The sequence below is a fragment of the Xylanibacter rarus genome, assembly GCF_001275135.1.
Classification (GTDB): domain Bacteria; phylum Bacteroidota; class Bacteroidia; order Bacteroidales; family Bacteroidaceae; genus Prevotella; species Prevotella rara.
In genome coordinates this window covers 1-43,981 of record NZ_LFQU01000027.1, presented here as the reverse complement: position 1 = coordinate 43,981, position 43,981 = coordinate 1, and the positions used below count along the sequence as shown (strand labels likewise).

Below are 43,981 nucleotides of genomic sequence, written 5' to 3'. Positions count from 1 at the left end.
GGTAAAGGTGTCAGCCTATGTGTGCACACAGAGCGGCGCCATGCCCGTAATACCTGACAACATCAAAAGTTTTATAAAGCGCTGAGACTGACAGCGCCAAGGCCCGTGCCGGCAGTTTCGTGTGGTTCAGGCAGTCGTGCCGTTCCGTTACGGAAAGCCTTATGGCAATTTGTTCCTATCGTTCTTGTTGCCGTGTGGCAGGTGCGGGCTTTTTATTTAATGATTTCTTCATGTTTCAGCCGCATCCATGTCTTATATTGAGCTTACAGCCGTCATCTTTTACGCCGTCGTGGCTGCCTGTGTAAGGATAAGGCTAACGGCAAGATGCCGACAGAAAGCACAATGACAGACGAAGGTATTAGTTTGGCTGACGAACATAATATGCGGTCTGCTGACCGATTTTGGGTTTTAAGATTGTTTTTATTGGGTAATGTTGTCTCTGCAACACGGCACACACAAAGAATCGTGCATCGTGTTGTGGAGACATTTTTTATGCTATCTTGCTTTTTATATGATAAGGATGGAAGAAAATCTTATTAAGGTAAGTTTATTCTATATTCTGAAATATAAAACTTATAATCATATAAAAAGACTTTGTGTCGAAAACAAATAGTTTGTATACAAGACATGTCTTGTCTTGTATTTTGTCAAGGAAAAATTATTATTATTTTGTAATAATTTTTAATTTATTTATCTTTGCAAAGTATTGTAAGTATATTATACGTTGGAATATAGTTCATTATTAAAAAGATTTTTAAGAGCGAGAATGTGTTTGTGCATTCTAGTAAGTCTTTTTTTGTCTCTTTTTGTCTTGAATCTTCGTGCCATGGATGAAGGTGTTAATGGGTTGACAACGGTTAACGGGTTATCCTCTAACACTGTATTGGCTGTTACACGCGACAGACAAGGCTTTGTCTATTTTGGAACGACAATTGGCATTGATCGTTTTGACGGGGAGAGGGTTATTAATATACCTTTTACCGAAAATATTCCACAGGACATGCGTATTGTGAGTTGCCTTTCAGATATTGACAACCGCTGGATGCTGGTTGGAAGCTATATGGGGTTGTGGAAATTAGACAAACGTGAGCTTAAGTTGACAAGATGCTTTGAAGATGTTATAAAAGGCAGAGTTACGTGCCTATTGAAAATATCAGAAACGGCCTGTTATGTAGGAACAAACAGAGGACTTTACCTGATTAAAGGCAACAAGGTGGTTCGCTGTAAAATAAAAGACCGCAGTTTTGGTGATAATATAACAGATATGTCCGGCGACGGTAAACGTATATGGGTCGCAGGGAAAAAGGGTATTGCTGTATTTAGAAACATGTCCAGTGTATCCGACGGATCTGTCTGCCATACCAAAAAGGAACCTGTTTCATTGGTTAGGATAGGCAGGCGTCTTTTTATTGGCACTTCTGACAGTGGTGTGTGGCAGAAGAGTGATGCAGAGAGTGAGTTTTCTCACTATATGTTTCATGGCCAAATATCTGATATGAATAAAGATGGCAAGTCTCTACTTGTGGCAACTGCTGCATATGGTGCATACGAGATAAATACAGAAAGAAATGTTGTGGTGAACCGTTATTCTGAAGAAGCATCATCCGATAATGTAAGAATAAGGATTGCAGACCTTATGACTTTTTATCGTGATAAATATGGATGTAATTGGTTTGGAAGTATAAAGGCCGGAGTTGATTATACATATTATAACAGAAATATTTTTCATGTGTTCTCAATACCATCAGTGCTGACAACCAGAGGAACAAGGGTATACACCTGTTTTAGAAAGGGCGACTGGTTGTTATGGGGTACAGACGACGGACTTTATATAACGAATTTGAAGAACGGTAAACTTGTGAAAATTCCATCAGGAGAACTTGATGCCAATATCGTTACAGGCTTGATGGCAATGCCAGGAAACTATGTCGTTGGAACAGATTGCGGTGTGCGGCTTGTTGATATGAACACTTTTACGGTGAAATCTGTTTTTGGTTATGGATCAGTATTTTCGTCTGTAACAGATCGAAATGGATGTTTGTGGTTTGCCACGGACAAAGGGCTTTTGCGATATGATGCTGCAAATAACGTTACAGAGCTGTTTACAAAGGAAAACAGTGATATTGCAGGCAACTATGTTATGGGTATTGATTTTGACAGCTATGGTAAAGGCTGGTTGTCAACCGATTGTGGAATACAGACTCTTACTTTACGCAACGGAAAGTATATATTTAGTGGGAAAGTTCCAAAATTTCTGGCAAATTGCGGCAAGATGCGGCGTATATATCACATGGCCAACGGGATGATGCTTTTTGTGCCTGTAAGAGGATTTCCTGTAATGAGCAATCAGGAGGTAACAGAATTTGCGGTCAAGAAGTATGACATAAACGAGTCTGTCCCCTCTTTCTGTTTCGTTCGTGGCACAGAGATGCTGCTTTTTGCGTGTACGGAACAGTCGGTAAATCTTTTACGCAATGGCAAACTCCGAAAACTTGGCTATATTGACGGATTGCCGGGTTTGCTGATAGAGCAGAACTCGTATGGATATTCTGTTTTAGACCAAAAGTATTGGATGGCAACAGACAAAGGCCTGGTTTGGGCGCATGAAAAGGATTTGATGTCACATGATTTTGACACTATACCGATAGCAGTAACCAAAATAATTTCAGACCATGTCTTTACGGCAGAAGAGGTGAGCAGGGTAAATTTTGACAATACGCTACACATTAAAAAGGGAGAAGGTTCGTTTAACCTTATGTTTACATGTCTTGCCCAGGCTAATATGTCAGGCCTGAGCTATAAGTATCGTCTGGAAGGATTTGAAGATGAATGGCATGTAACATCGTCTCCGTCGTTGTCATATAGTGATGTACCTGCCGGTACGTATGTGTTGCGCATTGAAGTATGCGGTATGCCTGAAATCTGTATGACTATGAAAGTTATCGTCGTGTCTGATTGGTTTGCCATTGCTTGTGCCGCTGTCTTAATTGTGCTGGCTTGCATTGCTGGCTGGATTTTAGTAAGGCGTGTCGTGGAAAGAAAAGTAAAAGGTAAGGAGGAATCAGAGCAAGTACAGGAGAATGCAGATTCACTGCATGAGACTGAAGAAATATCAGACAATAATCAGAAATATCAAAGTAAGCGTCTTTCGCAGGAGCAAGCTGACATACTTCAGAAAAAACTGAATGATTATATGAAAGAACATAAGCCGTATCTGAATAAAGATTTGCAGATGCGTGACATTTCTGATGGTATAAACTGTTCTGCCCATGAACTGTCGCAGTTGTTCAGCTTGTTTATGCACACCAATTACTATGATTATATTGCCGGGTTTAGGGTAGAGGCCTTCAAGAAGATGATAGCCCTTCCTGAATATAGAAAATTTACCATTACGGCTATATCAGAGAAGTGTGGCTTTAAGTCGCGCAGTACGTTCCTCTCAGCGTTTAAGCGTATTGAAGGAGTTTCGCCGAGCGAGTATATCAAGTCGTTGAAGGAGCATTAGCCATTCGGCTTATATTCTTGTTTATATAGATAATAGAAAAGGGCCATATTTTTTACTCTTTGAGAGTTAAAATATGGCCCTTGGACAAAAGAGAATTAATGAAGCTCCGATGTTTAATTTGTTGCAGTTGTTACTTTACCACAACTTTCTGTGTCGTTGTCTTGCCATTCTTATAGGTTGTCAGCACGATGTTGACGCCCTTTCTCATTGACGGAATGCGCATGCCTGTGATGTCGAAGTATTCAACCTTTTCAACCTGTCCGCTTGTGACATCCTGAACAGATGTGCCCTCTTTCGGTATATATTTCAGTCGCAGGGTAGGAACGTAGGTCTTCTTCATCAGTCCGAAACTTGGTGTGCCCGGAAGATAAATACCGCTTGAGCCAGAGTTTGCAGGTCCGCTGTAATAATATACCTGTATGTCGAACCCTTCGCGTGCATTCATGTCGTGTGCCACAATAAGGTTGCCTCCGTTATAGGTGAAAGGCTCGTTAAATTTAATCGTCTGCTCATAGTTGACGATGTCAATCTGTTCTCCGCTGTATACCGTGGTCAGTCCTTCTGGATGATTCTCGCTTACTTCATTGGCCGAGGTTGTTCCTATACGGTAGTTTACGTCAGCTGATGTATAGTCGATATCTGCTTCCATTACAGTCTGATAAGTCATCTCCGTGATTTGCGCACCATTAAGTCCTTCCATATCCTTTTCAAAGTAAATAGACTGGGTGTAGATAGGATAAACCCAATAGCTGGTGTAGTATGTGCATACGGGGAAGTCAAGAGTAGCTCCGTCGAAATCTCCGAGATAGCGTACATAGTCGGCTTGTGCGTCATAGTCGCATGTAACGTCGCCGGCTGAAGTATGGAATATAAACTTGCTGCTGTAGAGTCCGGGAGCAGTAGGCTGAATCTTTACAGGTATGGCCAGGGTGTCGCCGGGTGCGACAGGTGTTGACGGAACCTCTAAAGAGAATGGCTTTTCTGCTTCGGCACCAGTTATGGTAAGCGGATTTGTTCCCTTGTTGATAATCCAGCAGTAAGTGTCAGTAGCCCTGTCTAATGGAGCAATAAGGTCGTAGTGGTAGCGTGGCGCGTGCATGAATGCGGCGTCGGCTTTGTCGTCAATGAGGTCTATGCGTATGTTGCTTATCTTTGATACGTCGGCTGAAGGTATCAGTGTCGTGTAGTCTTTTATGTGTGCAAACACAGCCTTGTAATCGCCGGCAGGCATAATGTATGTGCCTACGAGATTGCGGCGCGACTGATCCATCTTGACAACGTCGACATTGTTTACCGTAACGTGGAAAATGTCGCCTTCAGGTTCAACGGCAAAGTTGGCGTCAAAGCTCAGGCGTGCCAGTTTTCCTTCAGGTACGCTGAAGTTCATTGTAAGTTCTGATGTGGTGTTGTCGTGGTTGGTGTTGGTGCTGTAGGCTTCGTTCTCATTTATCAGCCACGGATACTCAGAAGATGTCTCCCATGATGTGATGAGTTCCTTACCTTCATTGACGAGCGAGCTGTAGTCAGGCAGAGCCTTTACGTTTCCTTCAATTTTGACTTTGCAGTCTTCTCCTTCAGAGTAAACCACGAGTTCTGCGTCGTGTGTTCCTACGAGTTTAGGCATGAATGTCACGGTTACCGTCTTGCTTTGCATGGGTTGAAGTTCAAATGTCGTGGGCGAAACAGTGTAAGCTCCGTCTCCGCCGTTTATCTCAACACTGCAGTCGGTAGGTGTCATTCCCTTGTTGACAAACACAACCTTTCTTTTCAGTGAGCCAGTATTTGCAAAAGGCTCGCCGAAGCTGATGCTTTCGGTTGAAGATATTATTGCAGCGTTTTCGGTTACCTTTTCAAATCTTACGCCTTTCTTTAGAAATTCTGTTATGCCCGAGTTGTTGAATCTGTATGTTCTCCACAGTCCGAAGCCTGTTTGCGGCACGAGCATGTCATATTTGGCGTCAGCTTCAATGTTGAGAGTATCGTTAAACAGATAGTCAGCTTTTTTAGAACCGCCTTTTATGTCGCCGCTTACGAGCCACCAGCGGTCACCTGTTCTTCCTTCAAACATATAGGTCTCGTCGCTGTATGCCGCATAAGTACCAAGGTTGGTGTTGGCAAGTGTAGGTATCTTTATCATTCCATCATTTACGGTTCCGCAGATTGTGCGGTAGTGAAGGTCGGTGATGGGGAACAGATTATACATGAAGAATCTTCCTGTGTTGGTTATCTTGATGTCTACAGGACAGTTTACACCCTCAATTCCGTCGGTGGCTGTATAGTTGCTTTCAGTGTTGAAATAGCTGTCGCCTATGAGGATGTATTTAGAGCTCAATTCAGTATAATATCCGTTGAAGGTCCTGATGTTGCTGATAGATGTCAGCTGTTCGCATCTTGTTTCGGTCTCACTGTCGTCTGAGCCGGCAAATTCAACCTTAATGGTGTGCTTGCCTGTGCCGGTGAGGTCTATGTGGCATATTGTGTCGCATGTGGCAGTCATGGCAGCATTTCCGTCGGCACTGATTTTGAGCGGCGACAGTTCTGTGGCCTGCACGTCAAAGTCAACCACGCTTTCGTTGCCTTCCGTGTTTACTTCAAATGTAAGTGTGCCTGACGGCGATACGGGACGCAGTCGCTTGTCGTAGATGCCCCATCCGTCTGCAACAAAGTTCCGTGCACTGTTGTCAGGAGATATTCCTTCATATTCTGTGGCCTCAGAGAAGCGTATGTTTCCGAAAGACACATAATCCTTTTTGGAACCTGAATTTTCTTTTGTGAAGATCCATCTTACGGTATGTTCGCCCTTAGGCAGAATGTAAGAGAAAGAGCCTGTAACATCGTCAGTGTAGCCGAAGGCACGGTCGTTGTCAACAAACATTATCAGGGAGTCGGGCGATTCGGCTGAAATATCATAGTCGAACGTCATTCGTGTCGGCTTTTCTGATTTGTAGAATCCTGTCAGAGTGGCGTCGCCGTCCTGTTTCTTGTCGTTATTGTTAGATGCCCATGTGTCTTCCGAAGTCCAAGGCCATGCAGAGATATTGTCCCATTTGTAGAAGAAATTCTTGTCTCCTTCAACTATGAGCTGACTGAAGTCGTGAGGAACGTCAAGTGCCTTTCCGGTTATGTTTACCTTGTAGACAGAGTCGGCGGCGTTGATGGTCATTGTGCCGTTGTATTGTCCTGGGGTTCCGGGGGTGAAGATTATCGGGATGTCCACCGGTTCGTCAATATATACAGTGCCTGTCTCTTGTGTCGTAGTGAACACCGTATTGTCAAAGCTAATAGAGTATTTTACAGGTGTTGCGCCCAGCGAGCTAAGAGTGATATAATTGGTTATCTTTTCGGTGTAGTAACATTCGCCGAAGTCAATATTGTCGGTGCTTATTTCAGATACAGCTTCATCTGAGAGCCGTTTCAGAACGTATCCGTCACGGTAGTCGTAGATGATGCCCTCGCCGTAGTCTTCAGACACTTCATACAGCAGCACTACTTTTCCGTTAGATGATATCTCTGTCGTGTCGCTGTTGATATAAAGACGTAGTTCGTTTTCCAGATTCACGCCTTGTGATCCGTCGGGATTGTTCACCAGTTCGCCTGCCAGCAGTGATACATAGTCGTTGTCTATTGTGCCTACGATGGTGTTGCTTTCATCTCCGCGATATGGTGAGGCCACGGGGAATATAATCTGATTGCCTTCGGTCTTTGCCGTAATGCTCACGTCGTCGTATAGCCAGTCTTCAAGTATCGGCCCGAAAAGATTGTCTATTTTTACGGTGTTCTGACTGTGGTCGAAAACAAACGTTGATGCCCACGTTACCTCTTCATCATAAGAATTGATGTAAGAGGACCCCTGAAAATAGCATGTGGTTGTTTTTCCGTCCACTTTGTTTGGCTTTGTAGCACGCAGCGTGATGGTGCCTTTATGGACGTTTGTTCTTACTTGGTGCCGGTTTCGGTCACCTTTGTCGTTGACACTCTTGAGCACAAGTTGCTTTCCGGCATTCCTTATGCTAAGATTTTGTCCGTTTAATGCCACTGGCACTGCCAGAAGCATTGTGAATAGCATTTGTTTAAGCATAACAAGTAAAAAATTATTTGATAAATTTGTGAACGTTTACAATATTTCCTTTTGAATCAGTGCTGACAGCTATGTTCAGTCCTTTCTGCGGCTCTGCAATGCGCTGTCCTGATACGTTGTAGTAAACTGTGCGTATGCTGCCTTCCGTGTGGTTGAGGCTGATGTCTGTGCCTTCCTCGTTGATGCTTGCCTTGCGCAGTTCGAAGCGGTCTATGTTTTCCACCTTGCAGTTTTGGTTGTCGTTCTCGTCGTAATTGCCGACAAAGGCAACGATATAAAGATTCTTAAAGTTTTTCTTCATATCCTCCGTAAGTGTGAAGGAGCATTCATACTTTGTGGCGTTGTCTTTAAAGGTTATAGGCTCACCCCATTTGCTGTCTGTGGCTCTCAATACATTGCGGTGGATGTATTCATCGCCTTTAAAATAGAATTTCTCACCTATGCGGTCGTCATAGAAATATTGGAGTACGGCCGGCATCTTGTCCTCAACGAGGAATACGGTTAATCTGGGATTGTCGAGAGAAAATTGTTCGTTAATCTCGCAGTCTACCGTAACATATACGTTCGTAGAGTCTTTGCTTATCTGAGCCTCAGGATGCACGTACACCGTGGTCGGTTCAGACAGAGTCTGGTCTGTCAAGTTCCACACCATGTCTTCTTCTGTCCATCCCGGACATATCAGATTTTGCGGATTGCGGTCGTATAGCAGCCATGGCGCGCCGTCAACTTCAAACATAGAGGCATAGCTGCGACTGTCTGAAACCGAGAAAGGATCGGTTCCGTATGTATGATGCTCTATTGATATGATGCGGCTTTTTTGCGGGTGCTCATCAATGAGCCTGTCTACAAATCCGCCTACACGCGGACAGTTGCCGCACGATTCGCCCGTGAAGTATTCCATAAGCATCTTTTTCATGAAGAGATGCTCTTTCACGGTATATATGTATGTGTGATATCCGTTGTCGGTCCATTCGTCTTCGTAGTTGTCCACTCCTACAATCTCTACGTCTGATGTCAGGCCTGTGCCTTCATATTCAGGCTTGAAGTCTATTTCCACTGACGCCGAGTCGCGGTATGAGATTGTCCTGTCGAGCTGTATAGTCCTGTAGAACGGCTCCATTCCTTCAGGGCTTACCTTGGCATAAACAGAGGATACAGGCTGAAGTCCGTTGTTTCGTATTATGGCCGAGAGCGTAATAGTGTTACCAAGTTTTATGCTGTCGTCGCTAATTTCCGTTTCGGCTATGCATACATCATGCTGCAGCAGGCTGTTGCCCGTTACGACGCCTTCCATGCTCAGCACTCCTAAGCCCTCATGGCTGCGGTCTTGCCATTCGCCGTCGTCAATTTGTGTAAGCAGTCCGCCTTCCGTGTCTTTTGATACTGTTGATATGACATATCCTGTTGCACTTTGATAATATGTCATTCCCAATACATAGTCTTTGTCCTCAATATCTATTGCTTTAGGAAGGCTCACCTGGTTCCAGCCTTTGTCAAACTGACTCTTCTTCAACATAACGTCTGCTATATTATTGTCTGTTGACTTTTCACGCACCCAGACGTTTATACTGTCAATTTTAAGTTTTGAAACAACGGCAAAGCGCAGGGCTGTCAGTCTGTTGCCCTGATAATGCCGCATTGTTTCAGCCGGAATTATCGTTGCCGCACTGACATGGCCGGCATCGCCGTTAAACACTTTGCATTCGTCAGATATTCTGCCTACGCAATGTCCTACGAGGAGCGAGTCGCCCGATGCACGTGCTGTCTGAACTGATATTGCTGCAAACAACAGAAAGTAAAAGATTTTTTTCATAAGCTCACATAAAAAATTAAATTAACTATGTGGCAAAATTAGGCTATTTTTTCTTCCGCTTCTAATTATATCTGTCCTTTCGGGCCGTTTTCAATTGAAAAGAATTAGAAATTATAAACGCTTGATAATCAGTTATTTAATGCTGTATGTGCGCTTATCTCAATTGAGATGAGCATCTAAAGCATTGTTTTGGACCCCATCAGTATGCTGTTGTTGCCTGTTTTCGGGTCCTGTTGGTGTGCTTGTTCGTTTTTGTGGCGCTATGTTATATCCCGGTTGTTATATCTTTGCCGTATGTCATATATTATTATTTTGATGCTTTTATTGCTGTTTCTCTTTCCAATGTGTCATCAGAGTTTTGTCAGGATTTTCAGACGAAATAGAATTTCTGAGGGCAGCGGAGGCATGGCGGCGGTAAACAATATTTACATTATCATGCAAAAGGTATGCTTTTGAAAAATTACTCGGCCACTTTTGGATGAGAAACAGACGGTTTTTGCACCGTAAACGGGCCTGTTTTTTTATTGAAATAATGGCTTTTTTGTCCTAATTGGGACAAAAAATGTTGCACATTATGCTCTTTATGAGTATAACACTCTGATGCTTAGACAGTTGCGATTGCACGCGAAAACTGCCCGTTTTTGCAGCCGGGAGATTTTAATTTTCAAATATCGCAGTATGAGAGCGTCAGCATAAATCAATGTGTAAGCGTTTTGCTTCGATGCGGCTCAATGTGTATTCGGCCGTTGCCGCAGTGGCACGCGGTGAGGAGCTGTCTGCTGGCGGCGGCTGTGTGGCGGCAATGGACGGGAGCAGTGGGATGCCGTGTGCCGCCGTGATGTGTATTATAGGCACGGCATGACTACCGGCAAGGGGATAAAGAAGGCGGCCCTTTCGCGAGGAAAGAGCCGCCTGAAAATAGGTTAGGGTGATAATCATGCAGCAGGATTAGCTGCTGACTTTTACTTTACAATCATCTTTTGTGTGTAAACTCTGCCGTCAACATTGATGCTGATGATGTAGATGCCGGCCTTAACTCCGTTCAGCGACAGGCGGTTGCCTTCAGAGCGTGACACGCATACGCCGCTGATGTCAACGAGAGTGGCATTGTCAAACTTGCCGTTGATGGTCAGGCAGTTGTCGCCTTCATTGCGTGTTATCGTCACGTTGTCGGCTATGTTGTGCTCAATGCCTGTTACGTCGTCGAGGCAGAACTGCTCAGAAGCCTCTGACTTCGTTCCGTCGTAGAAGAAGCCAACTACCTGATAGCATGCGTCCTCAGTAGGTTCGGGATCGGTGAAGCGGGTCTGCAGTCTGTCGATTACTCTTTCGTTGAGCTGCTCGCCGTCGCGGTAGATGTTGTATGCAAACAGATCGCCCTCTGCAACCGGTGTGAGTTCAGGAGTGTCTGTGATGCATCCGGTGATGTCCCAGCAGCAGTAGCCCTGCTCAGGTGTGCCCTGCTCGTTGTAGAATTCAGAGAGTTTCAGCCAGCTTGCGCCGTTGTCTTCAGAGTAGAGGTCGCTCTTGCCTGCAACAAACTTGTCGCTTATAATGTAGCATATAGGTATCTGCTGCTCGTCGTAGTCGAAGATCTTAACACCTATCATCAGCTCTTTGGTTCCGTCGATGAGGAGCGGCTCGTCGAGAGCAACTGTCAGAGCCTCGTTGTATGTCATGTCCTTTATTTCCTGTTCGCGTACCATCTTGCCGTCTTCAAACACTACAACTGAAGCGTGTATGCCCTTTACTTCCTCTTCTGTGCTGTAGTAGTTGATGGTTGTCTGCACGCCTGAGAGATATTTGCCCTTGTATGCAGCCAGGTCTTCAGGTTCAAACTTGTTGGCGGCAATAAGTTCCTTGCCTTCGTTGCCTATGGTGTATTTGTTGATGAAAGAAGGATCGTTGATGTAGTTGAGCTGGTAAGCGCCTGAGAGGTTCTGCCACATCAGTGAGAGCGACTTGCCGTCTTTGCCCAGTGTGCCTGTAAGTCCGGCTGGAGCCTTTGAGCCAGAGCCTCCGGCCTCAATCCTCAGGTTGTCTACGTACATCATGTATTGAGCAACGCCCTGTCCGTGCTTGCGCAGACGCAGCTGGAAGATTTTGCCTGTTGTTCCGGCAGAGATGTCAAGGTTAATTACGTTGTAGCTGTATTGTGCATAGATGTCTTTCAGCGACCATGCCTTTATCTCCTTCCATGTCTTTCCGAAGTCGGTAGAGATGTCAACGCTGATAGAGTCTTTCTCGAGATCTTGGTCTACGGAGTTCAGCGGTGCCATCTGCATGAAGAACGACAGGCTTACTGATTCTGCCTTTGTGGCGTCGAGCGGGCGTGATATGAGGCTTCCTGAATAAGGCTGCTGTGAGATTACCATATAAGAAATGCTGCTGCCCATCAGTCCGTAGTCTTGCATGACGCCCCACATTGCGTCAGTAGGATCGCCGTATTCTTTTACAACTTCCCAGTAGTTAGTCTCAAGAGAGTTTGACGAGAAGTCGTCGAACAGAGGCATGTCGTATGTGTCGGGCACAGAAGCCTTCAGAATGTTTGACTTTGGCGAAAGCATCTCGCCGCCCTCTGCTGTCTCGAACACTGCTTCAACGGCATAGCCCGGGTGTCCTGCCGGAACGTTGTTCTCGGTCAGAGTCATCGGCTTGTCGGCTGTAACGTTGGCAACCTTTTTGCCGTCGCGGTAGATGTTGTATGACTTCAGGGTCAGGTCTTCATATTTAGTCTCGTCCTTTGCCCATGTCAGCGTAACCTGTCCTAAAGCCTCCGACTTGGCAGAGAGTCCTGACGGGGTTACAGGGATAGACACGTCGTATCTTTCTGATTTCAGAATCCAGCATTTAGCCTTCTGTCCTACGGCAGCATAGATGTCGATGTTTCCTACTATTACGTTGCCGTCGGCAGATATAGCCATGGGCACAGCCTGTGTCTTCTCGCCATACTCAAATGTGAAGTCGGGAGTAACTCCGCTGGCAAACAGCTGCATATAGTAAGGGAAGTCGAGGTTGCGGTCCTCCTTGTATGAGTACCAGAACGGGCGTGTATATACATCTCCGCCGAAGAATATAGAGCCATAGTTATAGGCAGCCACTACGTTACCGTTGTTGTCTACGGCTGCATGTTCTATGTTTGCTGCTGTATCGAAGGCGGGAATTTTGCGTCCTTCATTGGCTTCAAAATTATATATAAACACTATTTGACCTGAACTTTTGGCCACGATGAACTTGCCGTTAGGGCTCATTGACAGTATTTTCACCTGTCCCCCGTAGCCTGATGTTTCCCATCCGATTTGTTCGTCTGTCACGATAGTGCATTTGCCGTCTTTCCATAATGCCACCTTTTGGTTGTTTGTAGCGTCTGTTATGGTTCCTACAATAGCTGTGCCGTCGTCAGAGATGAAGTAAGGTCTTCCGCCTTTTGCATCTTCAGGTAATGCGAGCCACTCGAGAGTCCATTTGCCGTCGTTGCCCTCTTTCCACATACATGGATAGAATGATGCGGCATTGTCTGTGCTGATATATCCGCAGACGGTCTTTGAGTCGGCCGAGATGTCTGTAGCCTGTGAACCGTCGCCTAGGATTTTAAACTTAGATGTGTCGAAATCGCCGTAGTAAAGAAGCGTGCATTTGCCGTCTTTCCATATCGCGGCAGAGTTGGCAGGTCTGGTTTCAGTGCCAAACATGTCAGAGTAAGTTATGAGAAGATCCGGGTCCTTTGATGATCCGCAAATCACGCCGGCGTCGTTTACGGCCTTAAATTCTCCTGACTTGCTGAAGTCGTTTTGGTCAAACTCGGTAAGCCACTGTGTCTCACCTGTGTTGGTGTCATACAGATAGCTGACAGAATAAGAGCCGTCAACCATGTATGAGGGATTCACTCCTACAAGATATTGTCCGTTGGGTGAAATCGCCACTCCGTAAGTTAACTCCGGTAATGTCTTAAAGCTTTTGTCTGCCCATGCATTTTCAGCAAATGTTGCAAGTGCAACAGCCAATAAAAGTAACGTCTTTCTCATGAGTATAACAATTTAAATTAAACATAATATGATACTTCGAGGTAACAAAGTGTCTGTCATTTGCAAATTTAAATAAATGTTGTTATTTTCTTTAAAATATCCTGCCGTTTTCACTTCATATGTATCAATATGAAGTAAAAAGCCCCTGTTTTATGTTGCTTAATCAGTAATAAATGCGAATTAAACGGAAGATTTTAAAGACAGATGCGTTATAGGCATCCCAGTTTGGATGCGGGCATGATGTTTCAGGCAGAAAGTATTATGGGTAAGACAGCCGCCCTCGTGCTGTGTCGGCAAGGCTGGCGGCAGACGGAGATTGGCTTATGACCGACAGCCGGACATGCAGTATGCCGAACCGTCATGACAGAGCCGGCACTGTTAGTGTGGAGAGAACAGCCTGTCGGCGTGGCTGCAATGCGTCTTCAGCCATCAGCTCGTAGTATTGCATATGACGTATGCAAAGAAATAGCCGGACGTCTTTATTAAATATATGTATAAAGACATCCGGCTATTTTGTTTTTTATTGAAATAGTGCTATAAGCAACGGCATCAGTACTTGAACGAACTGCCGCCCAGGAACTCGCGCAGCAGCGACGTAGGCGGCAGCTGGCGGTTGGGTATCGGGGCGATATACTTGAGGAACTTCAGCAGGCGGTAGGCCTCGGCGTGCTCCTCCATGTTCTCTGGCACAAGCTCGAGCAGCGGTTCGGCCTGGCTCTTTATGACGGCAAGCTCGAAGAGCAGGGCAGAGTTGAACATCACGTCGGCATTCTCCTGATAGGGGAATATCCACTTGTTCTCGCCGGCACGCACGCTCGGCCAGCGGCGTATGGTCTCGGCGGCGCTCACACCGCGGTATTTGTAGTCGCGTATGATGCGGCGCAGCAGTCGGTTGTCGGTCGTCGGTATATAGTTGTGCGTGTCGAGCAGTATGGTTGTCAGTGCCGATGCATACACGCGGAACTTCTGTTCCTCTGGTATTTTGGCCGTGAGTTCGGGGTTGAGTGCGTGGATGCCTTCCACTACGAGCACGTTGTCGGGCAGCAGTTTCAGCCTGCGTCCGCTCTTTTCGCTGCGTCCCGACTGGAAGTTGTAGCGCGGCAGCTCAACCTCCTCGCCCGCAAAGAGCGCGTTGAGCTGCTCGTTGAGCAGCGGGATGTTGAGCGCATAGAGACTCTCGTAGTCGTAGTCGCCCTTGTCGTCCTTAGGCGTAAGCTCACGGTTGACGAAATAGTCGTCCAAAGAAATCTGCACAGGCTTGATGCCGCACGTGAGCAACTGTATGGACAGACGCTTGCAGAACGTTGTCTTGCCGCTCGACGACGGGCCCGATATCAGCACCACTCTTACGCCCTTGCGCGCCGCTATCATGTCGGCAATCTGCGATATCTTCTTCTCCTGAAGGGCTTCCGACACGTTGATAAGGTCGGTAGAGTGGCCGTTCTTTACGGCGTCGTTAAAGTCGCCCACGGTGCTCATTTCCAGAATCTTCTGCCAGCGGTGGTGCTCCTTGAATATCTCGAACATCTTGTCCTGCCTTATCAGGTCGCCCAGACGCGACGGGTCGTCGCGCAGAGGTATGCGCAGCAGCATGCCGTCGTAATACTTCTCGAGGCCGAAGAGATACAGCTGGCGCGTGTTGGTGAGCAGCGTGCCGTAATAATAGTCCTTGTATCCGTCTATTTCGTAGTATGTGGTGTAGAGCGAGCCTACGCTTTTTAGCAGCTTAACCTTAGAGTCCATGCCCATCTCGGAGAACATGCCGATGGCCTCTTCCGTGGTGCATTCGTGGCGGCGTATGGGCAGCGCGTCGTCGATAATCTGCTGCATTCGCGAGCGCAGCGCGTCGGCGTCGGCCTCGGTGAGTGGTCGTCCTATGTTGATGTTGCAGTAGTAGCCGTTAGACACTGGTATGTCTATCACCACCTCGGCTCCCGGCCACACGTCATGCGCGGCCTTGCACAGCACGAAGAACAGTGTGCGCGTGTAGGCTCGCGAGCCTGAGGCCGACCTTATGTCAAGAAATTCAACATCCTTGCTGTGGTACACTCTGTAGTTGAGCCCCTCCACCTTGTTGTTTACTTTTGCGCTGATGGGGCCGTAATCCATTTCGAGATTAAATTCACGAAAAACATCAGAAAGTGTACTTCCTATTGCAAAATTTTTAATTTTTTATTATTTTTGCAACGTATTTGAATTGTTTGTTTCATATCCATGCGGTTAAACGATTTACGCTCGTAAAGATACTCCGTTTTTCGCATCACATCGCAACATGACATGATAAATTAAATTAAAATATGTCGATTTGGATTTTTTTTAAGATTATTGGAGCATTAGCCCTTCTTATCTACGGTATGAAAGGCATGAGCGAAGCTCTGCAGAAGATGGCAGGCTCACAGTTGCGCCACATCCTCGGCACGATGACTAAAAACAGGTTTACCGGAATGCTCACCGGTATGTTCGTAACTTGCTCAGTGCAGTCGTCGTCGGCCACGACGGTAATGACAGTATCGTTTGTCAACGCCGGACTCTTGACATTGGCTCAGGCCATATCAATTATTATGGGAGCCAACATTGGAACTACGCTTACGGCATGGATCATGAGCCTCGGATTCTCGTTCAACTTCACCGATGTGGTGTTCCCTGCCTTTATTGTCGGCATCCTGCTAATCTACACCCGGCGCCATCGCTACATAGGCGACTTCCTCTTCGGCATAGCCTTCATGTTCTTCTCGCTGGCAATTCTCAGCGACACGGGCAAGGAGATGGACCTTGGCCACAATCAGGCTCTGTTAGAGTTTTTCAGTTCGTTCGACACTAACAGCTACATAACAATAATCGTATTCCTTCTTATCGGCACCGTGCTGACCTGCATCCTGCAGTCGTCGGCCGCCCTGATGGCCATCACCATGGTGCTCTGTTCGAGCGGCGTGCTGCCCATATATCTGGGTATAGCGCTCGTGATGGGCGAGAACATCGGTACTACCGCCACGGCCAACCTGGCCGCACTCGGAGCCAACACACAGGCGCGCAGGGCTGCGCTTGCCCATCTGGTGTTCAACGTGTTCGGCGTACTGTGGGTGCTGTGCGTGTTCTATCCGTTTGTCGACCTCGTCTGCAACTTTGTCAACTACGACCCGCAGTCGCACGACCTCAACCCAATAAAGCTTTCTGTCGTGCTGGCAGCGTTCCATACGTCGTTCAACATCTGCAACACCTTTATACTTATATGGTTCATACCGCAGATTGAGAAACTTGTCTGCTGGCTCATCAAGCCCCGCACCAACGACGAGGAAGAGGAGTTCCGCCTGCGCTACATCGGCGGCAACAGCATCATGGAGACGCCGGAGCTGTCGGTGCTCGAGGCACAGAAGGAGATTATACTCTTTGCTGAGCGCATACAGCGCATGTTCGGATTTGTGCGCGAGCTGCTCAACACCACCAACGACACGGCCTTCACGAAGCTCTTTACCAGAATTGAGAAGTATGAGGGCATCAGCGACAACATGGAGATAGAGATTGCCAAATATCTCGACAGCGTGAGCGACGCCCACCTCAGCGACGAGACCAAGGCCAGGATAAGGGCCATGCTCAGGGAGATATCGGAGATTGAGAGTATCGGCGACAGCTGCTACAACATTGCCCGCAACATCAGCAGAAAGTTTAAGGGCAAGGAAGACTTCACCGAAAGCCAGTATGAACACCTGCACCAGATGTTTGAACTTACCGACGACAGTCTGACGCAGATGAACATCATGCTCTCGGGACGCAAGGACAAGCTCGACGTTAACCGCTCGTTCAACATAGAGAACGAGATTAACAACTACCGCAACCAGCTGAAGAGCCAGAACATCAACGACGTGAACAGTCATGAGTACACCTACGCCATCGGCACGATGTATATGGACATAATATGTGAGTGCGAGAAGCTTGGTGACTATGTTATCAACGTTGTTGAGGCCCGAATGGGTACAAAGCAGAGAGAAGCCTGACCATGACACGGCCGCCGCGGCGGCATGGGCATGGCATTAGCAATAACAAGGTCCGGCCAGGGCATGCCGCTCTGGTCGGACTTATACACACGCTATACGGCCGTCCGTATTGTCTTCCGGCATCATACATTTGCCGGAGGCAGTGCCGACGGCCTTTTTTGTGCGGCATCGGCAGGCATGTTGTCAGCCGGTAGAACGGTGCGCCGCTGCTGCGTACCAAATCGTTGGCGTGTGTGGCTGCGCCATGTTGCGTCAGCCATGCCGTACAGGCAAAATTAACCTATGACTTGCGCATGAAAAGTGGGCCGTTTACGGTGCAAAAGTGCCCCACTTTTGCACCATAAACGGCCCACTAACAGTCTGAAAGTAAATCGGCGGCAATTCCTTAAAGAATTGCTGAATATTTATCACAAAACAATCTTCTGTTAATGAAAAGTGGCTGAAAATGTTACGATTTTCAGCCTCTTTTTGTATATCCCTGTTTCCGGCGTCAGCAGGCAGCTGTCTTGTGGCTCCTGAACAGCATGCCCGATGAGTTTGTTATTGAATGTTTTTCTGCCTAAATCCGTCTTCATCGTTCTGTCTTATTTAGGCTTTATCTTGAGCGTAGAGGCTTCCGCTTTTTCGGAGATGTTTTTCATTTTTAACTTTTAACCCAAATCGACAGATTTTGGTTAAACGATATGCACCGTAATACGCGGCTCGCTTTTAATCCTGTGCGGCCTGGTATTGTGTCATAGGGCCGGATGTGGAATAATCGTATACTAAAAGTTAAATAATGTTTTTCACTGCAAAATAATACACACATTTGGAGCTTCTAACAGTCAAAAACACTTCAAAAACTTTTTTAGACAATAAAGTTTTCATATATTTGCCACCATTATGAAACATAAATGTAATAACCTCATGCTGGCATTAGTCATCCTGCTGACCCTGCCGGCGTCTGCCACAGAGAAGGTTGTCCCCATTCGCTATGGCAATATGGACAATTGGACCATACGTAAGATAGAGGAATCTGCAATCATCGGGGGACAGACAAAGACGCTGTATGAGATAGGACCAAGCCGCACCATAAGCGGCAACAAGCCTTACGTCAACGGCGGAGGTTCGCCTTGGGGCACGTCTAACGTGATGGCAAAGGTCATGGGGGTGGTAAAGACCAACAACTCGGTCTACCGCGACAAGCACGGCAGCGGATATTGCGCCAAGCTGACTACTCACATCGAGAGCGTCAAGGTGATGGGCCTTATGAACATCAAGGTGCTGGCGGCAGGCTCTATCTTCCTGGGAGACATGAAGGAGCCGATAACCGGAACCAAGGACGGACCAAAGGCCATGAACAACGGTATACACTTTACGGGCAGGCCCAAGGCGCTGCGCTACGACTATAGGGTGAAGGTGGCCGGCACGGCCAACAGAATAAAGCAGACCGGATTCAGCAAGAGTTCTACCGTGGCTGGCAAGGACTACGCCATAACCGTGCTGTATCTGCAGAAGAGGCATGAGGACAGCAAGGGGAACATCACGGCCGAAAGAGTGGGCACGCTCGTAGTGAAATACGGGACAAGCACCAACGGATGGGTGAACAACGCCACATATCAGATACTTTACGGCGACATAAGGAACAATCCTAGCTATGACGCAAGGACCATGGGGCTGCGCAAGACCGACTATGCACGCAACAGCAAGGGCAAGAGCGTGCCCGTGGTTGAGACGGGATGGGCTCCCCAAGGCACTGCGCCTACGCATCTGATGCTGCAATTCTCGTCGAGCCACGGCGGTGCATACATCGGATCACCAGGAAACACTCTGTGGATAGACAATGTTGAACTTGTTTACTGATAAAGACAACAGCTGATGAAGACTCTGCTGCTTACAACCATCATGGCGCTCGGAACCGCAGCCGCGGGGGCGCAGGATGCCGGAGACAAGGCCGGAACCGTAGTGGCCGACACGTGTGAACAGGCCGGAACATGTCCTGCCGACACTACGGAGAAAAAGAAGAAAAAGGGACTGATAAACCGCGTCATCGACTATTTTGCCGACTCGAACAAGGAGAAACCTTACAAGAAGTTCGACTTCAGCATAATAGGCGGACCGCACTACAGCACCGACACCAAGCTCGGACTGGGACTTGTTGCCACCGGACTGTATCGCACTGACATGGCCGACTCGCTCCTTACGCGCTCTAACGTGGCCCTTTACGGCGACATCACCACGGCAAACTATTATAAGATTGGTGTGAGGGGCAACCATATATTTCCGCACGACCGCTGCCGCATGGTCTACGACGTGTCGTTCGACTCGTTCAAGAGCGACTTCTGGGGCATCGGCTACGAGATGGGCAACAACGACGCCAACAAGTCGGAGATGAACCGCTGCCAGGTCAATGCCGACATAAGTCTGCTGTGGCGCTTTGCCGACAATCTGTATGCAGGTCCGGTGCTGGTCTACGACTTTGCCTATGCCAACAACGTAGAGCGCCCCGAACTGCTCAACGGCATGGACAGGCGCACATGGAACGTTGGCGCGGGCGTCTCGCTCGTTTACGACTCGCGCGACGTCATAACCAACCCTCACAAGGGCTTCTATGTCAACCTGTCGCAATATTTCCGGCCGGCATTTCTCGGCAACGACTATGCCTTCAGCACCACCGACCTTCATGCCAGCGCATACGGACGGGTGTGGAAGGGAGGCATCATCGCGGGCGACATCACCAGTACGCTCAACTTCGGCAATCCCTCGTGGGGCATGATGGCGCTGCTTGGCAGCTCTTATTCCATGCGCGGATATTATGAGGGACGTTATCGCGACAAGCACAAGATAGAGGCGCAGGTTGAGCTGCGTCAGCATCTGTGGGGGCGCAACGGCATGGTGGTATGGGCCGGAGCGGGCACGGTGTTCAGCAAGTTCAGCGCCATACGCGCCGACCGCGTGCTGCCCAACTTCGGCATAGGCTACCGCTGGGAGTTCAAGAAAGACGTGAACATACGCCTCGACTACGGCTTCGGCAAGAGCGGACAGTCGGGCTTCCTCTTCCATATCAACGAGGCCTTCTGACCTCGTCTTCTCTGTGGCCGTGCCTTGTCATGCGCCGTCAGCGGACATCATAGTCCCCTGTCTGCCGTATCATACGCCCGCCGCTTACGTTCTTCGGCAGCTGCCGCCGTGAGGCTGTGTGCTGTCGCGCCGTGACAAAGTTCTGTCGGGGCGCCTGCAACGACATAATCAACAAACAGACAATAAAAGGAAATGATCAAATCAACAGACATAATAAGATGCTGCGCCTCACCGCACGGCATATTCTGGCTTACTGTTGCCGTGCTGGCAATACCCAACGTGGCTCTGTGTTTCACCGAGCGCATGGGCATCATGGCCTCCGTCACCAACATCGTGCTGCCCGTGGCGGCCGTATGGCTGCTCATGGCGCTGGGCCGTAGGCCCGGCAAGACGGCTCTGCTGCTTTTTCCGCTGATGTTTCTGGCCGCCTTCCAGATAGTGCTGCTCTATCTCTTCGGCCATTCTATTATAGCTGTCGACATGTTTCTCAATCTTGTTACCACCAATGTGGGCGAGGCCATGGAGCTGCTCGACAATCTTCTGCCGGCAATAGTCATCGTCGTGGTTATTTATGTGCCCGTGATAGTGCTGGCCGTTGTGTCGCTGCGCCGCGGCGACGTGCTTAGCCGCAGTTTCCTGCTGCGCCAGCGGCGCCGTTCGCTTGCGGCTCTCGTTGCAGGGGCGGCATGCATGGCGGGCAGCTATCTTGCCGGCCGCGACTACAGCGCACGGCTGCATCTGTATCCCCTCAACGTGTTCTACAACATATATCTTGCCGCCGACCGCTACAAGGCCACGGCAGATTATCCCCAGACATCGGCCGGCTTCAGTTTTAATGCCGTGCCCACCCATGCCGCCTCAGGGCGCGAGGTCTATGTGCTGGTTATCGGAGAGACGGCGCGTGCCTGCAGCTTCGGGCTTTACGGCTATGGCCGCAACACCACGCCCATGCTTCAGCGCACCGGCGGACTCACGGTGTTCAGCGATGCCATAACGCAGTCGAACACCACGCACAAGAGCGTACCGATGCTCTTGTCGGCAGCCTCGGCTGAAGACTACGGCCGCATATACCGCGAGAAAGGCATCATCACGGCGTTCCGCGAGGCAGGCTTCCACACGACATTCATATCAAACCAGCGGCCTAACCACTCGTTTATTGACATCTTCGGCAAGGAGGCCGACGACTGGAAGTTTATAAAAGAAGAAACTGAACGCAGCGACATGTATGACGAAGATATGCTGCGTATGGTGAACGACATACTGGATAAGAAACGTGCAAAGGAGCTGATTGTGCTGCACACGTATGGCTCTCACTTCAACTACCGCGAGCGTTACAGGCGGTCTGAGGCCGTGTTCAGGCCCGACAACGCCAGCGAGGCCAAGGTGTCTAACCGCAGGCAACTGCTCAACGCCTATGACAACAGCATCAGAAGCACCGACCGTTTCTTGTCGTTGCTCATACGTCAGCTCGACCGCAGCGGTGCCGTGTCGGCCATGCTCTACACCTCAGACCACGGCGAAAACATATTTGACGACGGCCGCAGGCTGTTTCTTCATGCTTCGCCCATACCTTCATACTATGAGCTGCACGTGCCTCTGCTGATATGGATGTCGCCGTCTTACAGGCAGATGTATGCCGCCGAGGCTGCAGCCGTCGGCTCCAACAGCCGCAAGAGTGTGGCCACAAGCGCGTCGGTGTTCCACACCATGCTCTCGCTTGCAGGCATATCAACGCCCCTGCGTGCCGACAGCCTGTCGGTGGCAAGCAGCAGCTATAAGCCGGGCGAGCGCCATTATCTCAACGATCACAACCTGCCTGTGGCTATAAAGAAGATTTTGCGTGGAGACGAAGATTTTGTTATGTTCAGAAAGATGAACCTGAAATACTGACGCTGCAGCCAATGCTGCTTCAATTATTCTGTGCATGGCTCTTGGCGTAGATGTGCTGATGTGGCCTGTAGGTGCTATCCGGCGTATGTGAAATAAAGCATCATGGCACCGAACAGCAGCCACAGCACATTGAACACAATGTCTGACATGCGCCTGTCGGGCTTTCTCTTAGTCAGTGTAAGCAGCCCCATAAGGCCCCTTGCAGCAAACAAGGCATAGACCATTGCCCCAAGCGTGGCGTTGTCCCGGTACATTGTCTCAGCCATAACAAAGAGCAGGATTACCAAAAACGAAAAGCATCTGAACACCTTGACATACGCATTTGGCTCTTCTGTGTCTTTGTCTTCTTCATTTCTTACTTTATTAACCATATTCAGCGCTACTGTAATCACTGCCAGAATGAGAAAGAAGTAAAACGCTGACGAGTCAAATCCAACAATCAGACCTATAGCTATCGGAAATAAAAATATCGAGTAACTGCCCAGTGCGTCTTTTGTCCTGCCGGCAGCGCAGCACAGATGTAATGGTATCATATATAATCTCCTCTTTCTTTTTTAATCATTGAATCTGAACATAAACACATGATGCAGACCTCATGCCACGGCTAATGCCGCCCGTTCTCGCAGCCATGCCTGCTTATCTATGCCGACATTGCTATTCATGCCGGTGCGTTATTAATGCGTTATGCCTGATAAATGCACGTGCGTCATCTGCCGCCGCGCATCAGCGCGACAAGATATACGGCAAGCGAGGCCACAAGCACGGCTACGGCAAGCAGCACAGCCCACAGCCATGACACATTAAGCGTAAGCTGCCAGAACTTTACGGCAGAGGCCATAAACGCAACTCCCGACACCATGTCGGCAGTGTCGTTGCCAAAGTCTTTCTTCTTGTGCATACTTGTCATGATAAACGCGAGCGAGCCAAGCGCCACTACTGCGCTCGCCGACACCATAAACCAGCGGCCGGAGGCCAAGCCCACGGCATCTATAATGCCTATAGCCGACCCCATGCACGCAAGCAGCAACAGTCCGTTGTAAAGCCGCCCGGCTGATTTTCTCAACATTCTGTATACAAGGGCTACGGCAGAAACCGCAAATGCCGCCAAATAGAAATATGACGAAGGCATGCCCAGCGTTACGGCCGCAACCTTTAACAGCTTGTATGCGGCAAAAAAGAACACCAGTTCCAGGCATAAGTCCATGCTGTCGTGGCTAACCTTCTTGCGCCGTCTTGCCACAAACGCCGCCACAGACAGCACCACGGCGACGCCAAGACCTGCGATTAAACTTAAATTGCTCATATTATGTTTCCATATTTCATTTCTGTAAATCTCTTCGTCTCCCTTATTCGATGTACGTAGCCACAAGCGCCAATCCGCCTAACAGCAGCAAAATCACATTGAACGTAATGTCTAATATGCGCCAGTCGGGCTTCCGCTTTTTAAACGTAAGCAGACCTATAACTCCTTCCGCAACAACCAAGATATAGACGATTGTATAAAGCGTGTCGTTGTTATGGAACGCAAATCTTACAACTAAGAAGAATATCAATACTATAGACGAAAACCATTCGTAAAGCCTGGCAAGTGTCTTTTTATTCATAACATTTCTGTTTAATGTGTTAATAACGATTTTAGGTAAAACACATCCGCCTGCGGTTGTGTCTACCTTTAAATTCTATTGTGCCGTTAAGTCTTTTGCATTTGCATGCTCTCTTCGTCTGCCTTATTCGATGTATATTGAATAAAGCATCACTGCACTGTACAGCAGCAACAGCGCATTGAACACGATGTCAAATATGCGCCAGTCGGGTTTCCGCTTTTTAAACGTAAGCAGTCCGATAAGTCCTATTGCCGCGAACAAGACATAGGCGATTGTATTAAACATAGTGTTACCCCGGCACGTGAGATCGAATATCAAGAATAAGCCGAATATTAAAAACGTAAACCAGCTGAACAACTGAGCAAATGTGATTTTATTCATAATTATATCTGTTTAAGGTGTTAATACATAACTTTGGGCAGGAACATCTCCGCCTGCGGTTGCGTCAATCATTAATTTTCATGGTGCCGTTAAGTCTCCGGCCTTTACGCGCCATAAGGCTGCACTGATTTCTTTTTACGTTTGAGTATTCTGAAGTCATTAGTTTATTCAAAAGGCAAATCTACAAAATTATTTCCATGTTTCCTAATATTCGCGCCATTTTCGTGCATAATTATTCTAATCCGCTACATAACGACGATACAGCCCAGCGTGTAAGAAACGTTCATGTGCCTTTTGGAATTTCCATACATCGATAATTGTGTGGACACTTCCGACCAGATGTCTTTCTTTACTTGTCCCCTTGCACATACGCAAAAACACAATCCCAACGTCATGCCGACGATAAATATTATTCTTCTCATAACCAATGTTTTTTTATTATTAAAAATTTAACTTACAACAATTCAATATCCTATCCGCCGGCGCAGCCGATAAATCTCAAAAATAACTTTGGCAAATTCTTTTTATTTGACTTATTCTGCCTCCGTCGCTTTTGTAAAGTTATAAAACGCAAAGCCATACCGCCAAACTTTAATCAATATTTTTTCTGAATGCGTCACATTTTGATTTAGTATTTAAATCTCTGATTATCAATGTTGTACATATAGAAATGCAACAAATTTAAACACAAAAATGTGACGCTTTACGGCATTGTCGACGAGCAAAAAATGAATAAAAACTTGCACATAACAGAATTAATCAATAACTTTGAGCATCTGAAAAGTCACAACATGAAACACATTTTGACTATAATATTTCTTATCGTAACAATCGCTGCATGCCAAAGACACAGCAATGTGTATGATTGTCTTGTAAACGCAGACAGCCTTATCGACAAAAATAAGGACAGCGCAGCAATAAGACAACTTTTGACAATCAACAAAAGCGATTTGAAAACAGATGAAGAACGGGCATACTATGGTCTGTTGCACGACATGGCAACATACAGGCTCAGGATTCCTGTTGAATCAGACTCCGGCATAACCTATAGCGTAGCATATTACAGAAAAACGGCCAACAAATATAATCTGGCAAGAGCCTTATATTATAAAGGTATGATTTCTTTTAGGAATAATAATATAAATGTTGCCTTAACTTGTCTGAAAGAAGCCGAACATCTTGCGTTAAAAGTAAATGATGCAAAATTATTAAGCAGGATTTATGCCAATCTTGGCGCAATAAATACTTCTATTGGCAATCAAAACACGGCTCTACATTATGAAAAGAAAGCACTGGCACTTGCCGAAAAGCGCAAAGACTGGGCTTTGACTTGCCTGATTTTGGATAAAATTGGAAATATTTGCACTTCACTTAATATGCTTGACAGTGGTGCATATTATACAGAAAAATCAATACCTCTTGTTAAATATTTAAGAGAGGAAGAAAAAGTTGATGTTCTTACAGACATCAGTGCCGAATTCTCTAACCAGGGGAAATTGAGCAAAGCAGAGAAATACGCCAAAATGTCTTTATCAATAAAGCCCACGTCATACGCTTACTTTATTCTCGGCAACATATATATTGAACAAGGAAAAGAGAGCGAAGCGTTTGAACTGTGGAACAGGGCAATGAGCAAAGGCAGCCCTATAGTGAGGGCAGAAGTTATGTCGTGGATGGCAGACGTTAAAAAAGAACAGGGAGAATATCGCGAGGCAGCCGAACTGATGACAAAGTCGAAGGCGATGAAAGACAGCATTGAGCAAAGCAAAAACACGGAAAAGATGCTGAGCCTGCAAAACGAAATAGACAAGGCAGAGGCCGCGCGGCAGGCCGACATGAAGCTGAAGACGGCGGCTGTGGCGGCAACGGTGGCAGTGGCGGCACTCGCGCTGCTGCTGGTGGTTCACCGAAGAAAGATAAACCGAAGCAAAAAACGGCTCGGCGAGATTGAGCGGCTAACCGACAGATACAGAAAGGAGATAGACGAGCTGAGCCTGTCGAAAGACGAGAATGAGAGAAAGATTGGCAGCCTGAGCCGCAAGCTCGACACGCTCAGGGAGCAGAGAGCGGCAATAATAGGACTGGGACAAAGGCGATATGAGGAGATTATCGGCGGAGGAAACACGGCCGAATGGAAGAAAGCCGACTTTGAGGCAGCCGTTGAATACGGCCGAACGCTGATGCCCGACGACATAGCCGCCATAGAGAAGAGCCACAGACGGCTGACGCCATACAACACGTTTTTCCTTATGCTGCCCCTCGCCGGCCTCACTGACAGCGACATCCAGCGTGCCATGAACATGACGGCGGGCGCCGTAAGGACGATGAAATACAGGTTGAGGAGAAGCCCCCTCAACTCCCCCCGTGGGGGAGCTTAGGTTTGCCTTGATGGTGTAGGCACTTGTTGTAGTGTGGCCGCGCAATGGCTCCGTGAGGGAGCTTAGGTTAGTCTTGATGTTGTAGGCACTTGTTGTAGTGTGGCCGCGCAATGGCTCCGTGGAGGAGCTTAGGTTAGCCTTGATGGTGTAGGCACTTGTTGTAGTGTGGCCGTGCAATGGCTCCGTGGAGGAGTTTAGGTTAACCTTTATGGCGTAAGTGGCTTTATCATGGTTTAATGCATTCGGTATGGTGATGTACGCATTGTTGTTATGTTGCAATGCAAAGGTTGTGTATTGATGATTTTGGCTTGTCTTGTCCTTGCAAGCTGGCTTTGCTGTGGCTGTGTGTCAGCTCAGTGTCTGCGAGTGGTGGTTATATGGCGATGCAAGTCTTGGCAAACCGGCAAGAAAAAGCCGGAGAACAAGTTTATTCTCCGGCTTCCCCTGATTGTTTTTATTAAGATACCTGCTCTAAATTTAATTAGAGAGAACCATTCAACGGTGCGGCCTGTGTGTAAGTTCTTGCTCCGAGCTCCTTGTCGAGCATGTATATGCCGTATCCGTTATCTTTAATCATCTTTATGTTGTCTATAATGGTCTGGGCTGTTTCTTCCTCCTCAACCTGCTCGTCGATAAACCACTTCAGCATGCTCTGCGTAGCAAAGTCGTTCTGCTCGTGTGTCAGCGCATACAGGTCATTGATCATGCCCGTAACCTTCTGCTCGTGCTTCAGCGTGCTCTTGAACACATCGAGAATTGAGTCCCATTTTGTCGGAACCTCGTCGATGGCCTTCAGCTCCACGCGTCCGTTGCGAGAGTTGATGTAGTTAAACAGAATCTTGGCGTGGTCTTGTTCTTCCTGAAACTGCACCTCAAACCATTTTGCCATACCCGGCTGGCCTTCTGCGTGGCAATAGGCAGCCATAGACAAATACAAATATGCCGACCACATTTCGGCATTAATCTGCGCATTGAGCGCCTCTTCAACCTTCTTATTCAACATAATTCCTACTTTTTTATTTTTAATAGTTCTGTTTTTCATTTCTCGGATATAGTGAAAGGCGAATGCATTGCAAAAACAAAAACTTTGTTCCTGATTTTGTATTGCCGAGCCGCATCCTATATATTGCAAATATAGGAAAAATAAATCATACGGCAAGCTATGCTGTATATTTATTATTTTTTTTTAGCATTATTGCAGTTTTTGCTGTCATCATGCAATGCTGCTCCGGCAGTAGCGGCAGACTGCCTGCAACAGAAAACTTTTTTATTTTGACGCTCTCAGAATGCCGCTTTTCTGCGCCGGCCTTGCTTTTTGCCCGAAAAACGCAGAAAACGGGCCTTTCTGTCAACGTGCTGATATATAGGCATTTATGCCGGTTGAAGGGTGAAGACGTGTGTGTTAAAAAACATTACTCGGCCACTTAGCATGCTTAAACGATAGGTTTAGCAATGAAAAGTGGCACTGTTTGCAGTGCAAAACCTGCGGTTTTAACCTCCGAAACAGGCATTTCGGGCATGAAAAAGCAGCGTAAAAGCAAACGTATGTTAAACAGATGACCTCATGCAGCCCGTCTGTTTAACATACGTTATATATCGGATTTCTATTTCACAGAAAACTCTATACATAAATTTTGTAAAGAGTTTTCTGTGGCAGCAATGCCTGCCAGACATGCAGTTTGTAGGGTAAGTCATATTGATGAAACCCGGATAAGACGCCAAATAAGTCCATTATGGCAGAAGTGATATTCATCGCATGCGGCCTTGCCATGCAGGTCTGTCATAATTCTGCGGTTGTCGTAGAATCATGGTCTTGCCGGCTCGGCCGGCATTTATGGCCTTGCAGTAAAGCCATATTATGCGTTGGCACGTTTCCGCGTATCACGCTGCTATGCCGTATAGGCAATGATGCTGTATTTTATGTAATGTGTCGGTATGGGCATGTCCGGCAGGCTTCATGAGTGGGCAATCACTTGCAGACCGCTCTTACGGGACATCCGCTGAAGCGGTTGCCTGGCATCAGGCTTGTGGCATAGTCGCGGTATCCCACAAACTGGTAGGCCTGGTCGCTTGTGCTGCTTGGCATGTTTGCTGTCCAGTAATAGAAGCTGATGCCGTTGCCGGAAATGTCCTCGTTGATGTAGATTCCGGCAGCAGGCAGGAATATGCTGTTGTTGTTAGACGCCGTAACGAGATATCCGTTTACGCCGTTCTGTGTGGTCCATGTCCATGTGCAATATTGCATCAGCTCTCCATACTGCTCAAGGGTAGGTGTGGTCCAGTTTTCGCCCAGCTCATGCGCTGCCATGTCATAGCCTGAGCCTTGTATGTCGTACACGTTGACGGTGTCGTTCATTTCTTCTGCAACGTTATAGTAAATCGACTCGCGCTGTTCGCCCACAGGTTCAAAAGTCTGTGTAGCAGCATCGTAGAAAGAATAGTTCTCCTTGCTGTATGTGTCTTTCACTTCAACTTCAGCCCATGCATAGATGTTGCCGGCCTTTTCGGGCGATGTGGCTCCTATGTTCATGTTTGCCCACTTGGTTCCGCTTGGCAGGGCCATGTCTACGGCTTCAAACTTCTTTGTCTCCATATAGTTGCCTATAACCGGGCGTATGCCGTATCCATAGTATCTGTATGCACAGGCGTCGGGGTCTAAAGAGTCTTCCATGTCCTCGCCCGGGGCGATGAACAGTGCATAGCCTAAATATTCGGGATCTTTGTATCTTGATGAAGACCAATAGTTGCCTATTACGCCTACCGACTGAATGTGGTCTGTTATGACGCCGTTGAACGGTATGAATATGCTGTTGCCGTTCTTTCCTGTCACTTTATAGCCCCTCATGCCGTCTTCTTCGGTCAGTGTCCATGTGCAGTATTCGGCAAGCTCCTTATACTGTGCGCATGAAGGTGTGCGCCACAGTCCGCCCCATTTTACGTGAGCAACGTCAATGTCCGTATTGCCGAAGTCTAAGGAGTCGCCTTCCCATTTAATCCAGACCTCGTTGTCGTAATCGTACAGAGTGTAGTTCTCCCATGAATACAGGGTGTGAGTCTCTGTCTCTCCCCATCCGTAATAGTTGCCCGGCTCCGAAGGCTTGCTGGCGCCCACGTTGAAGTCGGCCCATAGGGTGCCGCTCGGCAGTCCGAGGTCAACAGGAGTGCCGACAGGCATATCTTCCTCAAATGTTATCTGCTTTACGTCGGCTGTTGGATATTTTGCTACTGTGCCGTCATTAAGTTCCACGCGCATCACGTTTTGTGCTGAAGCGGTAATACTAACGATTATTCCGATTAATAGTATGATAGATTTTTTCATTTTCTTGCTATTTTAATTGTTGAACGTCCTGCTTTTATGATATAAATGCCCCTCTCCATTCCGTTTAGCGAAATGTCAAGCGAGCCTGACTCCGGGATTGTGTATTGGCTGATAAGAACTCCGTTTACCTGATAGAGGTACACTTTCATTCCTTTCCCGAAGCCTGATAGCTGCGCTCCGTCAGCATTGACGGTTATGCGGCCTTGCTGCTCTTCAGACAGGGGCTGCTTTATGTCTGTAGCCTGCTTGTCTATGGTTATCCTGTCTATGTCGGCCCGTGCCACTTCTATGTTCACGTCGGTGGCGGTAAGTATCAGGTTTTCTTCATTGTAAGTGATAACCGGTTTGCTTGACAGCAGATAACAAGTTTTTTCACCGTTTGTGTACCACAGTACGACAGACTCGTCCCCCGTGTCGCCTGCATGGCAGATATGGCTGTACGAGAACAGGGCTATCGCCACGAAAAGCAATTTGATTTTCTTAAAATGTTTCATACACTTGCGTTTTTTTAATTAATTCAGATGGAAATAAAATTCCAGAGACAATGGCCAATCGTCTGCGCAAATTTAATTTGGAATAAGATTTAAGAATGAAGAAAAAAGTGCTGAAAAAGCGCAAAATCACGATTTTGCGCTTAAATTATGCGTTATTTTCCCGTTTTTAGGTGAAAAACGGCAGAATAACGTTATTGTATTGCAAGCTGATTGTCTGCTTCGGCTTCAGTTTTTGTCTGTTCGTTTTTCTGCATAATGCAGTCAGCTGCGTAAGAAATCCTGTAGCTGACTTTCAATAAAACATCTCAGTCTGTAAGTCTGCCTAATGTCCGCAGGCCTATGACTGCTCGGCTGCCCTGTTCTTCTTGTCGGCCAGCTGCTGATATTTTGACGGGAACAGACCAGTAACCTTCTTGAAGGCAGTTCTGAAGCTGTTAACCGACTTAAAGCCCACGCTGTTGGCTATAGCTTCCAAGGTCATGTTTCCGTAGTTGTCTCTGTCGCTTATGCGCTTGCAGGCTTCCTTTATTCTATATTCGTTTATAAACGTGTTGAAGTTGTTGCCCGTAAGCTGATTTATCACCTGCGACACGTTTTTGGGCTGCTCGTTCACCATCTGTGCTAGCCTGTTCAGGTTAAATTCATAAGAAAACACTTCAGAGCTTGTGTCAAGTACGGTTCTTATTTCCGACATGAGCGCATAGCTCTTCGACTCATTGATGGGATTGCCCTGATACTTTCTCGAAGGCGCATCGGCTCCTATTCCGGCCCTGTCGAGCCGTTCCTGCCTTTCGCGCTGTTCCTGTTCAAGTATCTCCTGGTTTTTGTTGAACAGCATCTCGTTGTTTATCCGCAGGGCCTTGTTGCGCCGGTAAAGCTCCACCAGAAGCACCAGTATTATCACCACGACAACGGCGCATAGACCTATTATGTAGTTCTTTATGGTATTCATCATGTCGGCCCTCGTGATCTGCTCGTCGAGCTTGTTGATCTGGCTTAGAAACTGTATGTCCTTTACGCTTGCCAGCTGCTGATAGTTGAGCAGCGTGTCCTTCAGCTGATAGAACTTGTTATGGTAAGTATTTGACCTTTCGGCTAGTCCTGCCTTGCTGTAGTATCCTGCAAGCAGCTCGTAGCATTGCAGCTTGCTGTCTTTAAGGTCAAATTTGTAGCTCAGGTCAAGTGCCTTCATGGTGTATTCGGCAGCCTCTTCGTATTTTTTCTGACAGGCAAGCGTTCCGCCAATGTTTACAAACATTAGTATTCGGTTGCGGATATAGTCTCTTTCTTCGCTTGTATGGGGATATTGCTCCTTGAAGTATTGCAAGGCCCTGTCGTAGTCGTTGTGTTCCTTTGCAATGACGCCTTTATAAAGGAGAGATGTGTATTTAAAAAGATTTGCAGGATGTAGAGATTCGGTTGCTGCAAACTGTTTCCATTCTCCGGCAAGGCTGTCCATGCAGTGAAGCGCCGCACATACGGTGACCATATTGCCGAAGCTGTTGATTATTCCATTGGAGTCTTTCTGGCGCAGACCTTCTCTGAAGGCAATGCGATAAGCGTCAAGAGCCTTCCTCATCAGCTTTTCGTCTTTGCCTTCTTCCGCCAGAGTCTGATAGAAGCAGCCTAAGTTTAGCTGTATTTGGGTCTCGCTGTGATTAATCTCATTGGCTATGTGCTGTGCGGTGATCAGCGCATCATAAGATTTGGCATAGTCGAAATACGTAAAGAAGCGGATATACCATAATCCGTTGTAGGCGCTTATAACCTTTATCTTGTCCTCGTCGGTCATGTTCTTGTTATATCTGTGCGTTACAATAGTCAGGCAGAGCATGGCGCTGTCGGTGTTTACCCCGTTTACGAGGTATTTTTCGGCCTTTTTGAGGAGGACGGAGCTTGACAATTTTGAATAGGAGCTGTAATTCCTTAATGAATTGTTGCTGCCCTGTGGCGCTGCTTCTGCAAACGGCATTATTGCCATAAGCATGATAAAAATGAAAATGCTTTTAAGCGGCTTGATGTTTTTCGTATTCATTGTCTGTCTTTATATAGTCATTTGTAGGTTCTGATTAACTCTGTCCACATATCCGTGTTATGCCTGTTTCCTGTTAAGGCTGAGGAGATGCCTGAATGCATGTCCTCGCTTTTTATGTCTGTTCTCTTTTTGTCTCGTTGTGTAAGACAACAGAATAATGGTATTGTTGTTACAACTAAAACCGGCAGAGCGCCTCCGGACAGGGCAGGCTTCTTGGGCGTGGCTTATAAAGGCGTTTTATGTAATTACCGATATATGTTGTAAAATTACTAAAAATTTTCTTTGTATACAAGAAATGCATTTGTTTTCAACACCTAATCCTTGCGGGCACGGCATGAAGCCTGCCGGTTTGTCAGGTTAGTTGTGTTTGGCCGTATAAGTTTACGGCCGTTGTTCACCTTTAATATTATTGTCTGACAGCATATAAGTTGCCTCTTTGCAACGCTGCCTATTCTGCGTCGAGCAACACGAAGGCAGCCCAGAAGAACGGGCTGGGGTGGGTGGCGCGCAGGTTGACCACGGCCTGGCTGAAAGCCTCGTGCTTGGAGCGGCCGCCGAGCCACAGGCGATAGAAGTCTTGCATGAAGAGCGACGTGGCGCGGTCGTTGACGTTCCATAGCGACAGAATCATCGACCTTACGCCTGCCTCCTTAAATCCGCGCTGCAGTCCGTAGACGCCCTCAAGGCTGTAGTCGCCGAGTGCCGTCTCGCATGCCGAGAGCACCACGAGGTCAGTGCGGCTAAGGTCGAGCATAGACAGCTCGTTGGCCGTCATGATGCCGTCGTTGCCGTCGGGCTTCTTTTCGCCCATCCATGTGGCGTTGGCTCCGGCAAAGGCCAGTCCGCTGCGCTGCATCGAGTGATAGCGTCCGCCGGGGTGATTCTTCAGGAAGGCGTTGCTTTCAACGTTTTTCTCGCTGATGTAGAAGCCGTGCGTGGCCAGGTGTATTATGCCCGGGCTGTTGCCGTCGAGCGCGTAGAAGTTGGCCTCGGTGGCGTTGTCGCCCATATATTTGTCTATGGCTATGCCTCCGGCAGTCATGTTTTCGGCAATGGTGTCGGTCTCTGCCCGTGTTTCGGTCAGGTCGGCAAAGGCCACCGACAAGGCTGCGCGTGAGCCGTCGGCGTTTTGTGTCATGCTTTCGGGCATGTTGCCGTAGTTTATTCCGCCGAAGAGCGCTGCCGAGCTTATCTTGCCTGTTCTGCCGCGTGCTGCGAGCAGGGCCGTGGTTGACAGCTGATGAAGGTCGTAGCAGTCAGCCAGACAGCTGTCTGCCGACACAGGCAGTGCGGCGAATGCCACGCGGTTGAGGAATGCCGTGGGCGAATAATACACTGTCTTGACACCGCCGAGCTCGCCGGCGAGCGGTGCCCATATCAGGTCGTAGAGCTTTGAGCGCCCGTAGGTGTAGAGCCGTCGGGCCCGCGTCTCGGCAGGGAAGTTGTCAACCCTGCTCAGTGTCTCGTAGCATTCGGCGGCGTTGCACAGCCTTACATACCGCGGCCGCTCGCAGCCGGGGCGCACCACGAGCGCCATGAGCGAGCTGTCGCCCAGCACAAACTCCACTGCCGCCTCCTTATCTTTCAGACTGCTTCTGACATCCTGCCATGACACCACGCGCATGGTGTCGGCACGAAACTTCACGGTCTGCCTTGACAGCCATTTCTCCAGCCTGTCTATGCTGCGCTGCATCTTGGCGTGTGCCCACGATGACGCCGAGTCGGTCATGTCCATGCTCATGGCCCTCTTCTGCTTGTTCAGCATGTCGAGCGTGTCGAGCTTGGCAACAAGCGCCTTGTCGCCCGAGCGCAGGATCGAGCGGCGCAGCCTCTCCCACGAGTGCAGCAGCAGACCCTTGTCAAACAGGGCTGCGTCGTATACGTCGGCAGCAAGCTCTGCGGGGCGGCGCGACAGCATGTCGTTGAGGCGTATGCCCGTGTTGCCGTATGAGTTAAGAAACTCTGCGCGCTCGTTAGACGACATGAAGTCGAAGTTGGCAAGCACATACGAGCGTATGCGCCCTGCCTGTGCCACGGCAGTCTCAACGGCCTCGTCGTCGTGGTGCAGCGTGTTGGCAAGGAAGGCCATCCTGTCGCCAATCTGAAGTTTCTCGAACGTGCTGAACCTGTCGATGTGCTGACAGCACCGCTGCGTATGTTCGTATGCCTTCTGCCAGTTGCTCTCCCTGATGTAATATTCGGCCATGGCGTTGTCTGCCTGCCAGGGTGTACCGCTTGCGGTGTATGCCTCTGCCATGAGGTTAAGGTAGTGCAGCTCAAGCTGCTTGTCGGCTTCCACCTTGCCATACCACTTCATAAGACTGCTGACTATGCTCAGCCATGTGGGAGTGGCGCGATAGTCGTAAGGCTTGACATATTCGGGAAAGTCTTTCTCTATTTTGTGCATCAGCGGCAAGGCCTGTTCTTTGAACATGCTCATCATCCTGTAGAAAAACTCCTTGCCCTTGCGGTATTCGGCAGCCTTTTCAGAAGTCTTGCCATATTCTTCCGCGCTGCTGTCCATGAGAGTCTTGCCTTCGGCTGCGGCATCAAGCGCCACGGTAAGTATGCGCAGTGCGTAGTTGTAAAGTATGTCGGGCGACTGTCCGGTGCGTTCATACACAGACGCTATTATGGGTATCTGCTCCATCACGGCAGGCAGATACTGCAGCAGGTCGTTGGGCGTGCGCCAGTTGATGATGATAAACCTGTTCCACAGGGCTTCAAGATAGAGGGCAGACTCCTGCAGTCCGGCAGCCTCGATGGCAGCTATGTTCTGCTCGTTGAACAGTTCTGCCTCGTGGTCGTTGCCCTGAAAGAAATAGAGGCTGAACAGCTCGTTGTTGAAGTCGAACAGCGTTGCGTCAAGAGGTTCGCACAGCTGCGAGGCCAGTTCCCAGCCCTTTCGCAGCGCCTTTTCTGTCAGGTCGTGACGGTTGAGATAGTTATAGTAGTGAGCCAGAAGCATGTAGCCCCTTACCGTTTCGCTGTTCAGGTCGACGGTGTCAGCCATATACAACTTTTCAGCCTCGCCGAAAACGTCGGCAAGCCGTGCCGTGTCGGTAATATGGGCGTTGAGCATGGACTGGCCGAGCAGCAGGCGCGTGTATGCCCGGTCGTAAGGCAGGTTGCGCAGCGCGTCGAGTTTCAGCAGGGCTTCAAACTGCCGTATGGCTCCGTCATAGTCGCCTATGCTGTTGAGATATAGTCCGTAGTTGAGCAGCGGCATCGTGGGCGGAATGCCTACCTCTGCATAGAGCTTCAGCGTCTTGTCGTATTCGCGCCTTATAGTGTCGGCCGACTGAGAGTAATACTGCGCATATCCCGCCGTTTCGAGCTGTATGTCAGCCGTTATGGGCAGCGCCTTTCCGCCGGTAAGCATGTCGAGGTCGCCGGCCAGTCGGCGTGTTATGGCCAGTGCGTCCTGCGTCCGTCCGTTCCTGTTGCATGCCTGCGCCAGTCGGCGTGCCGCCGCAAACAGCCGCCATGAAGGCTTTAGTCTGCGGTCGAGAGCCATGGCCGTAAGTTCCTGCAGCCTCGATGCCAACGTAGTAACGTCGCTCTTCTCGTATGCCTGCATGAAGCACATCTTGTCCATAATATATTGTCCCGGGTCGTCGGCGTAGGTGATGCGCGCCGTGGCGTCATATATCTGCTCCATCTTCATCACGTCTGCCACTGACGATGCGCCCTCTGCCATGCCCAGGTTGAGTCCGTAGATTACGGGCAGCGACAGATACGCCCTTGAGCCTGCGCCATAGTATCCGGCGTAAGGCTCAAGCTCGCCGGCATATTTCCAGTCGAATCGCAGCGGATATCCGTTGGTTGCAGCTATATAGTCGCGTATGGCCTTCATGTCTGTTATCATCGGATGTCCCTGCGGCATCTTGCTTTCGGTTATGGCCACCACGCTGTCGGCAGCCGCCACGAGTGCAGCCCTGTCGCCCGGCATGGCCCCTGCCATCAGGCAGTTTATCCACGGCACCATCGTGTCGGGACTGTCGTTGCCCAGCAGCCGCCTCAATATGGCGAGGCTCTCTCTGTAATAATAAGGCGAGTTGGTTATAATCCCGGTAAATGGGATTATGTCGTAATGTGTGGTGTCGATATCCTTGTCGGCAAACAGCACGCTGTCGGTTGCCTGCTTGAAGTCGTTGTCAAACTCGGTGCGCTCCTTCATTATGGCCAGCATGTGCATCATCTCTGCCTTGCTGACCGTTTCAGGATGACTCTTGTAGAATCTCAGAAAGTCTTTCTCGAGACCGAATATCTCCCTTATGCGCATAGGGTTTTCGCCTTCAACATAGCTGTAGAGCAGGTGCTGGCGCGCTATCTTGTAAAGCAGTTGTGCCTCTTCGGCCGTGGCTATGCCGTCTACGAGACTTATCGCCCGCTCTATCGTGGGGATGCAGGCACTGTCGTAGTATGAGCCCTGCAGGTTGGCAAGGTTGTAGAGCGTGCGCGCCAGCGCCTCGGGACATTCTTCCGAATATCGCTCGGCAGCGTCGGCACAGGCCTTCAGCGCAGCCATCTTCATGCTGCCTTTCGGGTCAAGACGGTTGGACGCCAGCATGTCTGCATAGTCATTCAGCACAGGAACGAGCCTTGCAGCCGCCCTTATGCGCTCTGTTGAGGCTTGGCTCCTGTCGAGCGAGCTTACGGCGTCGGACGCCTTCATTATCAGCATAGCCTCGTCATGGGCATCGGTTGCTTCGGTGTTTCGGGCATGCAGTACGCAGACTGTTGCCAGGCATATCAGCACGGCGACAGACAGCTTATGAAGATTTATACGGAATGGCATCATGGCATGAAAATCTTTAGTTAGTAAAAAGAGCCGGACCGAAAGACTCGGCAAGACAGATAATATCCGCAAATTTATGATTATACGAACGTTTCTTGTGTCGGCAACGCATCGCCAACGTCTTTACAAAGATACGCTTATTTTTTGACAACACGCAAAAAATGCTGCCCCAATATGCCTTGTTTGTGTCCTTAAGGTAGCTGCGGCTGGCAGTTTTAACCGATATGTAACATAAAATTAATTATTTAAGGTGAAATTAATGCTGAAGTAAGAAATTATTTTCGTAACTTCGCACAGAAAGGCTATGCCACGCCTGCACGGCGCAGAACAGCACAGAGCCCTCAGGCAGGGCTGATGCACGGGTCGCACGCAGAACGGAGGCGGACGGCAGGCCGGGAATTAAAAAACACAAGATTATGGCAAAAGGAAAAAAATCGACAAAGAGGCTGACCAAGAACAAAATATCGGAGATGCTGCAAAACCTCTTTCTGCAGAACTCAGACAAGACACTAAGTTTCAAGAACATATTCAAGACTCTCAACCTGAAGACTCATCCGGCAAAGATGCTGGCAGTGGACGTGATGGAAGAGATGGCATGGGACGACTTCCTGAGCAAGGTGAGCGACAACTCATACAAGCTGAACACCAAGGGGCAGGTGCAGGAAGGCCGCTTCATACGCAAGGCAAACGGCAAGAACAGTTTTGTGCCCGACGACGGCGGCAAGCCCGTGTTCGTGGCCGAGCGCAACTCGCTCTTCGCGCTTACCGGCGACCGCGTCAAGGTTACGTTCATGGCGCGCAGGGAGAACCATATCAAGGAGGCTAAGGTTATAGAGATACTTGAGCGTGCGCGCGACACGTTCGTGGGCAAGCTGAGAGTTGAGAAAGATTTTGCCTTCCTCGTTTCGAACAGCGACATATTTGTTCACGACGTAATAATACCGAAGAACAAGCTGAAGGGCGGAAAGAGCAACGACAAGGCACTGGTGAAGGTTACAAAGTGGCCCGACACAGACAACAAGAACATAATAGGCGAGGTGGTTGACATTCTGGGCGAGACCGGTGACAACGACGTTGAGATGAACGCCATACTGGCACAGTATGGTCTGCCGTACAGATATCCCAAGAAGGTTGAGGAGGCTGCCGAGAAGATAAGTGCCGAGATAACCGAGGAGGACTATAAGGAGCGCGAGGACTTCCGCGATGTAACCACGTTCACCATTGACCCGAAGGACGCCAAGGACTTCGACGACGCCTTGTCAATAAAGCCGCTGGGCAAAGACTTGTGGGAGGTTGGCGTGCACATTGCCGACGTGTCTCACTATGTTACCGAAGGCTCCATAATAGACAAGGAGGCACAGAAACGTGCCACGAGCGTGTATCTCGTTGACCGCACCATACCTATGTTGCCCGAGCGCCTTTGCAACTTTATATGCTCTCTGCGCCCCGACGAGGAAAAACTGGCTTACAGTGCTGTGTTCAACCTTGACGCTGATGCCAACGTGAAGAGCTGGCGACTGGTTCACACCGTGATCAAGAGCAACCGCCGCTTTGCCTATGAGGAGGTGCAGCAGATCTTGGAAGACAACGGAGTGGTGGAAGGCACGGGTGAGCCCGCACCGCCTGCAGGCAAGGACGGATATAAGGGCGAGTTTGCCACAGAACTGATAACGCTCGACATGTTGGCAAAGAAGCTGCGCAAGGCGAGATTCAAGAACGGCGCGGTGAAGTTCGACCGCGAGGAACTTCACTTCGACGTTGACGAGAAGGGCAAGCCCACACGCTGCTACTTCAAGAAGTCGAAAGACGCCAACAAACTCATCGAGGAGTTTATGCTGCTGGCCAACCGCAGCGTGGCCGAGGGCGTGGGCAAGGTGAAGAAGGGGCAGAAGGCAAAGACGCTGCCTTACCGTATACATGACGTGCCCGACCCGACGAAGCTGGAGCGTCTGCGCGAGTTTATCGTGAAGTTTGGCTACAAGCTGAAGACCGAAGGCACCAAGGGTGAGATATCGCGCAGCCTGAACAAGCTGATGGACGACTGCAACGGCCGCCGCGAGCAGAACGTGATAGAGAGCGTTGCGCTGAGGGCAATGATGAAGGCTAAATACAGCGTGCACAACATCGGCCACTACGGACTGGCTTTCGAATATTACACCCACTTTACAAGCCCTATCCGCCGCTATCCCGACACGATGGTTCACCGCCTGCTAACACGCTATCAGAACGGCGGACGCAGCGCAAACAAAGAGTATTATGAGGAGTTGTGCGAACACTCTAGCGACATGGAGCAGATAGCACAGAACGCCGAGCGCGACTCTATAAAATATAAGATGGTGGAGTTTATGGCCGACAAGATAGGCAACGAATATCCTGCCCACATCAGCGGCATAACGTCTTACGGCATTTACTGCGAGATAGACGAGAACCACTGCGAAGGCATGGTGCCCATGCACGACTTGGACGACGACTACTACGACTTCGATGAGCGCAACTATTGTCTCGTTGGCCGCCGTCATCACAACAAATATCAGCTGGGCGACCCGATAAAAATCAAGGTGGCACGCGCCAACGTTGAGAAGCGCCAGCTCGATTTCACACTGGCTGAGGAACAATAAAAATACAGCTGTGGCAACTGCAAATGCCGGCATGAAGCATCAAGGCTCATGCCGGCTTTTGTTATATCATAACAGCCAGAAAATGTATGATAACCCCTGTTATGGGCTTGTCAAGGTTACAGATTGTAACTTGTTGATGATAAAACGGCATATACGGCGTTTTTTGTCTGACTTATGCGGCCGGTTTTTATGGCTTCGTGTATAACGGCGTTTCAGATTAAAAGCAAAGTTTTATCTTATTTGTTGTAATGTCGCTTTTTTGTTGGTGCGCAGACGTTTATATGCAGAAAAACAGATACTTATGGCAATTCATGCCGGTAGATAGCCTCAGGATTGATGTGCAGATGAATCAGTCGTCGATGGCATGCTGCAGAGCTACACCTTATTATATTATAATAGGCAGCGCTGACAGCCTGCTTTCAGTTTGAAATTTTTGTGGTTTGAGGCATCGTTTATTATCTTTTCGCCCTTGCCGTGGCAGAAAAGCTGCTGTATGTGATGTCTGAAGGCTGTCGTGCAGATATGCTTTGGCCCGTAAATATGCGTGTTTCAGGGCCTTTCAGCGTTTTCTTGATGTAGCGGAAAGATGTTTTTTTAGCAAAAAATAGCTCTGACATATTATTTTTTTCATCACTTTTATTGTGTTATTATTGTTGTTGAAACACTTAATTTTTGTCGCAGAAGTGAACAATTTTCGACAAAATGCTGTCAGATGCTAAATATTTATGCAAAAAGATTTTGCGGTTTCGATAATCTTTACGACCTTTGCAATTAATCTTAAATACATAGCATTGTTCTCGCGTTTGGGTCAGCCCGGCGCGGCAACAGACAGTAGAAAAACATACTAATAAGTTATAAAGTTTAAAAAGACTTTTTATGGCAGAAGAATTGGAAGTAAAACAGTTAGATGATGTCGTAGTGCGTTTTTCGGGTGACTCCGGCGACGGCATGCAGCTGGCGGGAAACATCTTCTCGACAGTTTCGGCTACGATAGGTAATGGAATCTCGACGTTTCCGGATTATCCGGCAGACATCCGCGCCCCGCAAGGATCGCTTACGGGTGTTTCGGGCTTTCAGGTTCACATCGCCAGTGGACGTGCTTACACTCCCGGCGACAAGTGTGACGTGCTGGTGGCCATGAACGCTGCTGCACTGAAGACTCAGTACAAGTTTGCCAAGCCACAGGCTACGATAATCATCGACACCGACAGCTTCGGTCCGGCCGACCTGAAGAAGGCCGAGTTTAAAACTGACGACTACCTGGGCGAGATGGGCATCGACCCCGACCGCGTGGTGGCTTGTCCGATAACTCAGATGGTGAAAGACTGCCTGGCAGACAGCGGACTCGACAACAAGACCGTGCTGAAGTGCCGCAATATGTTTGCTCTCGGCGTCGTATGCTGGCTGTTTAACCGCAATCTCGACTTCGTTACATCGTTCCTGCGCGAGAAGTTTGCCAAGAAGCCTGCTGTTGCAGAGTGCAACATCAAGGTGGTGCATGCCGGATATGACTACGGCCACAACACTCACGCAAGCGTGCCCGCCACTTACCGCATCGACTCTAAGAACAAGGTTAAGGGACGCTACATGGACATAACGGGTAACAAGGCTACTGCCTATGGACTTATTGCCGCTGCCGAGAAGGCCGGCCTTAAGCTCTATCTTGGCTCATATCCCATCACTCCTGCCACAGACATCCTGCACGAACTGGCTAAGCATAAGTCGTGCGGTGTCATGACGGTGCAGTGCGAAGACGAAATATCTGGATGCGCCAGTGCTATTGGTGCATCGTTCGCCGGTGCCCTGGCCGCAACATCTACATCAGGCCCCGGCATCTGTCTTAAGTCAGAAGCCATGAACCTGGCTGTAATCGACGAGCTGCCGCTCGTTGTCATCGACGTTCAGCGTGGCGGTCCGTCAACAGGTCTGCCTACAAAGAGCGAGCAGACCGACCTGCTGCAGGCTCTCTTCGGACGTAACGGTGAGTCGCCCATGCCGGTGATTGCCGCAACAAGTCCTACAAACTGTTTCGACTCTGTATATGCTGCAGCCAAGATTGCTCTCGAGCATCTTACTCCTGTTGTGCTGCTCACTGACGCCTTTGTGGCTAACGGTTCGTCAGCATGGAAACTGCCCGACATCAACGAGCTGCCCGAAATACATCCTCACTATGCAACACCTGAGCAGAAGGGCGTTTACACTCCGTATAAGAGAGATCCGGAGACAGGTGCACGCTACTGGGCTATACCGGGACAGGAAGGCTACGAGCATATCCTGGGCGGACTGGAGAAAGACGGCGACACTGGTGCCATCTCTACCGATCCTGAAAACCACGACAAGATGTGCCGTCTGCGTGCAGCAAAAGTGTTCAAGATTCCTGTTCCAGACCTCGAAGTGCAGGGCGACGCCGACGATGCCGACTTGCTGATCGTTGGTTTCGGAGGAACATTCGGCCATCTGTATTCTGCTATGGAAGAGATGAGAAGTGCCGGTCATAAGGTGGCTCTCGCTCACTTCAACTATATCAACCCGCTGCCTAAGAACACAGCTGAAGTGCTTGGCAAGTATAAGAAGGTAGTTGTGGCAGAGCAGAACCTTGGTCAGTTCGCAGGCTATCTGCGCATGAGAATCGACAACTTCATGCCTTATCAGTTCAACCAGGTTAAGGGTCAGCCCTTCGTGGTAGGCGAGCTTGTAAAGGCGTTCACCAAAATAATTAATAATTAAGAAGTAAAATACAAGAGTAAAGAAGTAATGGAGTAAAGGAGTTAAGACAAATGTCTTGAAGGCCGTATTGGCCGTGGATATCCTTTACTATGGATAAGAAGAGATTGCTGACATAACAATCAGACAGATTTCATGGCATGCTTGCATGATAAATCGCTGCGCTTGCTGTTGTCTTAGCTCCTTAGCTTCATACCCTTTACTCCATAAAAATAATTGCAATGGAATATACTGCGCAAGATTATAAAAAGGGACAGCCGCGGTGGTGTCCCGGTTGCGGCGACCATTTCTTCCTCGCATCGCTGCACAAGGCTATGGCAGAACTCGGCGTTCCGCCTTATCAGACAGCCGTCATTTCAGGTATCGGATGTTCAAGCCGTCTGCCTTATTATGTAAACACTTATGCCATGCAGACCGTTCACGGACGTGCTGCGTCTATCGCTACGGGCGCCAAGGTTGCCAATCCCGACCTGGCAGTATGGCAGATTAGCGGTGACGGCGACGGACTCGCCATCGGCGGTAACCACTTCATCCACGCCATGCGCCGCAACATCGACATAAACATGATTCTGCTCAACAACCGCATCTACGGACTCACCAAAGGCCAGTATTCGCCTACGTCTCCGCGCGGATTTGTCAGCAAGTCGTCACCTTACGGCACAGTTGAGGACCCGTTCCTGCCGGCAGAACTGTGCTTCGGAGCACGCGGCCACTTCTTCGCACGTGCCGTTGCCACCGACGCTCAGGGCACAGTAGACATCCTCAAGGCTGCATATAAGCATAAGGGTGCTTCTGTGTGCGAGATTCTGCAGAACTGCGTAATCTTCAACAACGGATGTTACGATCCGATCTACAAGAAGGAAGTGCGCGCCAAGAACGCAATCTACGTTCGCCACGGCGAGCCGCTGATCTTCGGCGAGAACAATGAGTACGGACTCATGCAGGAAGGTTTCGGCCTCAAGGTTGTTAAGCTGGGCGAGAACGGCATCACAGAGAAAGACATTCTCGTGCACGACGCTCACTGCCTTGACAACACTTTGCAGCTGAAACTTGCCATGATGGACAACGAGCACGGATTCCCCGTTGCGCTCGGCGTCATCCGCGACGTTGAGGCTCCTACCTACGAAATGGCAGTTAAGGAGCAAATCGAAGAAGTAAGCGCCAAGAAGAAGTATCACAACTTCATGGAGCTGCTCGAAACCAACGATATTTGGGAAGTTAAATAAATATAGGGCAAAATAAAAGTCTGTATAAAAAGAAACGA

24 protein-coding genes and 1 pseudogene are annotated in these 43,981 nt (G+C 48.7%); 10 read left to right on the top strand and 15 right to left on the bottom strand.

Features of this window, described 5'->3' with window-relative positions:
• Positions 1–724: 724 nt before the first annotated feature.
• Positions 725–3,505: a helix-turn-helix domain-containing protein gene (locus tag ACU52_RS11930; protein ID WP_053398947.1), complete on the top strand. Its 2,781-nt coding sequence runs from the start codon at positions 725–727 to the stop codon at positions 3,503–3,505.
• A 130-nt stretch (positions 3,506–3,635) separates the two neighbouring features.
• Here ACU52_RS11930 and ACU52_RS11925 read toward each other — a convergent pair whose 3' ends face one another.
• Positions 3,636–7,571 carry an Ig-like domain-containing protein gene (locus tag ACU52_RS11925; protein WP_162207774.1) on the bottom strand — a complete coding sequence of 1,312 codons (3,936 nt, stop codon included), beginning with the start codon at positions 7,569–7,571 and terminating at the stop codon, positions 3,636–3,638.
• A gap of 25 nt (positions 7,572–7,596) precedes the next feature.
• A complete protein-coding gene (locus ACU52_RS11920) occupies positions 7,597–9,396 on the bottom strand; it encodes an Omp28-related outer membrane protein (protein WP_053398945.1) in 1,800 nt (599 codons plus the stop codon).
• A 700-nt stretch (positions 9,397–10,096) separates the two neighbouring features.
• Here ACU52_RS11920 and ACU52_RS15195 point away from each other — a divergent pair.
• Positions 10,097–10,258: a hypothetical protein gene (locus tag ACU52_RS15195; RefSeq protein ID WP_156316897.1), complete on the top strand. Its 162-nt coding sequence runs from the start codon at positions 10,097–10,099 to the stop codon at positions 10,256–10,258.
• Positions 10,259–10,358: 100 nt separating this feature from the next.
• Here ACU52_RS15195 and ACU52_RS11915 read toward each other — a convergent pair whose 3' ends face one another.
• A complete protein-coding gene (locus ACU52_RS11915) occupies positions 10,359–13,421 on the bottom strand; it encodes a T9SS type A sorting domain-containing protein (RefSeq protein ID WP_147630865.1) in 3,063 nt (1,020 codons plus the stop codon).
• Positions 13,422–13,970: 549 nt separating this feature from the next.
• A pseudogene (locus ACU52_RS11910) lies at positions 13,971–15,631 on the bottom strand (nucleoside kinase).
• A gap of 87 nt (positions 15,632–15,718) precedes the next feature.
• Here ACU52_RS11910 and ACU52_RS11905 point away from each other — a divergent pair.
• Entirely contained in the window at positions 15,719–17,413 is a 1,695-nt protein-coding gene (locus tag ACU52_RS11905) for a Na/Pi cotransporter family protein (protein WP_053398943.1), read from the top strand.
• Between the two features lie 425 nt (positions 17,414–17,838).
• Here the strand turns inward: ACU52_RS11905 and ACU52_RS15190 are convergent, their stop codons facing one another.
• The gene (locus ACU52_RS15190) at positions 17,839–17,988 is read right to left on the bottom strand and encodes a hypothetical protein (RefSeq protein WP_156316896.1); all 150 of its coding nucleotides are present in this window, start codon (positions 17,986–17,988) and stop codon (positions 17,839–17,841) included.
• A 307-nt stretch (positions 17,989–18,295) separates the two neighbouring features.
• On the opposite strand from ACU52_RS15190, the gene ACU52_RS11895 reads away from it, so the two are divergent.
• The 3 genes from ACU52_RS11895 to ACU52_RS11885 all read left to right on the top strand — a co-directional run bounded on the left by ACU52_RS11895 (position 18,296) and on the right by ACU52_RS11885 (position 22,363).
• The gene (locus ACU52_RS11895) at positions 18,296–19,255 is read left to right on the top strand and encodes a PCMD domain-containing protein (protein ID WP_053398941.1); all 960 of its coding nucleotides are present in this window, start codon (positions 18,296–18,298) and stop codon (positions 19,253–19,255) included.
• Between the two features lie 15 nt (positions 19,256–19,270).
• Positions 19,271–20,473 (top strand): BamA/TamA family outer membrane protein, encoded by a 1,203-nt coding sequence (locus ACU52_RS11890; protein ID WP_053398940.1) that lies wholly within the window; start codon positions 19,271–19,273, stop codon positions 20,471–20,473.
• 192 nt (positions 20,474–20,665) lie between these two features.
• On the top strand, positions 20,666–22,363 hold the full coding sequence (locus tag ACU52_RS11885) for a phosphoethanolamine transferase family protein (RefSeq protein ID WP_053398939.1): 1,698 nt from the start codon (positions 20,666–20,668) through the stop codon (positions 22,361–22,363).
• A 74-nt stretch (positions 22,364–22,437) separates the two neighbouring features.
• Here ACU52_RS11885 and ACU52_RS15185 read toward each other — a convergent pair whose 3' ends face one another.
• The 5 genes from ACU52_RS15185 to ACU52_RS15290 form a co-directional block, all read right to left on the bottom strand.
• Positions 22,438–22,896, bottom strand: a complete 459-nt coding sequence (locus ACU52_RS15185) for a hypothetical protein (protein WP_125105220.1) — start codon at positions 22,894–22,896, stop codon at positions 22,438–22,440.
• A gap of 173 nt (positions 22,897–23,069) precedes the next feature.
• On the bottom strand, positions 23,070–23,666 hold the full coding sequence (locus tag ACU52_RS11875) for a hypothetical protein (RefSeq protein WP_053398937.1): 597 nt from the start codon (positions 23,664–23,666) through the stop codon (positions 23,070–23,072).
• Between the two features lie 43 nt (positions 23,667–23,709).
• Entirely contained in the window at positions 23,710–23,967 is a 258-nt protein-coding gene (locus ACU52_RS11870; RefSeq protein ID WP_053398936.1) for a hypothetical protein, read from the bottom strand.
• Positions 23,968–24,090: 123 nt separating this feature from the next.
• Positions 24,091–24,348: a hypothetical protein gene (locus tag ACU52_RS15180; protein WP_125105222.1), complete on the bottom strand. Its 258-nt coding sequence runs from the start codon at positions 24,346–24,348 to the stop codon at positions 24,091–24,093.
• A gap of 245 nt (positions 24,349–24,593) precedes the next feature.
• Positions 24,594–24,770: a hypothetical protein gene (locus tag ACU52_RS15290; RefSeq protein WP_162207773.1), complete on the bottom strand. Its 177-nt coding sequence runs from the start codon at positions 24,768–24,770 to the stop codon at positions 24,594–24,596.
• 369 nt (positions 24,771–25,139) lie between these two features.
• Here ACU52_RS15290 and ACU52_RS11865 point away from each other — a divergent pair, with 369 nt between their 5' ends.
• Positions 25,140–26,726: a tetratricopeptide repeat protein gene (locus tag ACU52_RS11865; RefSeq protein ID WP_147630864.1), complete on the top strand. Its 1,587-nt coding sequence runs from the start codon at positions 25,140–25,142 to the stop codon at positions 26,724–26,726.
• A 481-nt stretch (positions 26,727–27,207) separates the two neighbouring features.
• Here ACU52_RS11865 and ACU52_RS11860 read toward each other — a convergent pair whose 3' ends face one another.
• The 5 genes from ACU52_RS11860 to ACU52_RS11835 form a co-directional block, all read right to left on the bottom strand.
• Positions 27,208–27,729, bottom strand: coding sequence for a ferritin (locus tag ACU52_RS11860; RefSeq protein WP_021853677.1), 522 nt, complete (start codon positions 27,727–27,729; stop codon positions 27,208–27,210).
• Positions 27,730–28,695: 966 nt separating this feature from the next.
• Positions 28,696–30,045, bottom strand: a complete 1,350-nt coding sequence (locus ACU52_RS11850) for a hypothetical protein (protein ID WP_147630863.1) — start codon at positions 30,043–30,045, stop codon at positions 28,696–28,698.
• The gene (locus tag ACU52_RS11845; RefSeq protein ID WP_053398932.1) at positions 30,042–30,539 is read right to left on the bottom strand and encodes a hypothetical protein; all 498 of its coding nucleotides are present in this window, start codon (positions 30,537–30,539) and stop codon (positions 30,042–30,044) included. The genes ACU52_RS11850 and ACU52_RS11845 overlap by 4 nt, the downstream gene beginning before the upstream one ends.
• 337 nt (positions 30,540–30,876) lie before the next feature.
• A complete protein-coding gene (locus ACU52_RS11840) occupies positions 30,877–32,574 on the bottom strand; it encodes a helix-turn-helix domain-containing protein (protein ID WP_053398931.1) in 1,698 nt (565 codons plus the stop codon).
• A gap of 448 nt (positions 32,575–33,022) precedes the next feature.
• Positions 33,023–37,378: a CHAT domain-containing protein gene (locus tag ACU52_RS11835; protein WP_053398930.1), complete on the bottom strand. Its 4,356-nt coding sequence runs from the start codon at positions 37,376–37,378 to the stop codon at positions 33,023–33,025.
• Between the two features lie 413 nt (positions 37,379–37,791).
• Here ACU52_RS11835 and rnr point away from each other — a divergent pair, with 413 nt between their 5' ends.
• From rnr to ACU52_RS11820, 3 genes are all read left to right on the top strand, one after another.
• The gene (gene rnr / locus ACU52_RS11830; RefSeq protein WP_021853671.1) at positions 37,792–39,993 is read left to right on the top strand and encodes a ribonuclease R; all 2,202 of its coding nucleotides are present in this window, start codon (positions 37,792–37,794) and stop codon (positions 39,991–39,993) included.
• Positions 39,994–40,869: 876 nt separating this feature from the next.
• Positions 40,870–42,720 carry a 2-oxoacid:acceptor oxidoreductase subunit alpha gene (locus ACU52_RS11825; RefSeq protein ID WP_053398929.1) on the top strand — a complete coding sequence of 617 codons (1,851 nt, stop codon included), beginning with the start codon at positions 40,870–40,872 and terminating at the stop codon, positions 42,718–42,720.
• Positions 42,721–42,938: 218 nt separating this feature from the next.
• Positions 42,939–43,943 carry a 2-oxoacid:ferredoxin oxidoreductase subunit beta gene (locus tag ACU52_RS11820; protein ID WP_053398928.1) on the top strand — a complete coding sequence of 335 codons (1,005 nt, stop codon included), beginning with the start codon at positions 42,939–42,941 and terminating at the stop codon, positions 43,941–43,943.
• Positions 43,944–43,981 lie beyond the last annotated feature (38 nt).

Excerpts from the sequence above, each read along its gene's own strand:
- ACU52_RS11845 (WP_053398932.1), bottom strand. The coding sequence starts at position 30,539 with ATGAAACATTTTAAGAAAATCAAATTGCTTTTCGTGGCGATAGCCCTG.
- ACU52_RS11850 (WP_147630863.1), bottom strand. The coding sequence starts at position 30,045 with ATGAAAAAATCTATCATACTATTAATCGGAATAATCGTTAGTATTACC.
- ACU52_RS15190 (WP_156316896.1), bottom strand. The coding sequence starts at position 17,988 with ATGAAGACGGATTTAGGCAGAAAAACATTCAATAACAAACTCATCGGG.
- ACU52_RS11860 (WP_021853677.1), bottom strand. The coding sequence starts at position 27,729 with ATGTTGAATAAGAAGGTTGAAGAGGCGCTCAATGCGCAGATTAATGCC.
- ACU52_RS11905 (WP_053398943.1), top strand. The coding sequence starts at position 15,719 with ATGTCGATTTGGATTTTTTTTAAGATTATTGGAGCATTAGCCCTTCTT.
- ACU52_RS11885 (WP_053398939.1), top strand. The coding sequence starts at position 20,666 with ATGATCAAATCAACAGACATAATAAGATGCTGCGCCTCACCGCACGGC.
- ACU52_RS11890 (WP_053398940.1), top strand. The coding sequence starts at position 19,271 with ATGAAGACTCTGCTGCTTACAACCATCATGGCGCTCGGAACCGCAGCC.
- ACU52_RS11820 (WP_053398928.1), top strand. The coding sequence starts at position 42,939 with ATGGAATATACTGCGCAAGATTATAAAAAGGGACAGCCGCGGTGGTGT.
- ACU52_RS11915 (WP_147630865.1), bottom strand. The coding sequence starts at position 13,421 with ATGAGAAAGACGTTACTTTTATTGGCTGTTGCACTTGCAACATTTGCT.
- ACU52_RS15185 (WP_125105220.1), bottom strand. The coding sequence starts at position 22,896 with ATGATACCATTACATCTGTGCTGCGCTGCCGGCAGGACAAAAGACGCA.
- ACU52_RS15180 (WP_125105222.1), bottom strand. The coding sequence starts at position 24,348 with ATGAATAAAATCACATTTGCTCAGTTGTTCAGCTGGTTTACGTTTTTA.
- ACU52_RS15290 (WP_162207773.1), bottom strand. The coding sequence starts at position 24,770 with ATGAGAAGAATAATATTTATCGTCGGCATGACGTTGGGATTGTGTTTT.
- ACU52_RS11865 (WP_147630864.1), top strand. The coding sequence starts at position 25,140 with ATGAAACACATTTTGACTATAATATTTCTTATCGTAACAATCGCTGCA.
- ACU52_RS11875 (WP_053398937.1), bottom strand. The coding sequence starts at position 23,666 with ATGAGCAATTTAAGTTTAATCGCAGGTCTTGGCGTCGCCGTGGTGCTG.
- ACU52_RS15195 (WP_156316897.1), top strand. The coding sequence starts at position 10,097 with ATGTGTAAGCGTTTTGCTTCGATGCGGCTCAATGTGTATTCGGCCGTT.
- rnr (WP_021853671.1), top strand. The coding sequence starts at position 37,792 with ATGGCAAAAGGAAAAAAATCGACAAAGAGGCTGACCAAGAACAAAATA.
- ACU52_RS11895 (WP_053398941.1), top strand. The coding sequence starts at position 18,296 with ATGAAACATAAATGTAATAACCTCATGCTGGCATTAGTCATCCTGCTG.
- ACU52_RS11920 (WP_053398945.1), bottom strand. The coding sequence starts at position 9,396 with ATGAAAAAAATCTTTTACTTTCTGTTGTTTGCAGCAATATCAGTTCAG.
- ACU52_RS11870 (WP_053398936.1), bottom strand. The coding sequence starts at position 23,967 with ATGAATAAAAAGACACTTGCCAGGCTTTACGAATGGTTTTCGTCTATA.
- ACU52_RS11840 (WP_053398931.1), bottom strand. The coding sequence starts at position 32,574 with ATGAATACGAAAAACATCAAGCCGCTTAAAAGCATTTTCATTTTTATC.
- ACU52_RS11825 (WP_053398929.1), top strand. The coding sequence starts at position 40,870 with ATGGCAGAAGAATTGGAAGTAAAACAGTTAGATGATGTCGTAGTGCGT.
- ACU52_RS11925 (WP_162207774.1), bottom strand. The coding sequence starts at position 7,571 with ATGCTATTCACAATGCTTCTGGCAGTGCCAGTGGCATTAAACGGACAA.
- ACU52_RS11835 (WP_053398930.1), bottom strand. The coding sequence starts at position 37,378 with ATGATGCCATTCCGTATAAATCTTCATAAGCTGTCTGTCGCCGTGCTG.